Here is a 57671-nt window from a genome sequence, read left to right on the forward strand (position 1 = left end):
CAGCACCACAGAGTGGGGAGCTACGGCTTTAAACTATATCAATGCGGCTAATGGCGATGCGAAAAAATTCAGCGTGCTAGTAGAAAAAATGCGTTTTGGCTCTGGCATCTTGGGGAATTTAAGAGCGCATGCGCATTTAAGGCAAGCCCTAAAATTGCAAAAGAATTTGAAATATTGCCTTAAAATCATCGCTAGGGATTCTTTTTATAGTTACCGCACCGGTATTTATATCCCCTTAGGCATTTCTTTAAAAGATCAAAAAACGGCTCAAAAAATGCTCGCTGATTTGAGCGTGGTAGGGGCGTATCTTAAAAAACAACAAGAGAATGAAAAGGCTCAAAGCCCTTATTACAGGAGCAACAACTATTACAACTCTTACTATAGCCCTTATTATGGCATGTATGGAATGGGAATGTATGGCATGTATGGCATGGGCATGTATGATTTTTATGACTTTTATGATGGCATGTATGGATTCTACCCTAACATGTTTTTCATGATGCAAGTTCAAGATTACTTGATGTTGGAAAATTATATGTATGCGATCGATCAAGAAGAGATTTTAGACCATGACGATTCTGTTAATCAACTTGATACGCCTACTGATGATGACAGAGATGATAAGGACGATAAATCCTTACAGCAGGCTAATCTCATGAGCTTTTATCGTGATCCCAAATTCAGCAAAGGCATTCAAACCAACCGCTTGAATAGCGCTTTAGTCAATTTAGACAACAGCCGCATGCTCAAAGACAATTCGCTTTTCCACACTAAAGCCATGCCCACTAAAAGCGTGGATGCGATCACTTCTCAAGCCAAAGAGCTTAACCATTTAGTGGGGCAAATCAAAGAAATGAAGCAAGATGGGGCGAGTCCTAGTAAGATTGATTCAGTTGTCAATAAAGCTATGGAAGTGAGGGATAAATTAGACAATAATTTAAACCAGCTAGACAATGACTTAAAAGATCAAAAAGGGCTTTCAAGCGAGCAACAAGCTCAAGTGGATAAAGCCCTAGACAGCGTGCAACAATTAAGCCATAGCAGCGATGTGGTGGGGAATTATTTAGACGGGAGTTTGAAAATTGATGGCGATGATAGAGATGATTTGAATGATGCGATGAATAACCCCATGCAACAACCTGCGCAACAAACGCCCACCAACAACATGGGCAACACCCATGCAAATGACAGCAAGGATCAAGGGGGTAACGCGCTCATAAACCCTAACAGCGCCACTAACACCGATGACACTCACACCGACGACACTCACACTGACACTAACGCCACAAACGATACCAGCACCACTGACACCCCCACTGATGATAAAGATGCTGGCGGCATGAACAATACCGGCGATATGAATAATACCGATACCGGCAACACAGACACCGGCAACACTGATACCGGTAACACTGATGATGCGAGCAACATGAGCAACGGCAACGATGATATGGGTAATACTAATGACGACATGAACAACGGCAACGACATGGGCGATGACATGAATAATGCGAACGACATGAACGATGACATGGGTAATAGCAACGATGACATGGGCGATATGGGGGATATGAACGATGATATGGGTGGCGATATGGGAGACATGGGGGATATGGGCGATATGGGGAATTGAGATTAACCCCCCCAATATCAAAGAGTGATAGCTAAAATTTTAAGGAATGTTTTTATCCCACTAGCGCGAAAAACTCTGTCCTTTAGGGCGCAAGATGTGAGTGCATAGCTGTTAGACTATATTCAAGCTTAAAAGATGACAAAATACCTTTTAGGCTAGGAAATACCCATGCAGACTTTAAAGAGCTTTTTATATTAGCATTCGTTAGGGCGATTAGAAAGCCCCTTGCTTTTAAGGAGGTTTCACTTATAGTAAAAATGATTCTTTTAAGGTGGTAGGGGGTATTTTGCGATGAAAATTAACCCCCAACTAACTCCCCTAAAAACGCTTTTTAAAGAGCCTTTCATTAGCGTTTTTTAGGGCGTTTTAAAAAGCCCTTTAGGCACTCTCACATTTTAGGTGCTCAAAATGTGAAATTAAAATTTCTTCTTGCTCACATCTTCTAAAATATCTTGAGAGATCCCATCAATTTTAGTGCTGACTTGTAAAGAATGATTAGCGATAGTCAAATTATCCTGCACATCTTGTTGCAAGGCGTTAATGGAGTTGTGAATGTTTTCTACGCCCTTGTTTTGCATTTTAATAGACTCAGCGTTATCGGCAATGCTTTGAACTAAAATATTGATATTGGCTTCAATTTCGCTGAGCGATTTTTGCGTCCTTTCAGCGAGCTTTCTCACCTCATCAGCCACCACCGCAAAGCCTCTGCCATGCTCGCCAGCCCTTGCGGCTTCAATAGCGGCGTTTAGGGCTAAAAGATTGGTTTGATCGGCAATATCTCTAATCATATCCACCACGCTTTTAATGTCTTCGCCTTGAGAGATCATCTCTTGGCTTTTAGAATCAATGGTTGTGATAATATTAGTGATTTCTTCTAAGGATTGAGTGGTGTTTTTCAGGCTTCTTTCTTGTTTGTGAGCGGTTTTGGTTAAGTTATCCACGCAAGTTTTTAAATCTTTGGATTCATGATTGAGCGCGTTTGCAAACCCTAAAGAAGCTTTAAGCATGCTAGAAATTTCTTGCCCTAAAGTGTTGAGCGCTTTTTCCATGTTGGCTTTAGGGTTTTGGATGTGGTGGGTGAAATCCAGGTTTTTATAATGCTCTAGGGCGTTATTTAGGGCTTCAATATTGGCGCCAATTTGGTTGCGAAAATACTGGATAATGCTATTAATCGTATTTTTTAGGGCTTGCAAATCTTTATTTTTAGGCACGCATGCGATTTCTTGCGTGAAATCCCCATTTTCCACATGGTTTGTTACTTCAATGCTGTTTTGAATAGCTTGATTATCGGCTTGAATGCTTTCTTGGGTTTTAAGAATGTTTTCATTAATAGAAGCTTGCATTTGCCCGATTTCATCATAAGCGCTTGGGGGCGTTAGGCTTATGGCATGGTTATTTTTGGGGTTATTAAGCAAGTTGAAAAAATCATTTAGGGTGTTATTGACCCTACTGATGCGTTGGGTTATAAGACTAGAAATAATGACAAAGACTAAAAGGGCTAACACCAGCACGCCTAAAATCAAGGTGGTGATAATAATGTATTTGGTGTTTGTGGCTTCTTTAAAGACTAAAGATTTATTGACATATTTCCCAATTGCCCAACGCCACTGATTGCCGTTATCCCCTTTTTCTTCAAAAAAATCAAAGGGCTGTATGGCTAAAAAGGTTTCTGTATTCCCGCTCAATGAATGGTAGCTCAAAGTGCCCGCTTCGTTTTGATTGTAATACTCCACAGCTTTAGCGACTCTTTTATCCGGATTGATAGCGCTTAAAATCTTATCTTGGATCTCACGATTAGGGTTGATTAAAAGCCTGCCATCTTTCCCCATTAAAAAGGTGTTACTCTTTTTCTTGCCTACCACATCTGTATAAAAAGCGTCAATGTTTAAAAAGAGGTTCAGCGCGCCTATAGTCTTTTGATTCTTGTCCATTAAGGGGAGGGTAATATCCATGCCATAGATTTTATCGCCATTAACCTCTTTATAATAGGGATCTGAATGGGTTGTATCTTTGAGCGAACGGATTTGATTGGTCATATTTTCATTGAGTGCGGTATTAGGGTAGGCGATTTTTGAATCCATTTTTATAGCAGTGATGGTCCGTTCATTACTATCCGTATAAATCGCGCTAATCAATAACACATGAGAGTTTGCTAACAAAAACTCAGAGAGCATGCGCTTTTTTAGGGTGTCGTTGATAGCGCTATTTTCATCGCTTAAAAGTTTTTCAAGGGTGTTAGCGCCAATAAAAATGCGTTTCATGATGCCTTGAATCTTAAAACTGACTAACTGAGCCTTTTTTTGCAGCAATTCTGTGGCTTGGCTTTGCAACACGCTTTCAACCTTGTAGCTGATAATAACGCCCATAACAGCGCTAATCGCAATGACAACCGCACACACCATCATGACAATTTTAGAACCAATTCTTGTAGATTTCATTCCCTTTGCCCTTTTAAAACTATTAATAGAGAATTATTATACATTATTTTGAAATTTTAATAGAACAATAATAAAACAAGAGAGGACAAAAAAGCAGAAAATAAAAGAGAGCCAAAACCCTCCAAAGCTCCCCCAAAGGAGAGGCAAAAAGAAATAAAAATTACCTTTTGGAGAATTGCGGGCTTCTTCTGGCCTTTCTTTTACCATATTTTTTGCGTTCAACCACCCTTGAATCCCTAGTGAGCAAGCCTTTAGGTTTTAAAACGGCTCTAAAAGCAATATCATAAGCGTTCAAAGCTTTAGAAATGCCATGCCTTAAGGCTTCCGCTTGCGCTGAGTAGCCCCCACCAAAAACCACCGCTTTAATATCCACAGATTGCTCTTGTTTGGTTAAAAGTAAGGGCTGCATGACTTTCATTTTAATGGCTTCATGCCCGCCTAACCATTGATTCAAGCTCTGTTCATTGATACTCAATTCGCCTTTACCGGGAGTGAGCCACACTTTAGCGATAGCGGTTTTTCTTTTACCGGTAGCATAGATTTTTCTCATTTAGCGTCCTTTTTGCTAGTTTGTGCGGTGTGAGGGTGCTTATCATCACGATAAACTTTGAGTTTTTTAATCATCGCTTTCCCTAATTTCGTTTTAGGGAGCATGCCCCTAACGGCTAAGTGGTAGAGCTTTTCAGGGGTTTTTTCTAGCATTTCTTGGAGAGTCTTGCTCTTAGTGCTGCCAAAATAGCCTGAATGGGTAAAATACTCTTTATCCTCTAATTTCATGCCTGAAAATTTAACCTTATTAGCGTTGATAACCACCACAAAATCCCCACAATCCACATTAGGGGTGTAAAAAGGGCGGTGTTTGCCTCTTAAAAGCACAGCGATTTCAGTGATCAAGCGGCCAAAAACTTTGTCTTTAGCGTCTAAAACGACCCAATCACGAACGATGTCATTGACTTTAGCAGTCTTTGTCATGAGAATCCTTTGATAAAATTAAAGCACCCATTATAAGGAAATAAGCTTAAATGTTGCTGAATTTAAGGAAAGTTTAAAGTTTAAAAAAGGGATTTTGGCTATTTTGTTTTATCGTTTTAGATTTTACTTTACTATATAATATAGATATAGCAAAACTCATTTTCTTAAAGGGATAGGGGGGGCATTTTGAAATAACTCTCCCCTACAACCCCCAACTTAAAAACCCCCTAACCCCAAAAAATCGCTCAAAAAATACCGCTTGATTAAAGATAAGCTCTTTACTATTTGATCGTAAAAATACCAAAAAGCCTTTATTTTTGCTCCTGATTAAGCCTTTCTTCTATCTTTTTGATTTGTTGGCTCATTTGAGCGCTCGCGTTGATTTGATTGATGAGCATGTAAAGGTTTATCATCATCAAAAGCACCACCACAATCCCTAAAAAAAACACGATTTGAACGGCTTTTTTAGCGATCTCTAGGGCTTCTTGTTCTTTTTGCATGCGTTTTTAATTTTCCAATTCTTCTGGGGATAAATCTTTATAAAAGCGTTCTAATGCAAAGCTCTCGCCCAAATACGCAGCGATTTCTTGGGAATCCACAAGGGCGTTTTGCAAGCAACTCGTCGCGCCTGGAGAGGGGGTCATGTTGAAAGTGATGCCTTTATGCGTGCAAATCTTTTTTTCGCCTAATTCCAGCTTTCGCTTGGTTCTGTCTAAAACTTGCGGACGCACTTCGCCAAAACCATGAGCGTATTCTAAATCTTCTAGACTAAGAGAGGGAATGATTTTTTGAGCGTCTTTTAAAAATTTCCTTTTACCGATAATGGGCAATTCAAAAACCATGTTTTTAAACACATAATTACGGATTTCTTTATCGCTCATCAAATCAAACGCGATCTTAAACACGTCTTTATTCAAATCCATTTTCAACAATTCCAAGCTAATGCCCTTAAGCCAACATTTGTTGCGCTCTAATTTAGGCATCGTTAAAGCCGTAGGCCCGATTCGTGTTTTTCCTTTAATGACAGCATCAGGGTCGCCATGCACGGCTGCAAAAGGGAGTTTGGGGTTTTGAACGGTATAGACCTTACCCCTTAATAAATCCGGCACAAAATAAAAGCTGCCCGCCACAGGCAAGCACCCTAAATCCAGGCCATAGCCCATGCTCTGAGCCAAAGGCAAAGCGTAAGAGCCAGCATTGACTAGCACGAATTTAGCATACACTTCTTCAGCGTCTTCTGAAATGAGCGCGTAAGTGTCGTTGCGTTTTTCAATCTTTTTCACTTTGAAATTCAAAAACACCTGGTTGTTAGGCTTTAATTTTAGGGCTTCTTCAACGAAGTTTTCGCTCAACTTCGCAAAATTCATGGTGCTCCAATCTTTTTGATAACCATGCCCAACAATATTTTCATGCCTGTCTATGCCATTAGCCCCTAAAATCACATTAGGCTCTAATTCTTTAATCTTTTGTTTGTCAAATTCTTCCAACCCCACAAAGATTTCTTTAAAGGATTCGTAGCGTTTTTTCATGAACTCGCATTCTTCATCGCCTACACCTATGGCCATTTTCTGGGTTTCAAAAATCACTTCATTTTGCAAGCCTTTGTTCAAAGCGTATTGTCTGGTCTTATAAGCGCTCAAACGCACTTTTTTAGCTTTTTCAGGAGTGTAATTCGTTTCAATAGAGCCATCATGAATGGTTTGCGAATTAGCCTTAGCGCTCGAGCTGATTTGAGCTAATTTAGAGCATTTTTCCACGATAGCCACGCGCTTTAAAGAGCTGTATTCGCTTAGGGTATAAAAGGTCGCGCACCCTGAAACCCCACCTCCAATAATCACAGCATCAAATTCCATACTCATTGTCTTTCTCCAAATGTTTTAAATTGATAAATCGTAATCATAGTATAAGAAAATCAATTCGCATTCAAAGGGCTTGAAGTTTTATTGACAAAATCTTTCAAATCGCTCATTCCAAGCACCCTATCAATCAATAATTTCTTTTTAGAAAACGCCCCATTATGTTCTTCGGCTAACCATAATGAAGTGATCACCACGCCCCCTATTTTATGGCTCAAGGTTTTAAAATGCTTTTGGGTTTGCACCGACCAAATGCTGTGAGCGACTATCGCTTGATGGTTGCGTTCGCCTAAATAGAGCATGATATGCCCTTTTAAATAGATGAGCGTTCCAAAAGGCGTGGCGTTTTTAAGGATGTAGTCTTCTTTTTCTTTAGCTTTCATGGAGCTTAAATCCACATAATTGTTCGCATAGCGGCTTTGCGCGTAGGAATTTCTGGGGAGCAAAATACCAAAATTAGCGAAACCATCCCTAGTGAAAGCCGAGCAATCCCTATTGCCCAATAGCCCACCCCAGCCGTATTTTTGCCCTAGCATGGTGTCTATAAAATACGCCATGTTCTCGCTAGTAAAAGCCTTAGGGAAAACAAAAAAATCCTTTTCATCTAAGATCACGCTTTGTAAAGTTGCATAGCCTTTAGCGTCTCTCAAAAAACCATAGGCTTTCAATTCCTTTTTTTGGGGTTTTTGAGATGCGTTTTGACTTTGGGGGATAAGAGCGAACAATTCGCCCACTCTAGCATTGGTGTAAAAATCCCCATAGTCTGTATAAAGGGGGATTTTATCTTTTATAGGCATGACATAGTTTTTAAGCTTGGTTAAAAGCTCTATGTCTTTATCGCGCATGTAAGCTAAATCGCTGACTTTAATCCAGCCATAAACAAAACTGCTTTGAATGTGGGCGTAAGTTTTATCTAGATTAAAATGCGTGATTAAAACCGGCGTGCCTTGAAAAATCAGCGAATTTTGATACCTATCAAAAGGATAGCCTTTTTGAGAAAGATAATAAGGCTTGTTAGTAGGCACAGCCCTCACATCGCTATCTCGCACCACAACAGCCTTAATCTTAGCGCTTGGGTAATGCGCAATATCCATGCTTTTAATAAGCTCGTCATTGAAAGCTTTTGCGTTGGGTTTTAGATCTTCGCCATAACCGGTGGATTTATTCATTTCCTTAAGGATCCAAAACACTTCTTTTTTATTGCTTTTGACTTTCGCATCTAGCCATGGGGAATACCACGCTTTGAGATAGTTCTCTTTCAGATTTTCTCTTAACGCTTGGGGGTCAATGCTTTGGTTATTATGACTGCCATTTTGAGAGCTTGCAAGATAGCTTGAAGCCTCTTGGGGCAAGGATAAATCTTTGAGCGTGAAATCCTTTTTCATGCAACCCACAAACAAAAACAAGAAAACTACAAGAAAATAACGCATGCTTTAGAGAACCTTAACATCAAATGCGCAAATAGTTTCTTAAAATGCGCCCGTATTGCGGGCTTCTCAATTTTTTAATCGCAGAGCTTTCAATCTGGCGCACCCTTTCTCTAGTAACATTCAATTCCTTACCGATTTCTTCTAAAGTCCGATCGCTTTCATCGTCCAAAAGCCCAAAACGCATGCGGATCACCGCTTTTTCTCGATCATTCAACTGATCCAAAACGCTTTCAATCTGGGCTTTTAAATCTTCTCGCATGATGTGATCAATGGAGCTAACGATATTTTTATCTTCCACGAAATCCCCAAATTTGCCATCATCATCATTGCCGACTGGGGTTTCCAAACTGATAGGCTCTTTAGTAACCTTAATCACATTCTTCACTTTATCTAACGAAAGCCCCACTTCTTCAGCCACCACTTCTAAATCAGGCTCTTTGCCGGTTTCTTGAATGTGTTTGCGCATGACTTTATTGATGCGATTAATCGTGTCAATCATGTGAATGGGGATGCGGATGGTGCGGGCTTGATCGGCTATGGCTCTGCTGATGGCTTGCTTGATCCACCAGGTCGCATAGGTAGAAAACTTGAAGCCCTTTTCATGCTCAAACTTATCCACCGCTTTCATCAAGCCGATATTACCCTCCTGAATCAAATCCAAGAATGGTAAGCCTCTGCTCGTGAATCGTTTAGCGATGCTCACTACCAACCTTAAATTGGATTTAGCCATTTTGTTTTTAGCGCGATCGGAAATCAATTTCCCTCTTTTGATTTGCTCTAAAATTTCTTTTAGCTTGTTAGGGTCTAAATCAAAGCCCTCTTCGCTCGCTTCTTTAGTCAAAAAGAGTTTTTTGAGATCCATATACACGCTTACCATAGTCGCTTCTGGCACTTGAGCGATAATATCTTCTTTAGTCATGCTAGTGATATTGGCAAGGATTTTTTTATGGTTAGCGATGAGAGTGTCATTGAATAAGGGCAGTTTGTATTCCAAGCGTTTCAACTCTTTTTCAAACCCATCGCCGCTTTTTAAAGTGGTTTCCATCGTTTTGACTAATTCATTAATCAGTTTGCTGGTAGGCTCTAAGTCATAGAGTCTGTCTTTGAGCGTTTGGCGTTTGTAAGCTAGGGTCAATAAACGCACTAGCTCATCTTCTTTTTCATCTACAGGGGCTTCAAGGGCTTTGAGCCATTCTTTTTTAGCCTTATCTAGGGCTTTAAAGCTTTCTTGAACCTTTTCTACACGCTTCCTGTCTTTTTCAGAAACGACTTTTTTCCTTTCTTCGTTTTCTTCATCTTCTTCGTTGTCGTCATCTTTTTTAGAATCGCTCACGCTATTTTCATCGTCATCATCAAAGCTCCTAAAAAGCTCTTTAACCCTTCTTTCACGATTGATTAAAGCGTCTTTATACGCATAGATAAAATCAATCAAATACGGCACCGAGCAAATCGCGTCTAAAATAATGTCTTCGCCCAAGCGGATTTGCTTGCTCAATTCAATCTCTTCATCTTTGCTTAAAAGTTTTATATCCCCCATCTCGCGCAAATACATGCGCACCGGGCTATCGCTCCTGCTCCACTCTAAAAAATCCTTTTCTTTCAAAAAGTCATAGCCATCTTCTAATTCTTCATCTAAAACTTTTTGCTTTTCTTCAGTTTTTTTAATCTTGTCAATTGCATTGAGTTTTTTAGCGTATTCTGAAGAGCTGACTAATTTCTTTTGGTATTTTTGGCACAATTCTTTGATTTTTTTGACTTGGGCTAGAGTGGGGACTTTTGCGCTGATTTGAATGATAGACTCATAAGAAACGCAATCGCTTAAGGAATTAGCGAACAATTCTTCTAACGCTTCATTAAAACTAAGCTTTTTAACAGGAACAGGTTCTTTCGCTTTAATTTCTTTGATTTTGCTTTCTTTGGTTTTAGCTTCTTTAATTTTGCTTTCTTTGGTTTTAGCTTCTTTAATTTTGCTTTCTTTGATTTTATTTTCTTTGGCTTTATTGTTTTCTTTAGTTTTATTTTCCTGTGTGGCTTCTGCTTTGGCTTCCTGTTTAGCTCTTTTTGGGGCTTTTTCTTCGTTAGCTTTCTTTTTCATTGGACACTCCATAAAATAAGAACCCATGCTTTTTGCAAGCTAGGTCTATAAGATAAGATACACCTAATCCTTTGTTATTTTACTAAAAGATAGCTTAAATTCTAATTATATTATTGGAATTTGGTTTTATTTCACCGAATATTGATCGCAAAACCATCAAAAAGCGTAACGCTAATCAAGCGATAACCTTTAAAAAATGAGTTTAAATTAAAATTTAAACCCCCCCATTTTTTAAAAAAGGGTTTTAATTGTCTGCGTTTAATAAAAACAAACCTAAAGCTTATCCACCATGCTTTTTAAGAATTTCGCTGAAGTTTGAGCGCTTTTTTCTAAAAATTCATCAAAGCTCATGTTAGCTTCCTCATCAGCGTTATCGCTAATACTCCTTAACACGCAGCATGGCACGCCAAATTTTTGGCACACAAACGCCACGCTCGCCCCTTCCATTTCCACCGCGCTCGCCTTAAACTCGCTAACTAAAAATTCTTTCCTTTCTTTACTATGCACAAACTGATCGCCTGATGCGATGACGCCTTCTTTGAGCGCGATATGTTGCTCATTAGCGATCTTTTTAGCTAGGGCGTTTAAACTTTCGCTCGTTTCAATAAAAATCGCGCTTTCGGGGATAAACCCTAAAGGGTGATCAAACGCGCTCAAATCCACATCATGCTGGACTAATTGATTGGCCACTAACAAATCATTGATTTTTAAATCTTTAACTAAGCTTCCAGCCACCCCGCTAAAAAGCACCTTTTGAACGCCAAACGCTAAAATCATGCTCGTTGTGGTTAAAGTGGAATGCACCTTGCCAATCTTGCTATAAGCGATAATGATTTCCTTATCATGATAAACGCCTTTATGGAAAACATTCCCCCCTAAAGGGATTTCTTCAAAACCTACGCCAAACAATTCTAGTATAGGGGTTATTTCTTCTCTCATCGCCCCTAAAATACCAATTTTTTGCACCATTTTCTCCTAATCACACGTATTCTTCTAAAAATTCAATGGCTTCATCAAGCCCTTTATTATCCCCCACGCTTATAGTAGGCTTGTTGCTTAAGCGCTTGTTAAGCCCCTTTAACACACTCCCACAGCCTAATTCAAAAAAGACATCCACTCGGTCGTTGTTAGATTTCACGCAGTCTTGATAACGCACCGGCTGAGTGAGTTGCAAGCTCAACAATTCAACGGCTTTTGCTTTGTTATGATACGCTTCGTTAGTCGCATTGGAGATGATTTCAAAATGGAATTTATCTTTCAAGCTTTTTTCTAGCAATTCCTGGAATTTAAAAATCATAGGCTCTAAAAAAGGGCAATGGCTCGCCACGCTCATTTCTAAAAAAACCACTCTTTTAGCCCCCATTTCCTTTAAAGTCGGCTCTAGGGCTTTCAAATCGTCTTTAATCCCGGCTAAAACCACTTGCATGCCACCATTGAAATTCGCGCACCACACGTTTTTAGTTCTTTGACACAAGCTTAAAAGGCTTTCTTCAGAAACGCCCAAAACGACCATCATGGAAGCGTCTTTATTCAGGCACGCTTCTTGCATCATTTTGCCTCTTTGGTGCGTGAGCTTAAGGGCTTTTTCAAAATCTAACGCCCCACTCAAAGACACCGCGCTCACTTCGCCGAGCGAATGCCCTAAAGCAAAAACGGGTTTTAACCCTCCATTCACTTGCTTGTTGAGCAATTGGTAAGCGATATAGCTCACTAAATAAATGGCAGGCTGGGTGTAAGCGCTTTCTTTTAAAAGCTCGTTTTCTTCAAAAAGCGTTTTTTTCATATCCACTTTAAGCGCGTTAGAAGCCCTTTCAAACAATTCTTTAGCTAGGGTGTGGCTCTCATAGAATGATTTTCCCATTCCTATACATTGTGAGCCTTGCCCTGGAAATAATAGCGCGTATTGCATGGTGTTATCCTTTAAATTTTATTAATCCGTAATTTAAAATTGTAATATAAAAGCCCTTAGTTTTGTTTAGAAACCATTAAAGTTTAAGGTTTATTTTAACTTATTTTTACTATAATTCTACTTTGTGAATGAGGACAGGTGGGTGAGTTGGCTGAAACCACATCCCTGCTAAGGATGCGTAGCCGTCAAGGTTACCGAGGGTTCGAATCCCTCCCTGTCCGCCAGCCTTTTTGCCTTTAAAAACTTTTTGTTTAGAATGTATTAACGAGACACCATAGTTTCTAAGCATTCCTTTTACGACACTCCTTTTACAGATTTTACAAATACAAATTTTAGGTTGGGTGAAGAGAGACACCCAGCCTAAACCCTATAAGGGTTGTAAAGTGCAAAAAATATATAATTAAAGAAAGACATTAAAACGGAGTAAAAATGAAAAACCATCTGCCCTTTGATACTTTTTTAAAAAGCCTTAAGACAAGCAATCGAACTTTAGATTTTTTCACCGATTGGCAAAAGTGTCTCAAAAATAAAAATGGAATAAGTATCGCTTTAAACCACTTGAATTTTTTACTTGGGAAAGATACAAAAGAACTTAAAAATTGCGTTAAAAGTCTTTTTAAAGAATACCCCAAAGCTTTTAATGTTTTAAATATTCTCATTGCTGTGAGAAATAAAGATGATATAGTGCGTGATGCTAATGGCAATTTTTACCCCCTATATTCTTATTTTGAAGATGATGAAAAAGTCTATGAGTTTATTCGTCAAACGGGGTTAGAGCAAATTTTTTGCAACAGAAACATTAAAGATTTAAATGATTTTGTTTTTGGTATAGAAGTGGGGCTTGATAGCAATGCGAGAAAAAATCGCAGCGGAAAGGTTATGGAAAACCATCTTAGCGGTCTTTTTATTCAAGCTCAATTAAATTTTAAAGAACAAGTAGATATTAGAGAATTTGAGGATTTACGCCAGGCTTTTGGAAATGATATTAAAAAATTTGATTTTGTTGTTTTTGGTAAAAATAAAACTTATTTTATAGAAGCTAATTTTTATACCATTAGTGGGAGTAAGTTTAATGAAGTCGCAAGATCCTATCAGGACCTAGCTTTAAAATTTGAAGCATTCCCCAATTACGAATTTATTTGGATAACCGATGGCACAGGTTGGCTGGACGCTAAAAACAAACTTCAAGAAGCTTACAAATCTGTGGAGATCTACAATTTGAGCAATGTGGGTGATTTTATATCAAAGGTGCAAAAATGGTAATCGCGCATTCTAATGAAATCGCACGCCCCATTTTTAAAAGCCAAGACCAGCTTTTCACTCTTTATCAAGGGGATTGTAATGAGGTTTTGCCCCAATTTGAAAATGCTTTTGATTTGATCTTTGCTGATCCGCCTTATTTCCTTTCTAATGACGGCTTAAGCATACAGAGCGGTAAAATCGTGAGCGTCAATAAAGGCGATTGGGATAAAGAAGATGGGATTAATGATATTGATGAGTTCAATTACCAGTGGATCAACAACGCCAAAAAGGCTTTAAAAAATACAGGGAGTCTTTTAATCAGCGGGACTTACCACAACATCTTTTCTTTGGGGCGCATTTTACAAAAATTGGATTTTAAGATTTTAAACCTCATCACTTGGCAAAAAACCAACCCTCCTCCCAATTTCAGCTGCCGTTATTTGACGCATTCCGCTGAGCAAATCATTTGGGCGAGGAAAAGCTACAAGCATAAGCATGTTTTTAACTATGAGGTTTTAAAAAAAATCAATAACGATAAACAAATGCGTGATGTGTGGAATTTCCCAGCGATCGCTCCTTGGGAAAAAGCAAACGGCAAGCACCCCACTCAAAAACCTCTCGCTTTATTAGTGCGATTGCTTTTAATGGCGAGCGATGAAAATTCCCTCATTGGCGATCCTTTTAGCGGGAGCTCCACCACAGGCATTGCGGCCAATCTTTTGAAAAGGGAATTTATCGGCATAGAAAAAGAAAGCGGATTTATCAAAATATCCATAAACAGAAAATTAGAATTAGACGCTCGCTATAAAGAGATACGATCTAAAATCAAAGATTTGAATTTCCAGTAAGCCCCTTTTTTTAAGCCGCTTTAAGCGTTATACTTTTGGGATTTCACCTCAAAGTGGGATTCTATTTTCACCCATTCCTTACAAAGGATATTTTCATGCCCAAAAAGCCAGTGTTTGGGGCCAATAATGATTTTTTCTGGATTCTTTATCAAATAAGCCGCCCACCAGCTATAAGTGCTATTAGCGATAATGCCATGCTGACAAGATTGCATGAGCAGCATATCCCAATACGCCTCTTCTTCTTTATTTCTAGTGGTCATGTCCATAAAAGGGTAGCCAAGATCAAGGTTTTGCGTGAATTCCAAATCTTCGCAAAACACAAAAAGCTCCATGTTTGGCACGCGCTTTGCCATATACTCAACAGCCTTTTTTTGATAATCAATACCAAGCTGACAGCCAATCCCCACATAATCCCCTCTTCTTATATGCGCAAACACGCTGTTTTTAGCGGCTAAAATCAAAGAGAGCTTGCGGTGGTATTCTTCCTCTTTTTTTTTATTATTTCCATTTTCGGGGGGGGGTAGGGTGAAGGTTTGCTTGATTAAAGGGGATATAGCATCAAAATATCGTGGATCTTGGAAATAGCCAAAAAAATAAGTCAAGCGGCTTGGCTTTAGTAATTTAGGCTCGTATTCAAACACGATTTCTTGGCTCACCCTATCAAACCCCATGCATTTGAGCGCGTCTCTTACTAGCTTGGGGAGGTGTTGCATTTTAGCTATAGCGATTTCTTTAGCGCTCGCATAGGGCAAATCAATAGGGAAAAGTTCTAATTGCATTTTCCTATTGCTCCAATCAAAAGAAGTAATATCTAACAGCACAGGCGTATTAAGGTGTTTTTGCAAACTTTTAGCGAAAGCGTATTGAAACATTTGATTCCCAAGCCCCCCGCAAATTTGCACCACTTTAAAAGCCATTCAATCCCTTTGTTTTTCAAATAAAACGCCTATTTTAGCCAACTTTAAAGCCCTTTTTCAATAAAAGCCTAAAAAGCGGAATAACACCTTCAAATCATTTGAATTTTTTATTTGAAAAAGACGCGTATGAGGGTTCTAGCAAGCGTTCTTGGTATTCTAAAAGAATCCTGTCTTCGCTATTGAGCGAGTAGGCTTCATCGTATTTGCGCTTGATAATGCCCTTTAAAATGGTGTGCTGGACCTGGTATTTGTCTTCTTTAAGCATTTCATCCACTAAAGCGTAAAGCTGAATGTCTTGAATGAGTAAATCTGAAATTTTAACGCTCTCTTTATCAAACAATTCTTCATTAGCGCAATATTCGTTCACTAAAATAAGCACTCGGTTATACACATCAGAGGCGATTTTAGCGTTTAGGGTTCTATAAATGTAAGCTTTGATTTTTTTGAGTTGTTCTTCTAAATCTTCGCTGGCCTTGCTCGCTAAAGCCAGAATGCTTAAGATCTGAATCAGAGTCATCATTTTATGGCTTAAAGAGCGGGTGCGCCATTTAATGAGAAAGCGCATGAAATAAGACATTTTGATAGAAAGGCTACAGGGGAGGGTGTTTTTCTTGGGTTTTGGCATGCTTAGTTTCTTTTAAAAAAGGATTTTGTGGTTTAATTATATAATTTTAAAATTAAATCTAGGAGTAAAGAGATGGAAACATTCAAAAAAGGCGTGGTCTTAGACGCTAAAAGCGTGGGGTTAAAAGCGCTAGAAGTTTTAAAAGAAGTGGCGGATTTTGATTTTTATGAGATCACTTCGCCTAATCAAGTGGTTGAGCGCTGCAAAGAGGCTGAGATTGTAGTGCTGAATAAAGTCGTTATCACTCAAGAAATTTTAAGCCAATTGCCTAAACTCAAACTCATTTGCATCACCGCTACAGGCACGGATAATGTGGATATAAAAAGCGCGAAAGCTTTAGGCGTAGAAGTTAAAAATGTGAGCGCTTATTCTACAGAATCCGTAGCCCAGCACACTTTAGCGTGCGCGTTGTCTTTGCTAGGGAGGATCAATGATTACGATCATTATTGCAAAAGCGGGGAATATAGTCAAAGCGATATTTTTACGCACATTAGCGGTATTAAAATGGGGCTTATTAAAGGGAGTCAATGGGGGGTTATTGGTTTAGGGACTATCGGTAAAAGAGTCGCCAAACTCGCTCAAGCTTTCGGGGCAAAGGTGGTGTATTATTCCCCTAAAGACAAAAAAGAAGAGTATGAGCGCTTGAGTTTAAAAGATTTGCTCACAACAAGCGATATTATCAGCATTCATGCCCCCTTAAATGAAAGCACGCGCGATTTAATCGCTCTAAAGGAATTGCAAAGCCTAAAAGACGGGGCGATTTTAATCAATGTGGGGCGTGGGGGCATTGTGAATGAAAAGGATTTGGCTGGAATTTTAGAAACCAAAGATTTGTATTATGCGAGCGATGTGTTTGTGAAAGAGCCTTTTGAAAAAGATCATGCGTTTTTGAACCCAAAGATCCAAAATAAATTGCTTTTAACCCCCCATATCGCATGGGCGTATAGCGACAGCTTGAAAACCTTAGTAGAAAAAACCAAAGAAAATATCCAGGATTTTTTAGCTTCTCAAAAATAAACGCAAAAAAAAGGGGGTTTTTTGTTGGGCTTTTCTCCCCGCTTTTCTCCCCTTTTGTTGTGAGAGCGCCCCTTTCTAAAGAAAGGGGCTTCCTAATTTAAGGCGTTCCCATTGAACGCTAACACGAAAGGCTCTTTAAGGTCTGCATGGGTATTTTTTGCCCTATAAAAGAGGATTTTAACCTCTTTTAGCTTTGAATATAGCCTAACGGCTATGCACTCTTGCACCCTAAAGGACAGAGTTTTTTGCGCTAGTGGGATAAAATCTAAACAATGGAGTAAGGTTTAATGGTTTTTAACCAAATTAAGAAAAAACCTTTAGGTGGATTGGCCCAAAGGCTTTTATTAAATGGGGATGATCACATCTTAGAAATATCAATTTTAAAGGTGTGGATTTCATCTTCTAAAAAGACTTTAACCACCACCACGCCCGGGGTTTTAAGGTTTTTGGTATCCACCACCACAAACCCTCCCCTAGCCTTACCTTCAACGTTAAGGGTGTTGTTTTTAAGATAATTGATCGCTAGGATCTTTAAAGCCTGGCGGCTTTCTTGCATGACTTCTTGCTCTTCTACATCATCCATCATCATCATGCCAAAGCCCGGCCCATACATGCCCATTCCCCCATACATCATGCCGTTATAAGCTAAAAAACTCCCTTGCCCGTAATAAAACATAGGCGGGGTGATCATATTGATATTATCAATAGGGGCGGTCGGCACGCTGATATTAAAGCTTTGTAAAATGCCTTCAAAATCAAAACTGGATTTCATCACCTGTCTCAAGCTTAAGACCGGTAAATTCGTTTGGTTGATAGACACCGAAATGGCTTTACGGCTAAACACCACAGGATTTCCCTCTATAACTTGCGCCGCTACATACAGCACTAAGGGGGATTCATTCAAACCTTTCAATTTGCTTTGAGCGATTTCTAGCTGGACTTTAGACTTGGCTTGCGTGGAGGTCATCACTTGAATCCCATTATTATAGGATGCAACATGTTCAGGCGTGATCTTATAGCTTGTGCAACCACTTATCAGTAAGGCTATCGCTACTAAAATGACTTTTTTCATCAAAATCCCTTTCATTCAAAGTTTAATCTTCGTTTAGAGTTTATTTATTATAGTGTGTTTTAACTTAAAATGTAACTTTTATTAAGGTTAAAAGCGTAAAAAAAGCTCTAATGCGTGTTTTCTAGCCACAAAAGAATAGAAGATTTGATCTCATTGAGTTTTAAAACTTCTTGGTGCTTGATCCCTCTTTCAAACAAGTCATCAAGGCGTTGGCTATCCGGGGTATTGTAGCTGTTTTTTAGCACTTCTAGGGCGGCTTTATCGTTATCGTTTTTCTTTTGCTCGTTTAGGGCTAAAAGGGTGGTTCTAGGGAATTTTTCATAAGAGGCGGTGGCAGAAACAAGGGTTTTTTCGTTGGTTTTCAAGCTGGCGTTTAAAGCGGTGGCGGTGTGTGGGTCAATCAGGTATTGGTGCTCTGCATAAACTTCTTGGATTGTTTTCAAACAAGCTTCATCTGAGCAACTCGCGCAAGAAAAATGCTCCTGTAAAAGGGCTAATTCTTTAGGCTTTAACGCATAAAATTTCTCTTCTTCTAAAGCTTGCATCAATTCTAGCGTGCGTTCAAACCCATAAAGGCTAAAAAGCACCCTTTCCACGTTAGAGCTTTTTAAAATATCCATAGCCGGCGAGAAAGTTTGCTTTAAAGAGCGGTGGGTTAAATCGTAACGCCCTGTTTCTATAAACTCCCTTAAAACATCGTTGCTGTTGGTTACAACCTTGATTTTAGCAATATTCAAGCCCATTTTTTTGGCATAAAACGCCCCTAAAGCGTTCCCAAAATTACCGCTAGGTATGGCTAGGGTGATTTTTTCTTTAGAATTGATCGCCCCTTTTTTATACAATTCTAAAAAGCCCCAAATATGATAGACGATTTGAAAAGCGATGCGCCCAAAATTCACGGAATTAGCCACGCTTAATTTCAATTGGTGCGTTTTTAGGGCTTCGCTAAAATCGTCGTCTTTTAAAAGGTTTTTGAGCGCGTTTTGCGCATCATCAAAATCCCCACTCACCCCAAAGACCTTTAAATTGCTAGCGCTTTGGGTTACCATTTGGAGTTTTTGCACTAAACTTGTGCCGTCTTTGGGGTATAAACACACCACAAAAACATTAGGCATGTCCGCCAAACTTTCTAAAGTCGCAGGACCGGTATCGCCACTGGTAGAAACGAGCATTAAATACTTTTCATTTTTTCCTACCGCTAGATTAGAAAACAAGCTCGCTAAAGGCTGCAGTGCCATGTCTTTAAACGCCAAACTAGGCCCATGGTAGAGCTCTTGGACAAAAAGCCTTTCATTGAGCGCAAAAATAGGGGCTGGATTTTTAGGGTTATCAAAATTTTCATAGCGTTTTAAAGCGCTTGTTAATAAGCCCTTAGGAATCTCTAAACCCAACCGCTCAAACACGCATTCTACCAGCTCGTTATAGCTCAGATTCAAACAATCCTGCCATTCTAATGTTTCAAAATGCTCTAAAGTGTAAAGCCCGCCTTTTGGGGCGTTGGGGTTTAATATTGCTTCAATAAAATCAATCTTTTTTTCTTTCAAAGAACGCGTGGGGACAAAAGGCATGATGATTCCTTTTTATATTTGGATAATTTCAAGTCGTAGCATACCCTAAAAGAGCGAATGCAACCTTAAATGGTTTTTGATGAGAATGATTGATTGTCTTTTTAATCCAATTTAATTTTTGATTTATGCTTATAATACTATAATGCGGTTTAAAATTTTGCCGCAAATGGGCAAAAAATTTCATCATAGTAAGGTTGTGTTTTGCCTAAAGGTTTGAGTATCGGTAATAAAATCATATTGTGCGTGGCGTTGATTGTGATCGTGTGCGTGAGCATTTTAGGGGTGTCCTTAAACAGCAGGGTGAAAGAGATTTTAAAAGAAAGCGCTCTGCATTCTATGCAAGATAGTTTGCATTTCAAGGTTAAGGAAGTGCAAGGGGTTTTGGAAAACACTTATACGAGCATGGGCATTGTCAAAGAAATGCTCCCTAAAGACACCAAAAGAGAAATCAAAATCTACTTGTTAAAAAACTTCATTTTAGCCAATTCGCATGTTGCTGGGGTGAACATGTTTTTTAAAGACAGAGAAGATTTAAGATTAACGCTTTTAAGGGATAACGATACGATTAAGTTGGTGGAAAATCCGTCATTGGGGAATAACCCTTTAGTGCAAAAAACGATGAAAAATAAAGAAATTTCTAAAAGCTTGCCTTATTATAGGAAAATGCCTAACGGGGCGGAAGTTTATGGGGTTGATGTTCTTTTACCACTATTCAAGGAAAACACTCAAGAGGCTGTAGGGGCTTTGATGATTTTCCTTTCTATTGACAGCTTCAGCAATGAAATCACTAAAAACAGGAGCGATTTGTTTTTAATTGGCGTTAAGGGTAAAGTGCTTTTGAGCGCGAATAAGAGTTTGCAAGACAAATCTATCGCAGAAATTTATAAGAGCGTGCCTAAAGCCACCAACGAAGTGCTAACTATTTTAGAAAACGGCTCTAAAGCGACTTTAGAATACCTGGATCCCTTTAGCCATAAGGAAAATTTTTTAGCCGTTGAAACCTTTAAAATGCTAGGCAAAACAGAAAGTAAAGACAATCTTAATTGGATGATCGCTTTAATCATTGAAAAAGACAAGGTCTATGAACAAGTAGGCTCGGTGCGTTTTATGGTGATCGTGGCGAGCGCTATCATGGTGTTAGCCTTGATTATAGCGATCACTCTCTTGATGCGAGCGATTGTGAGCAATCGTTTGGAAGTCGTTTCTAGCACCTTATCTCATTTCTTCAAATTATTGAACAATCAAGCCAATTCCAGCGGTATTAAATTGGTTGAAGCGAAATCTAATGACGAATTAGGCCGCATGCAAACAGCGATCAATAAAAATATCTTGCAAACCCAAAAAACCATGCAAGAAGACAGGCAAGCCGTCCAAGACACCATTAAAGTGGTTTCAGACGTGAAAGCAGGGAATTTTGCGGTGCGCATCACGGCTGAGCCCGCAAGCCCTGATTTGAAAGAATTGAGAGACGCGCTAAATGGGATCATGGATTATTTGCAAGAAAGCGTGGGGACTCACATGCCAAGCATTTTCAAAATCTTTGAAAGCTATTCTGGCTTGGATTTTAGAGGCCGGATCCAAAACGCTTCAGGTAGGGTGGAATTGGTTACTAACGCTTTAGGGCAAGAAATCCAAAAAATGCTAGAAACTTCGTCTAATTTTGCCAAAGATTTGGCGAACGATAGCACGAGTTTAAAAGAATGCGTGCAAAATTTAGAAAAGGCTTCCAATTCCCAACACAAAAGCTTGATGGAAACTTCCAAAACGATAGAAAATATCACCACTTCCATTCAAGGCGTGAGCTCTCAAAGTGAAGCCATGATTGAGCAAGGGCAAGACATTAAAAGCATTGTAGAAATCATTAGAGATATTGCTGATCAAACGAATCTATTAGCCTTAAATGCCGCTATTGAAGCCGCAAGGGCTGGCGAGCATGGCAGAGGCTTTGCGGTGGTGGCTGATGAGGTGAGGAAACTCGCTGAAAGGACGCAAAAATCCCTCAGCGAAATTGAAGCCAATATCAATATTTTAGTTCAAAGCATTTCAGACACGAGCGAAAGCATTAAAAACCAGGTTAAAGAAGTAGAAGAGATCAACGCTTCTATTGAAGCCTTAAGATCGGTTACTGAGGGCAATCTAAAAATCGCTAGCGATTCGTTAGAAATCAGTCAAGAAATTGACAAAGTTTCTAACGATATTTTAGAAGATGTGAATAAAAAGCAGTTTTAATGCTCATTCATATTTGTTGCTCGGTGGATAACCTGTATTTTTTAAAAAAGGCTAAAGAGGCTTTTGTGGGTGAAAAAATTGTAGGGTTTTTTTATAACCCCAATATCCACCCTTATAGCGAATATTTGTTGCGTTTAGAAGACGTGAAACGCACTTGCGAGATGCTAGAAATTGAACTCATTGAAGGCGATTATGAATTAGAAAAATTTTTAGACAAAGCTAAGGGTAAGGAATTGTTAGGGGAAAAAAGCGAGCGCTGTTTTGAATGCTTTGACTTGCGATTAGAAGCGAGCGCTTTGAAAGCCTTTGAATTAGGGGAAGAAAGATTCACCACCACCTTACTCACAAGCCCTAAAAAAGACCCAAATCAACTCATCGCTAAGGGGCAACACATCGCGCAAAGGCACAATTTGGAATTTGTTGTGTTTAGAAACGATAACTTTGAACATTTTAAGAGCGAGTTGGATTTGAATTTGCAAGCTTTGGCGAGAGAAAACGAGCTTTACAGGCAAAATTATTGCGGTTGCCAATTCGCTTTAAAAATCCAAAAAGAATCCCAAAACAGAAGCCCCTTTGAGCTTTACTCGCCCTTAAAACGCCAGATTTTACCCGCAAGTATTGAAGAAAGGACACAAGTTTTTAGAACATTAGAAGCGGCTAAAAAGGACGCTAATAAGCCTTTTTTAGCCCAAAAAACGATCGCAACTTACCGCTTATTCAATGGGGGCGTGTGGCTTTCTAAAAATTCAAACCCCTTGAATTGCTACATTCTAGCGCGCTCTAAAAGCAAGGCTAAGGTTAGGATCAACGATTTAAGATGGGTTTTTTCTCAGCGTTTAAGCGCTCTAGTGGGCTATAGCCAAAGAGATGAAACCCTGTTTTTAACTTTAGAAGGCCTTAATACCCTTATGGCAAAAAACTACGATAATTTAAAAGAGTTAAACCTTAACCCCTTGAATTATGAAGAAGAGTTGTCTTTAAGGGCGTTAGTGAGCGGGAGCGAGAGCATTAACCCTATTATCGTGCTAGAAGAACGCATAGAAAAAACCCTTTTTGTAGAAATTAAAAGCATTTTTCAAGAAGAAAAGGTGTTTTATTTGCTCTAAGCTAAACTTTAATGGAGCGATAAATTCTCGTAATGAAAAATCATTAAAGTTGGTTTTAGTTATCCATACTTGATGGGAACAAAATCTCAATAGATTGTATTTTAAAATATAGCGTTGCGTGTAAGTAGGAGTTGTATTCAGTCAAAACATGCAAGTAATTTAAAGTTAATTTAAGATAATTAGGCACAATAGCCGTAAAAAGTTTAAGGCTGTATTTGAAAACTCTATTTAGTGTTTATCTCTTTTTATCGTTGAATTTACTCTTTTTAGAAGCTAAAGAGATCACTTGGTCTCAATTCTTGGAAAATTTTAAAAACAAGAATGAAGACGACAAACCTAAACCCCTAACTATTGATAAAAACAATGAAAAACAGCGAATCCTAGACAAAAACCAGCAAATCTTAAAAAGGGCTTTAGAAAAAAGCCTTAAATTCTTTTTCATTTTTGGATACAACTATTCGCAAGCCACTTTTTCAACTTCTAATCAAACCTTGACTCTTGTAGCTAATAGCATAGGGTTTAATACCGCTACGGGCTTGGAGCATTTTTTAAGAAACCACCCTAAAGTCGGTTTTAGAATCTTTAGCGTCTATAACTATTTCCATTCTGTTTCGCTCTCTCAGCCTCAAATCCTAATGGTGCAAAATTACGGAGGCGCGTTAGATTTTTCTTGGATTTTTGTGGATAAAAAAACCTATCGCTTTAGGAGTTATTTGGGAATCGCTTTAGAGCAAGGGGTGCTATTAGTGGATACGATTAAAACCGGTGCGATCACAACCATCATTCCCAGAACCAAGAAAACCTTTTTCCAAGCCCCTTTCCGCTTTGGTTTTATCGTGGATTTTATCGGCTATTTGTCCTTGCAATTAGGGATTGAAATACCCTTAGTGAGGAATGTTTTTTACACCTACAACAACCATCAAGAAAGATTCAAGCCACGATTTAACGCTAATCTTTCTTTAATCGTTTCGTTTTAATCCCCCCTTTCCCCCTTTTAAATAAGCCCATCACTTTCCTAGGGTATTTTAAAAGCATGGAAAAAACATTCGCTTGAATGCCGTTTTCTTTACATGCTCTTATGTTTTCTTTATTCCTTAATAAAAGGCTTTTAAACCCATTCGTGCTAACCCCCCGGTGCGCATCACCACTAACGCTTCTTTCAAGTAAGAAAAGCTTATTTTTTGCACCACAAACAAGCGGATAATCATCTCAAAATCCGCTGAAATCTTATAATCGGTTTTGTATAGCCCATAGCGTTCATGAATGGCTTTTTTGACAAAGAGCGTGGGGTGCACTGGCACCACGCCATAAAGCAAGGTTTTAGGGCTAAACTCCCCACTTTCATAATAACGGACCACTTTTTCTAAACGATTGGGTTTGACAAAAACCAGATCCGCATACACGCTATCGCAATGCTTTTTTTCAAACTCATGCACCACTTTTTCTATCACAAACTCATCAATATAAAAATCATCGCTGTTCAATAAAGCGATAATATCCCCACTAGAACGCCTTATACCCTTATTCATGGCGTCATAAATGCCCTTATCTTTTTCACTCACCACGCAAGCGATTTGATCCCTGTATTTTTGAATGATTCCTAAAGTGTTATCCGCGCTAGCCCCGTCTATAATGATGTATTCAATGTTTTTATAAGTTTGATGAAGCACGGAAAGAATGGTGTCTTCAATGGTTTTTTCGCTATTAAAACATGCCGTGATCACAGAAACTTTTAACAATCCAACCCTTTTTTAATCAACTCCCCCTGATTAAGTTTTAAACAAATTCACTTGTTTGTCTAAACTCATGGTCGTTTCGCTCACATGCGTAGCGATGTTTAAAATATCTGAAGAATCGGCTAAAGTCTCAGAAACCACTTTTTCCACTTCCACAAAATCGCTTACCATAGCTTCAATTTGGTGTCCGGATTTGGCGTAATCGTCCATGCTTTGATTGCTATCTTGCACGACTGAGCTTAAATTAGAACTCATTTTTTCATAAGTTTCTTGCACGCTTTTACTCATATCGCTCAAGTGCTCCATTTTTTGCGAATTGAGATTCATTTGCGAGCTTACGGCATTGATTTCTTGGACAATCACCATGATAGTGGAATTGATTTCGGCTAAAGACTTTTGAGTGCGCCCGGCTAAATTCCTAACTTCATCAGCCACCACCGCAAAGCCTCTGCCATGCTCGCCGGCCCTTGCGGCTTCAATAGCGGCGTTTAGGGCTAATAGATTGGTTTGATCGGCAATATCATTGATAATATCCAAAATGGATTTGACATCATCAGCGTTACGGCTTAGTTGCTCCACTTTGCTAGAGAGTTCCTCTTCAGTGTGCGCGCTCTCTGTGATTTGAGAAAATAAATCCCCAATCGCTTCCTTGCTCTCTTTGACAAGCGCTTGCGTTTCAATCAAACGCTTCCTTAACCTTTGAGACTGCTCTATGGAAGCATTCATCATGCTCGCTATATCAGTGGCTTTATTTTTTACGGAATCTAGAGTGGTTGATGAATTTTTCATGCCCTTTTGGGTTTCTTGCACGATTTGGACTAATTTATCCATTGAAGTTTTATTGAGGGTGGAAATCCCTTTAATCTCTTCCATAATCAAGCGGGCGTTCTCCACAAACAAATTGACCCCACGGCCCACTTGCGAGATTTCATCGTTGCGATCATCCACATCAATTTTGGTCCTCAAATCCTTATCCCCATGGCTGAAAGCGTTGATTTTAAGGACCAGTTCATCAATGCGTTTCACGATCCTTAATTTAGCGTATATGAGCACCAAAACCACTAACGCTATCGTCGCTGTCAGTATCCAAAGGAATAATTTCGTGGTGTTTTCATTAAAAACCTTATCTACGCCTTCTGTGATCGCTTTATTTTCTGTGTTAATGTCAGTGTAATAAGAAGTCGTTGCAATCACCATTTGAGACACTTCATCATAATGCGAGTAGGCGAATTTTTTCTCCGGCACGCCTCCATCATATTTAGGCATTTTATAATAAGTGTAGCCTCCCCCTTTTTTAGCCGCCTCCAAATACCCCTAACATAATACACCCCATCAACGCTCTGAGCGTCAAGTCCTGATTGGCCTACGGTTTTAGGATTGACCGGATCAAACAATACTATCCCATTTTTATCCACCACCACCATATAAATCATGCCCTTATCGTCGTTAATGCGTTTAAAATAATCTAGCGCCATTTTTCTTGCAGTGGCATTGTCAAAATTTTTGTAATACTCATAAATGCCCTGTTCAAGAAGTTTTGTCATGTAAGCGAGCGTTTTTTCACGCTTCTTGTATTGCTCGGTTTCTAAATGCTCCATGAGTTGCGCTAACACATCTTTTTGCATAACCTTTACAAAACCAATAAAAAGCCCCCCTAAACCCAAAAGAGCGGCTAACACGACCAGCATAATACGAGTCCCCAACGAAGCAAACATCATTTATCTCCTATCAATCATTTTTAAGTCAAACCCTAATTTGAGAGTTCAGCCTCCAAATGCACCCCCCCCCCCCCCGAAAAATGAGTGGCGCAAAACAAGATTAAAAATCCGGTTGTTTGAAAACCGCTGAAAAAAGTGAAAAGCCAACAATCTAGAATTATAGAACACCCTTTCTTAAGTTAGGCTTAAAAATAAAATAATAAAAATAAAAAATCTTATTTAACTTCACTCTCTTTAATGGATCTTATGTTCAAAGTCCTCCCGTCTTTTGAAGTGGGGATTTTAATGCTCCCCTCTTTTAATTTTTCTCTCAATTTTTCCAGCAACGGGTTTTTGAAATCGTAGTTGATGATTTCCCAGTTATGTTCCAGTTCAGGGGTTACCTTCCCGCCTTTTTCTTCTGTGATGTATTTGATGATTAAATCTCGTATTTGCCCGTTATCTTGCAATTCATCGTAAGAATTATAATACCTATTAGCGTCTGTAACCAAATTTAATGTCTTGGATAATGTCCCAAATCGGTAATTGTTGATCGCTAATTTATAGACCGCTTTGGGGTCAATGGGTTTGTTGTTGATTGTCGGATTAATAATCCTTGATCCGGCGGGTTTTGTAACATCAACTTGGTATTTCACGCCAGAAAACATATCAAAGTTATAACCGCGAATATTTTCATTAAAACTGATCGTCAAATCTCCTGGTTGCAACTGATTGTAAAATTGATACGACCATTCCATGTATTTCAACAGATTTTCACCCGTTATTTTCACTCCAATGAGCGTATTAGCGAACTTGTAAATATAGGCGACATCTTTTCTTTTGAAAGGCCCTTTTTTCAAATTGGTGCCAAAATTGAATAAGGCTGCCGCTGAAACATCGGCTTTTGCATAATATTTTTGCACTTTATTAATCAATTCTATCACCGGTGTTTCTTGCAATGCGGCGGTGGGCATCGTGGTGATTTTTTCTTCTCCTGTGATAAAATCAGGCCTGTCAATAAAGGTTTTTGTCACTTCGCCGACCACTTCATTAGCGTATTCTTTTGATTTTTTATCCACATATTCGTATTTTTTCGCTAATTCTTCATCTTCGGGCACGCCTTTTGTGGATAGGTTTTCAGTCGTTACGATTTTTTTCTTCGTTTTGGTGTCAAATATTACCACGCCTTTTGCCAGATAAGCCCCATACGCTCCAGGCTCAATGGTGTGCACCTTTCCTATTTTGGTGTTATAAACCGCATGCTCATGCCCTGCAAAAATGATGTCAAATTGCGGGAATTTTTTCGCCAGATCAGGGACTCCATCGCCACCTTTCTCATCTTCTCGCCCCAAATGAAAAGCGCCAATCAAAATATCATACTTCCCTTTTAGCTCTTTTAAGGTCTTTTTTAACGCTTCTTCAGCGTCCAAAAACTCTAAGCCCGCAAAATGTTCAGGCGTAGAAGCCTCCCAAGTGGGGATGTGTGGCACCACATACCCCACAATTGCCACCCTCACGCCATCAATTTTTTTAATAATATAAGGCTTCACAAACGGCTTATTGTCCGCAATTTTGATAATATTCGCATTCACGACACCGCCATTAAATCCCTTAATATTCTTTTCTAAAAAATCTTTACTGAAATTAAACTCGTGATTCCCAAGCACACGAATATCAAATTTCAAATCGTTTTCGGCTCTAACTAGCGGGTGAACAGGCTCATCGTTAAACAACTCCGCGCTATTACCCTGCAACAAATCCCCGCTGTCAATCAAAACCACGTTTTTATTCTCAGCCCTTTGCTTTTTGATTAAAGTCGCAATCCTTGTCAAGCCGTTATTGGGTTTTTGCTCGCCAATCGCATAATCATACGAAAAAAGCCGTCCGTGAATGTCTGAAGTTTCTAAAAACACGATTTTGACTTCTTTTGCAGATATTGAAAGCACCAGCGTTAAAAAGATGACTAAAATTAACTTTCTCATTGAAATCCTTCCATAAAAGAGATTCATAACGATAATTTTTACATAATATTAACGCTGATGCGATGATTCCTGCTAGAATTTAACGCCTATGGGTAAGATTGGTAAGATTGGTAAAACTTATAAGAGAATAGGGGAGCGTTTTAAAATAATCCCCCCAAAACAACCCCTTAAACCCCCACTTCAGACCATTCAGCGCGTTTGTCTAAAAAAGCACGCGCTAAATTCTTAGCACCCTCTAAAGTGTGGTTAGCCGCCCAACCGCATTGCTTTTCATTGCTGGCAGGCACTTCTTTAGCCTTTAGCACGTCTTGCATCGTCTTTTCTAAAACCTCTAAAATCTCTGTGTAATTGTCATGGTTTAACACCGTGAGATAAAATCCCGTTTGGCAACCCATAGGCGACCAATCCACGACATAATTGGCATGGTTGCGGATAATTTCAGCGACTAAATGCTCTAAAGAGTGTAGGCTAGGCATGTCCATGTGATCTTGGTTGGGTTGCTTGAAGCGCACATCGTATTTGACAATCACATCCCCATTAGCGCCCTTTTTGCGATCAGCGACACGCACATAAGGGGCTTTGACTTTGGTGTGATCCAAATTGAAACTCTCTACATTCATTTTCATGTTTTTAACTCCTTTAGTTTATAGATTACAATAAAAACTTTAGCTTATTTTAGCGAACGCTTGCTCTAAATCTTCTAACAGATCCTGTTCATGCTCAATCCCTACAGACAAGCGCACCAAGCCATCTCTAATCCCTGCAGCTTCTCGTTGTTCTTTAGGGATACACGCATGGGTCATAAACGCTGGAATCCCCACCAAACTTTCCACCCCGCCCAAACTTTCGCCTAAAATGAATAATTTAAGGCTTTCTACAAAAGCAACCGCTCCGCTGTCATTTTTGAGGGTGAAAGAGAGCATCCCGCTAAAGCCACGCATCTGGGCTTTGGCTAGCTCGTAATTAGGGTGAGTGGGAAGGCCCGGGTAATAAACCTTTTCTACTTTAGGGTGTTTTTCTAAAAACTCAGCCACGCAAAGAGCGTTTTCTTGATGGGCTTGCATGCGTAATGCTAGCGTTTTAATCCCTCTTTGCAACAGCCAGCTGTCTTGAGGGCCTAAAACCCCACCGATAGCGTTTTGGAAAAAAGCGATCTCTTGGGCTAGCGCTTCATTATTGGTGGTTACAAGCCCGGCGACCACATCGCTATGCCCGCCTAAGTATTTTGTGCCGCTATGCACCACAATGTCTGCCCCTAAAAGAAGCGGGTTTTGATAATAGGGGGTGGCAAAGGTGTTATCCACGATAGTGAGCAAACCATGATCTTTAGCGACACTAGCGCATTGCGCTAAATCGGTGATTTTAAGCAAGGGGTTACTAGGGGTTTCTAAATAAAGAGCTTTGGTGTTTTGCTTGATAGCCTTTTTGATTTGGGATAGATCGCTAGTGTCTATAATGGTGCAAGAAAGCCCGTTTTTGACAAGCACTTTATTAAACAAGCGGAAAGTCCCCCCATAAACATCATCGCCTAATAACACATGATCGCCTGATTGCAAGAGAGAAAAAACGGCGTGGATCCCGGCTAGTCCAGAGGCAAAAGCAAACCCCTTAACCCCCCTTCTAAATCGGCGATGAGTTCTTCTAAAGCAAAGCGCGTGGGGTTGCCTGAGCGAGAGTATTCATAGCCCTTGTGGCGGCCTATGGCGTCTTGGCGATAGGTGGAAGTTTGATAAATAGGCACGCTCACCGCCCCCGTTGTCGCGTCCTCGCTAATGCCCCCATGGATTAATTTGGTTTGCATGCGCATGGTTTTTCCTTTTGATGAATTTATAAATAAATACCTTTAGAAAGATAACGATCGGCAACATCCGGGAAAATGGTTAAAACCTGGCTGCCTTCGGGGAGGCGTTGCACTTCTTTCAGCGCTGCCGCAAAAGCTGCCCCGCTAGAGCTCCCCACTAATAAGCCGTTTTTCTTGGCTAACTTCCTAGTGTAGCTAAAACCCTCTTCATCTGAGATCGTTTCAAAGCCATCAATATCCAAGTTTGCAAAAAAAGGAGGGATAAACTCCACGCCAATGCCCTCAATCTCATGAGGCCCAGGCTCGCCCCCATTCAAAATAGAACCCTCCGGCTCCACCCCAATCAAGCGAATATTAGGAATGCGTTCTTTCAAATACCTAGCTGTGCCTGCAAAAGTGCCTCCACTCCCTATCCCAGCTACAAAGCTCGTAAAATTTGTGCCTAATTCTTGGACAATCTCAGGGGCTAGGGTGTGGTAGTAGGCTGCGGGATTATCAGGGTTTTCAAATTGCAAGGGCAAATAGCTATTAGGGATACTTTCGGCTAACTCTTTACTTTTTTTAATGGCGCCAGAAATCCCCTCGCTAGTAGGCGTGTTAATTACTAAAGCCCCCAAAGCCCTCATGATTTGCTGTTTTTCTGCGCTGAATTTTTCCGGGACAACAAAGATGGTTTTGAGATGGTGCTTGATCGCCACTAAGGCTAGAGCGATGCCGGTATTGCCTGCAGTAGGCTCAATAATGGTTGTTTTAGAAGTGATTTTGCCTGTTTTAAACCCTTCTTCTATAAGGTATTGGCCTAAGCGATCTTTAACGCTCCCTCCTGGGTTTAGATGCTCTAGCTTGGCGTAAATGACGGAATTTATGGGAATGGGGTAATCCTTGTTAGTGAATTTAAAAATGGGAGTGCGGCCTATGGCGTCTTGCATTGCGGTAAGGATCATTATTCCTCCTAATAATAAAAATAACAATAACTCAACTTTAGCGATTATGCCTAAACTCGTTAAATGGATTAAGATTTAGGGTAAAATGTTGGCTTATTAACGATCAAGGAGCTTTCAATGAAAACGATAGAATGGAATGAAAAGCAAAGAAAAGCGTTCCAAGACTTGTTAAAAGAGTTTGTAGAGTCAATTGATGTTAAAGTGCAAGAAAGGAGACAAACAAGCAAAACCCCAAAGATACCAGAATACGCTTCATGCCAAAACAGGCTGAACAAGTTTTTAGTGCCATGGGGTTATGCGTGCAAAATCAGTCTTGGCTATGGGTATTTATCCCATGAGCCATCCATCGCCTTTTGCCGTCAGGATATTTTAGGGGAAGGGTTTGTCAATGGTGAGAAACCAACCCCAAAAAAAGGTTTTTACCTTTGGTTTGCTTACTGTTGGTGCAACGATGCAGAAAAGTTTTATCTTCGCATAGGTCGATCCACAGAGCAAGATGAGGAAAAAGAGCTTCAAAAATGCCAAGCGTATGACGAGATCATTGATCCTAATGGAGACACATACTACCAAGAGAGCTATGACGATTTAGAAGCCGATCTTGAAAGCATTACCAACGATTTTTTACGCTTTGCTAACGAATTTAATCAAATCCCCACTGCGTGTTTTGAGTTAGAGCCATCTAGCACAAGCCATTAAAACACCCCCCATACCAAAAAGAACTCTCTCATAAGGGATTTTCCTAAAATCCCACCAACGCTTTTAAGCTAAACCTTAAAAAAGCTATCGTTTGGTTACAATCAAGTTTTGATATTTGGATTAAAAAACGCTTTGAGTGTTTGTTAGATTTTGTAATCAGTATCCCATTGATGAAAATGAGAAAAGCAAGCAGGTTTTGATTAAAACCGCTCGCTTGAAAGAAGTTTTAAAAGCGTTTTTACTCCACTTCCGCATCAATCACATCATCGTCTTTTTTCTTGGGTTGCTCGGCGTTGTTTTTATTCGCCATCGCTTCGCCTAATTTTTGAGCCGCTTGCGCTAACGCTTTTGTCTTGTCTTCAAGTTCAGCTTTAGTAGCGTTATCGTTTTTGACGCACTCTTTAAGGGCGTTAATGGCGTTTTGGATCTCGTTAGCGTCGTTTTCATTCAAATTCGTTTTATGCTCATCAAGGCTCTTTTGGGTTTGGTGCGCCAAACTATCGGCATGGTTTCTCGCTTCAATCACTTCTTTTTTCCTAGCGTCTTCTTCTTTGTGCAATTCAGCGTCTTTAACCATTTTTTCAATTTCGCTATCAGACAACCCGCTAGAGCCAGAAATTTTAATCTCTTGGCTTTTACCGGTATTTTTATCTTGCGCTGACACGGTTAAAATCCCGTTAGCGTCAATATCAAAGGTTACTTCAATTTGCGGCATGCCTCTTGGAGCGGGCGCGATGCCTTGCAAATCAAATTTACCCAACGATTTATTATCCCTTGCCAATTCCCTTTCACCCTGTAAAACCATAATGGACACAGCGGGCTGGTTGTCTTCAGCGGTTGAGAACACTTGAGATTTTTTCGCCGGGATAGTCGTGCCTCTATCAATCACTTTAGTCATCACGCCCCCTAAAGTTTCAATCCCAAGGCTTAAAGGCGTAACATCTAATAAAAGCACATCTTTCACATCGCCTTTTAACACGCCCCCTTGAATGCTCGCGCCCACCGCTACGACTTCATCAGGATTGACGCTTTTATTCAAATCTTTGTTGATAAAAGCTTTCACCCTTTCTTGGACTTTAGGGATACGAGTGGAGCCGCCCACCATCACCACTTCTGAAATCTCATTTTTGGTTAGCCCTGCGTCTTTGATCACGTTTTCAATTTTAGAAATCGTTTCTTCCACTAGATCTTCTGTCAGGCTTTCAAATTTAGCCCTAGTGAGTTTTTTCACCAAGTGTTTAGGCCCGGTAGCGTCTGCGGTGATAAAAGGCAAATTGATTTCAGTTTCCATCGCAGAGCTCAACTCTTTTTTAGCGTTTTCAGCGGCTTCTTTCAAGCGTTGCAACGCCATCACATCGTTTTTAATCTCAATGCCCGTTTCGCTTTTAAACTCACTCGCTAAGAAGTCAATCACACGATTGTCAAAATCATCGCCCCCTAAGAACGCATCGCCCCCTGTGGCTAAAACTTCTACAACATTATCGCCTGTTTCTAAAACGGTAACATCAAAAGTCCCCCCACCCAAATCATAAACCATGATTTTTTCGCTCTCTTTTTTATCCAAGCCATAAGCTAACGCCGCGCTTGTAGGCTCATTGATGATCCTTAAAACATTAAGCCCTGCAATCGTGCCGGCTTCTTTAGTCGCTTTCCTTTGGCTGTCGTTAAAATAAGCCGGAACCGTGATAACCGCTTCAGTAACGCTCTCGCCTAAATAACTTTCAGCGTCTTCTTTGAGCTTCATTAAAATTTTGGCTGAAATCTCTTGAGGGGTATAAACTTTACCCGAAATCTCAATCGCACAAGCCCCATTCCTATCCACAATCTTATAAGGCAAGCGTTTTTCGGCTTCTTTAGCCTTATCTTCATTAAACATCAAGCCCATGATTCTTTTAATAGAATAAATGGTTTTTTCTGGATTGGTTACCGCTTGTCTTTTCGCACTCTCGCCCACTAAAATCTCGCCCTTATCCGTAAAGGCTACAACAGAAGGAGTGGTGTTTTTACCCTCTTTATTAGCAATAATCTTTGCTTCATTGCCTTCATAAACCGCCATTGCGGAGTTGGTTGTCCCTAAATCAATTCCAATAACTTTTCCCATGTGTTATCCTTTCTTTTAAAATAAATGTTTTTAATCGTTTTTAGCAATACTCACCATTGCCGGCCTCAAAACCCTACCCTTATACTTGTAGCCTTGTTGCAAAACTTGCACGATTTTCCCGTTTTCTTTTTCTTCGCTTTTGACTTGCATGATCGCATTGTGGAAATTGGGATCAAATTCTTCTAAGCATTCAATCCCCTCAATGCCATGCCTTGCCAAAACTTCATGCAACTTTTCCATCGTAAGCTCCAAGCCCTTGGTTAAAGCGCTCTCTTTATCCACTTCAGCTGCACTTCTATGAGCCCCAAGAAGCGCATCAATCACTGGCAATAGATCCAATGCGATTTTTTCATACGCATACTCTAACGCCATGCTCTTATCTCTTTCTAAGCGCTTTTTCACATTTTCAAAATCCGCATGCACTCTTAAGTATTTTTCGTGCATTTCTTGGTATTTAAGCTCAAAATCTTCCTTAATCTCGCATTCTTTTTTGCTCGCTTCTTGCATTTCTTCACCTTGTTGTTCTTTGCAAGCGCAAGCCTTTTCGCAAGATTCTAGCTCTTCTTGGCTTAAATGATCGTGTTCTTGGTTGTGTTCATCTTTCATTATTTCTCCTTAGAAATGGTTTGAAAAAACCCTTCATAATCGCATTCTAGTTTCCCCACGCAAAGCAGTTGCATTCGTTTGTTTTGAAATTCTATAGGGCGTGTTACTAGCATGCAATCAGGCTCTATAAAATGCAACCCTTTTTTGAAACGCTCCAAAACCTTACCCTCTAAAATGTCAAAAAATAAAGGGCTGTTTAAAAGCGTTTTTAACCCCATCAGATTAAAGCGTGTCATTTGTGCGCTGGAATACTCCAAACGCTCTAATTGCTTGGCTAAACTCAACGCATTGACAGAAGCAGCGATTAAGCGCACTTCTTTAACGCTTCTGCCCACAAGCTCTAATAAAAATTTCTCCATTTTAACGCTGTAACCCACCGTGCAAGAAAACGCCAAAAAATCCAAAATCAAAAAGCGTTTTTCGCATTCAATGACTCTTTCTAAACGCTCCAAACTGGGTTTTTTTAACAGCGTAAAAAGCCCAAAATTTTCACTCGCGCTTTTTAAGCGTTTTTCATTCACCTTTAAAACTTCAAAGCGCAACGACTTGTGCCAATAGTTTTCAAACGCCTTAAAAGTGGGCAATCTAGCGCCGCTAGAATGGGCTTGATAAAGCATGCCTTCTTTAGAAAGGATTTGAAAATAATTCCTGATCGTCGCGCAAGATATTTTCAAGTTTGCCAACTCTTTCAAGCGCTTAGAGCTAATGGGTTCTAAAATCTGCAGATAGGTTTTAACAAACGCATCTAACAAACTCTCTTTTTTATTCAAATTAGAACCTACTTTAATTCTTCTTAACATCATTATTTGAAAAATCTCGTCAATCACCATTCTTGATGAAAGAACCCTCGCATTATAGCGCAAAAAGTTAATAATCTATCACTTGTTTTGAAAAAGTGATAAAAATTAACCGATTTTTCTTTAAAGTTTAGTCTATATCACTAAATTTATTTACTAGCATTAAATTAGGATTTTTTATAGAATTGATTTAATTTAGATCTGTTGGGCAACTAATACCTTTTATTAAAAAAACTTGTTATCATGCTAAACATGAACACACACACAAGAGGCATTGACAGCAATCTGATTCATTCGCTCCAAAGCATTTCATTATCCATGTTTAGAAAGGGTTTTTTTGGGCTTTATCAAGGCTCCATTTCAGCACGCATTGGCGCAAATCAGTTTGTGATCAATAAAAGAAACGCTGTTTTTGATCAATTGAATGAAAACACCTTACTGGTTTTGCATGACAAGATAGATTACCGCTGGAAAGAAGCGAGCCTGGATTCGCCCATTCATGCGAGCGTGTATCGGGAGTTTTTGGACGCTAAATTCATCGCTTACGTGCGCCCTCCTTATAGTTTGGCGTATTCCTTGCGCCACAACCGATTGCTCCCTAGGGATTATTTAGGGTATCGTTCTTTGGGCGAAGAAATTTCCATTTTTAACCCCAAAGACTATGACAGCTGGCAAGAAAGAGCGGATACAGAAATCTTACGCCAACTGCAAGAGAGCAAAAAATATTTTGTTTTCATTAAGGGATGTGGGATTTTTGCCTACCACAGAGAGCTTTCTAAACTCATGGAAGTTTTTGATTTGATTGAAAACTCATGCAAAGTTTTACGATTGGGCGATTTAATGGATTATTGCTATAATGATGATCCACGATTGAGCGTGTAAAAAGCTAAAAAGGATAAAACATGACCATCAACACCCATTACACCCCTAATTTCACGCAACTCCAAACCTTGAACAATATCAATAATGACGCAACCATAAAGGACAGGAATCAAGCAGAGCAGGATTTACAACAAAGCAATATTCAAGATGGTTTCAGCCAAGATAATACGCAAAACGCCCCTGATTTTGACCGATTACAAGCTTTAAACGCTATCAATAACGACGGCACAATCAAAGACAGATCCCAAGTTGAGAAAAATCTTGCTGATGGTGAAAATGTCCCTGAAATTTATTCCAGCTTGGACACATACGCTTAAAAGGGGTGTTTTACCATTCTTTCAAAGCCATTTTGATCGCTTCTATCACGCAATCCATCCCACCCGCTAAACTGAAAAGCCAGTATTTGTGCGCGTAAATGTATTCTAATTGCTTAGCCCTTAATCCGTCTTCATTACTCGTTTTTTTACACACGATTTCAGCGATATGCAATTCCTGGTGGAAGATGTAAGATTGTATCGCATCCATAAAATACGAACTGAATCGCTTGTCATCAAAAAGCTCTTTAACATTATCAATTTCAGCGCTCAAATTTTCTAATTCTTCAAAATCCAACTCTTCTAATTTTTTTTCTTCATGAAGCTTTTCCACTTTTTCTAAAAATTCTGCCACCTTTAAAAACGCTTCTTCAACTTGCGTTTTTTTCTCATTGGCGTATTTGATGATCTCTTCGCATTTTTGCTTGGCGATCTTTAAATTTTTATCTTGCTCTGATTGGGTGGGATAAATAAGATTGATAGGAGGCTTTGGCTTGGACTTATCTATTTTTTCGCACACTTCTTTAAAAGGCATTTCTTTAGTCCCTTTAATCCTAGCCCCCCCTTCAGTAGCGTTAATGACTTCTAGTTTATAGGGCGTGTTGAAAATATCTTTTTCAAAAAATTCTAAGAAAAGTTTCCACACTAAAGTGGTCTCTACTTCCCCATTACCTCCGTATTTTTCTATAAAAATCTTGTCTTTATCTTTTTTAGGCTTGATCTCTCTATCGCCATAAATCGCCCCACTAGCGTGGCTGTTACCGCTTTGTGAAAAGCTCAAATCTTGCCCGATAAACACGCACCTTTTGAAACGAGAATGCACCACTAATTCATACGCCATGTTCGCTGCGCTCATGCCTATGCCCACATAACCATACTGGTGCAAATCAAAAAGGTTGGTATAACCAAAGGGGCGGAAGCTGAATTGCTTAACCCCCTTTTTAATCGCTTGAATCAATCGTTTATGCACAATGGAAGTCAGAGCAAAAATAACGCCTTCTTGAAAATCTAAGGGGGTTTCTTCGTAAAATTTCGCCGTTAAATCCACCCTTTCTAAAGACAGCACAATATCAGGCTTGATACCGGCTTTAGCCAAAATAGGGAAAGAAGCGTCTATGCAAAAAAGCGTTGCGTAAGGAGCGATTTCTTTTAAAAGGGGGAGCTGCTTGTTCAAACTGGGCCCGGTTGAAACAATAATAGCGGTGTCTCTGTTTTTCAAAGCGTTCACAAAATCCACTAAACTAGGGCTTTTGATGACTTCAGGCAAATTAGCGGCATGCTGTTTGATGCCTATGAGTGCGTCTTTAGCGTCATTGCCCACGCTAATAGCGCCATGCTCTAAAGCGCGCGTGAAATGCTGGTTGATTTCTATCATTTGACTAGAATATCGTTCATAATAAGCGTTAAAAAGTTTTAAATCATACATTCTTGCGTATAAACGAGACTTTTTATCCATATCAAACAATGAAGCGATCATGTTGTAATTGCAAAAACTTGCATGCAATAAAATCAAACGATTTTCTAAAATCTCAGTGGAAAAATCCAAAAGATTCAACACAATGAAAATAATTTCTATTTCAGGCTCAATGACCACCAAGCGTTTTAAATTTTCATTGCCTAAAAGCAAGCGATAAAACACCCCATTACCCAAGCCAAAATAATACAAATAAGGATAAAGCATGTAAATTTCGCTATTTTTGTATAGCTCTAAGCTTGAATCTAGCGGGCTTTTTTCAAATAAGGGCGTGTTTGTTTCTTTATCTAAGAGGTTGAAATTCGCGCTATCATTCCCTAAAAACACTTCGTATTTTTTGTTTTCTTTAATGGCTTTGAGCTTTGCGAATAAGAGAGGGTCTTTTTTGAAAAGAGCTTGTAGGTTTTTTTGATAAATATCCATCATTCCAACTTATAAAAATAACTGATAAAAAGGGCTAACGCCCCTTTGAATTAAAAGGGCTGTTATTGTAAAAGCCTTAAGACATTTTGTTGCACCGCATTCGCTTGCGCCATAGCAAAACTCCCGCTTTGTGCCAAAATATTGTATTTAGAAAAGTTCGCGCTCTCTTCAGCAAAATCCACATCTCTGATTTGAGATTCAGCCGCTTTAACATTCACTTGGGTTACAGAAATATTATTAATGGTGGTAACCAATTCCATTTGCACCGAACCCATATCCGAGCGGATCTTGTCTAATTGTGTGCGTGCAGAATCCGCCATATCCATCACAATCATCGCCCCTTTAAGGCTTGTTACCCCAGCCCCTATACCTTGAGAATTGGTCTCTGCTTGTGCACCATTAGCGTTCGCTCCAGCTGCTGAAGCCACATTCGCATCAAAAATACCCCTAACCGCTCTCAAATTCACGGTGTATTCTGCCACCCCTTGAGCGGAATGAAAGCCCACATGGCTAAAGTTCACACCGCTCACAATGATATCTCTGGCGTCGGTTCTAGTTAAGGTTAAGCGCCCAATCACCGCATGCTGTGTCCCAGAAATCCCTGCAAAATTCCCTCCCCCAAAAACCTGACCGCTCGCGCTCGCCGCATGCACTGAAATCGCACGCCCATCAATGGAGTGCAAATTAATGCGCCCTTGAATATCCAAGCTCGCTTCCACGCCGGTCCTGTCTTTGACGGAGTTAATGGCGTTAGTCAACCTCCCATCAGCGTCGTTTTTATGCACATCATTCACGGTCCCAATTTCTACGCCATTAATGGTAAGCTCCCTAACAGTTCCTGATTGCACGGGAGTGCCGCCGGTAGCCATGACGTTATAAGACGCCCTAACGCCTAAAGTGTTAGAAAAACGATTGATGATTTCGCTTAACGCCCCAATCCCTGTGCCAGCGCTTGTAGAAATACGCACGGTTTCAATCTTATAATCATTCACGCCATTGACTTGTTTGAAATTCAATCCCACTTCAGTCAAGTTTTGCGCCGCCGCACTAGCGAGCATGCCTGCACCGCTAAAAGAAGAGGTTTCCATGCGTACATGCCCAATCTTATCTGAGCTTGTTGAGCCAATAGACGCTTTAACCGTGGTGTTAGAATACGCGCCAATTTGAAATTCTTTGTTAGAAAAACTTCCTGAAAGCATTTGTTGGCCGTTAAAGCTTGTGGTGTTAGCGATATTGTCCAGTTCTTCTAACAACCTTTGAATATCGCTCTGGAGCGCTCTTCGGCTTTCTAAAGTTTGCCCATCTTGAGCGGCTTGAACGGCTTTGGTTTTAATGGTGTCTAAGATTTTGATTTGCTCATCCATCGCTTTATCAGCGGTTTGAACCATACCAATAGCGTCATTAGCGTTGCGGATCGCTTGACCCAAATTCGCGCTTTGACTCCTTAAGCTATCAGCGATCGCCATCCCACTAGAATCGTCAGCGGCTTTATTGATCCTAAGCCCTGAGCTTAACTTTTCAAGCGAGCTTGAAAGGTCTCTGTTGTTTTGAACCCCTACCGCATGAGAAGTTAAAGCGGCGATATTGGTATTTATCCTAAAACTCATGTTTGCATCCTTTGCATAGATATTTGCTTTTAATCAAGCAAAGGGTGTTCCAACTCTTTGATTTTTAGCGCTGTTATGGTTTTTATGGTTTAATGAATCGTTTAGTCAAAATTCTATGCTACAATCATTCATTAATAGGTATAAACATTCCATTAAAGGCGTTCAATGAAGCACCTTATTATCGTAGAATCCCCAGCAAAAGCCAAAACCATTAAAAATTTTTTGGATAAAAATTACGAAGTCATCGCCTCTAAAGGGCATGTTAGGGATTTATCCAAATTCGCTTTAGGCATTAAGATTGATGAAACAGGCTTCACTCCTAATTATGTCGTGGATAAAGACCATAAAGAGCTTGTCAAACAGATCATAGAGCTTTCTAAAAAAGCATCTATTACTTATATCGCTACCGATGAAGACAGAGAGGGGGAAGCGATAGGCTATCATGTGGCATGTTTGATTGGGGGGAAATTGGAGAGCTATCCTAGGATTGTTTTTCATGAGATCACGCAAAATGCGATTTTAAACGCTCTAAAAACCCCACGAAAAATTGACATGTCTAAGGTCAATGCCCAACAAGCCAGACGCTTTTTAGATCGAATCGTGGGTTTTAAGCTCAGCTCGTTGATTTCATCAAAAATCACTAAAGGTTTGAGCGCTGGGCGGGTACAGAGTGCTGCATTAAAGCTTGTGGTTGATAGGGAGAGAGAGATCAAAGCCTTTAAACCTTTAACCTACTTCACGCTAGACGCTTATTTTGAGTCGCATTTAGAAGCGCAACTCATCAGCTATAAGGGTAACAAACTCAAAGCCCAAGAAATTGTTGATGAAAAAAAAGCCCAAGAGATTAAAAACGAATTAGAAAAAGAAAGTTATTTTATTTCTAGTATCGTTAAAAAATCTAAAAAATCCCCCACACCGCCCCCTTTTATGACTTCCACTTTACAGCAAAGCGCTTCCAGCCTTTTAGGCTTTTCGCCCACAAAAACCATGAGTATCGCTCAAAAGTTATATGAAGGCGTAGCCACCCCACAAGGCGTTATGGGCGTGATCACTTACATGAGGACCGATAGCTTGAATATCGCTAAAGAAGCTTTAGAAGAAGCGAGGAACAAGATTTTAAAAGACTATGGCAAAGACTACTTACCCCCTAAAGCCAAAGTCTATTCCAGCAAGAATAAAAACGCCCAAGAAGCCCATGAAGCGATCAGACCCACTTCTATTATTTTAGAGCCAAACGCTTTAAAAGACTACCTTAAGCCTGAAGAATTAAAGCTCTATACTTTAATTTACAAACGCTTCTTAGCTTCTCAAATGCAAGACGCTCTTTTTGAAAGCCAAAGCGTGGTTGTGGCTTGCGAAAAAGGCGAGTTTAAAGCGAGTGGCAGAAAACTCCTTTTTGATGGCTATTATAAAATTTTAGGCAATGACGATAAGGACAAATTGCTCCCCAATTTGAAAGAAAATGACCCCATTAAATTAGAAAAACTAGAGAGCAACGCCCATGTTACAGAACCTCCAGCACGCTATTCAGAAGCGAGCTTGATTAAAGTTTTAGAAAGTTTAGGCATAGGCAGGCCCAGCACCTACGCCCCAACGATTTCTCTTTTACAAAACAGAGACTACATCAAGGTAGAAAAAAAGCAAATCAGCGCTTTAGAGAGCGCTTTTAAGGTGATAGAAATTTTAGAAAAGCATTTTGAAGAAATCGTGGATTCCAAATTCAGCGCTTCTTTAGAAGAGGAACTGGACAATATCGCTCAAAATAAAGCCGACTACCAACAAGTCTTAAAGGACTTTTACTACCCTTTTATGGATAAAATTGAAGCTGGGAAAAAGAATATCACCTCTCAAAAAGTGCATGAAAAAACCGGCCAATCATGCCCTAAATGCGGGGGGAATTAGTAAAAAAGAATAGCCGTTATGGGGAGTTTATCGCTTGCAACAATTACCCTAAATGCAAATACGTCAAACAAACTGAAAACGCCAATGATGGAGCCAAGCAAGAATTGTGCGAAAAATGCGGAGGGGAAATGGTGCAAAAATTCAGCAGAAACGGGGCGTTTTTAGCTTGCAACAACTACCCTGAATGCAAAAACACCAAATCGTTAAAAAACACCCCTAACGCCAAAGAAACAATAGAAGGCGTGAAATGCCCAGAATGCGGAGGGGATATTGCCTTAAAAAGGAGTAAGAAAGGCTCGTTTTATGGCTGTAACAATTACCCTAAATGCAATTTTTTATCCAACCATAAGCCCATCAACAAGCGTTGCGAGAAATGCCATTATTTAATGAGTGAAAGAATCTATCGCAAAAAAAAGGTGCATGAATGCATTAAATGCAAAGAGCGCGTGTTTTTAGAGGAAGATAATGGCTAAAGAAAATCCGCCTATCGTTTTTGGGCCTATTTTATCTAGGCGTTTTGGGAAGTCTTTGGGCGTGGATCTATCGCCCTCTAAAAAACAATGCAATTACAATTGCATTTATTGCGAGTTGGGTAAAGCCAAGCCCATTGAACGCATGGAAGAAGTGATCAAAGTGGAAACCTTGATTAACGCCATTCAAAACGCCCTAAACAACCTTGCTACCCCCATTGATGTTTTAACCATTACCGCTAATGGCGAACCCACGCTATACCCTCATTTATTAGAGCTTATCCAAAGCATTAAGCCTTTTTTAAAGGGCGTTAAAACTTTGATTTTAAGCAACGGATCGCTCTTTTATGAGCCAAAAGTCCAACAAGCCTTAAAGGAATTTGACATCGTTAAATTTTCTTTAGACGCTATTGATTTGAAAGCCTTTGAAAGAGTGGATAAGCCTTATTCCAAAGACATTAACAAGATTTTAGAGGGGATTTTGCGCTTTTCTCAAATCTATCAGGGGCAACTGGTGGCTGAAGTGCTGTTAATTAAGGGCGTGAATGATAGCGCGAACAACTTAAAACTCATCGCTGCCTTTTTAAAACAAATCAATATAGCCAGAGTGGATTTAAGCACCATAGACAGACCCTCAAGCTTTAAAGCCCCAAAATTGAGCGAAGATGAATTGTTAAAATGCTCTTTGTTTTTTGAAGGGCTTTGCGTGAGTTTGCCTAAACGATCCATTACTCAAGCTAAAAAATTGATTTCTTGCGATGCGGACGAATTGCTCGCTTTAATTTCCAGGCGCCCTTTAAGCGCAGAAGAAGCCCCCCTAATACTGGATCCTAACGCTTTTAAGCATTTAGAAACTTTATTAAACCATAAGCAAATTACGATTAAAAAAGTCGGCTCTTTGGAGTTTTATTGCACGTTTTAACCTCCATTTGTTAGTTTTACCTTACTTTAGGGAGCTTAAGCTTTTAAAAAGGTTCTCTTTTATTACCAAATAACGCTACCATAAAAAATCAAAAGCCGACAGATCATTAAAAACTTGGTGTAATATTTTAATCGCTACATCCTTTTACTATAACCATAACCCGCTTTTTCTGCTTTCTTTTCAGTATTAGCAACTGCTTTTATTTCTTTATTAACATCAGCAAATATTTTTTGAAGGAACAAAAGGCTTTGAGAGGTTGAAAGGTGGGCTTGTGGGTTTCTCATTTCAAGCATTTTAGCTTGAGCTTTAGAGCGTATTTTTAGATTTTCTTTTTGCCATTCTTCTGTAGCTTTAAAATCTCTAGGATCTAGTTCTAAATAAGCGATAGAACTTGGCCTGTAAAAATCCACTTGTTTAGCGATAGCTTTTTGTGAATAGGGCAGAGATTCTAATTCTTTTTGCAAATAAGCTATAAGCTCTTGCGCTTTTGATCCTCTTTGAGAGCGGGGTTGTTTAGAGTTTGGGAGGTGTTTTGGCTGGATAGGGGTTTGATTGGTTTTTGTGGGCTTAGGGGTTTTGCATTCAGCTTCTACTTCTATACCAATACCAGCCTTAATTCCTCCTTTTTTAATAAAGAATTGGCCATGATTTTCTTTGCAATTTTGTTCTATGTATTTAATGAAATCTTTCTGTGTATTAATTGTCTTTTGTTTTTCTTGTTCTGTCTTTTGTTGTTCTTGTTCTACTTTTATTTGATTATTGGTTTCTATATTGCTTGTCTTTTGTTTTTCTTGTTCTACTTTTATTTGATTATTGGTTTCTATATTGCTTGTCTTTTGTTTTTCTTGTTCTACTTTTATTTGATTATTGGTTTCTATATTGCTTGTCTTTTGTTTTTCTTGTTCTAACTCTATCTGTTTATCAGTATCACCAGCGCTACAAGCGGCTAATAATAAACTTGTCGCTATTGTGAGTCCTGAATACTTCCACCAATTGATTTGATTTTCTTTTTCAGCTTGTTTGGATTTATCCTGGACTTTATCGTCTAATTCTTTTGCCCTCTTGCATGCAACATGGGTCAATACTACTAATGCCGCATTGCTTTTCTTGGGGTGTTTTTTTACAAGTTCTCTAACTTTCTTTACAATTTTTGTAAAAAACCCACCAATTGATCTGAGCGTATTTGTAATGGCGCTCGCTTGTTTGAAATGAGTCTCTTTATTTGCCTTTGTGTTAGCTGTCTCTGTGTTTTTGCCAACCTTATTTGTTTTTCCTGTTTTTATTGATTCCATTACCAACCTTTTTTCAAAAAACAATCCCACTTTTCAAAATTATACCATGGAAACTAATACGAAAAACCCACTCAAGTTAGATCAACCCCTTTATTATCAATGCGCAGTTAAGCCATGGTCTTTCAATTCTTTTTCTAACTTGGCTACGGCGTTCCAAGTGGGGATCACGCTATCAGGGTTTAAAGAAATGGAAGTGATGCCCTCTTTGACTAAAAACTCTGTCACTTCAGGGTAATCGCTTGGGGCTTGCCCGCAAATCCCGCAATATTTGTTGTGCCTTTTACAAGCTTCAATCGCTTTTTTAAACATTTTGAGCATCGCTTCATTCCTTTCATCAAAGACATGGCTGACTAATTCGCTGTCTCTATCCACGCCTAAAGTGAGTTGGGTTAAATCGTTTGATCCAATAGAAAAGCCATCAAACAAGCTTAAGAAATCATCAGCTAAAATGACATTCACTGGCAATTCGCACATGATATAAATTTCAAGCCCGTTTTTACCGGATTCTAAATTGTTTTTTCTTAAGATTTCTAGGACTTTTTTACCCTCTTCAATGGTGCGCAAAAAAGGGATCATCACTTTCATGTTCGTTAAGCCCATTTCTTCTCTCACTAACGCTAAGGCTTCACACTCCCATGAAAACGCTTCATTATAGCTTTCTGAATAATACCGACTAGCCCCCCTATAACCAAGCATGGGGTTTTCTTCATTAGGCTCATAGCTAGAGCCGCCAAGCATGCGCATGTATTCATTGGATTTGAAATCGCTAGTCCTTACAATCACAGGTTTAGGGTAAAACGCCGCACTGATCATGCCAATGCCTTCAGCGATTTTTTTCACAAAAAAATCTTTAGGGTTAGCATAGCCTGCCATGAGATTTTCAATTTCATTTTTTTCTTTCACGCTTTTTTTGTGGTGCAAATCCACTAAAGCTAAGGGGTGGGCTTTGATTTGATTTAAAATAATCATTTCCATTCTGGCTAACCCTACGCCGTGATTAGGGAGTTGAGAAAAGCTAAAGGCTTTTTCAGGGTTTCCAATATTGATGTAAATTTTTGTTTGAGTTTCTTGCATGTTAGAAAGCTCCACCCTTTCAATTTCATGCTCATAAATGCCTGCATACACATAGCCCTCTTCGCCCTCAGCACAAGAAACCGTGATTTCCATGCCGGTATAAAGGCTATCAGTCGCCCCACTCACCCCAACAATGGCTGGCACGCCAATTTCTCTAGCCACAATAGCGGCATGGCAAGTGCGCCCCCCACGATTAGTGATAACCGCGCTCGCTTTTTTCATGCAAGGCTCCCAGTCTGGGTCGGTATTATCCGTAACTAAAATTTCGCCCTCTTTAAAAGAATTCATGTGCTCCAAATCATTGATGATACGCACTTTCCCTGATCCGATTTTACTCCCAATCGCTCTGCCTTGTAGGATAACCTCTTTCTTTTCGCTAGGGTTTTTGAATTTGAATTTTTCAAAGACTTGATTTTCTTCTTTACTTTTTTGGCTTTGAACGGTTTCTGGGCGCGCTTGAACGATAAAAATTTCCCCACTATCGCCATCTTTAGCCCATTCTATATCCATAGGGCGGTATTGTTTGGCTTCTTTAGAGTAATGTTTTTCAATTTCAATGGCGTATTTGGCTAAAATCAGCACGTCTTCATCGCTCAATGAAAAGGATTGCCATTCTTTTTTGGTGGTTTTAATGTTTCTAGTGGGGTGTTCGCTCCCTCTTGGGGCATAGACCATTTTTTGCGTTTTATTGCCGAGTTGCCGTTTGATAATGGGGCGTTTGTTTTGTTCTAAAGTGGGCTTAAACACATAAAATTCATCAGGGTTTATCGTGCCGCCCACCACATTTTCGCCTAACCCCCACGCTGAAGTGATAAACACCGCGTCTTTAAAACCGGTTTCAGTGTCAATAGAAAACATCACGCCCGCGCTGCCTTTATCCGCTCGCACCATTTTTTGCACCCCCACACTCAAGGCGACTTTTAAATGATCAAACCCACGACTCGCTCTATAGCTAATCGCTCTATCGGTAAAAAGCGACGCTAAACAGGATTTGATATAGTGGATCAATTCTGTTTTACCCTTAATGTTTAAATAAGTGTCTTGCTGCCCGGCAAAAGAAGCGTCTGGCAAATCTTCTGCAGTAGCGGAACTCCTTACTGCCACATCGGCTTCTTTCATGTCGTATTGTCGGCTTAAAATTTCATAAGCTTGAAAAATCTCATCTCTCAAATCGCTAGGAAAAGGCGTGCCAAAAATAAGCTCTCTGATTTGTTTGGAGCGGATTTTTAACACATCAATTTCCGTGGCATCAACATTTTCTAAAAGCTCTATGATCTTTTGTTTAGCCCCCCCTTGCTCCAAAAGATACCAATACGCTTCGCTGGTGATCGCAAAGCCATCAGGCACTTTAATACCAATTGGCACTAATTCTTGAAACATCTCGCCAATGCTAGCGTTCTTGCCCCCAACCAGATTCACATTCTTATTGTTCAACTCTTTGAAAAACTTGATATATCGCACAAAACTCCCTTAAAATTATCATTAAGTCTCTTAAAACAAAAATATAATAATGATAGCATGATAGAGCTTTAGTTTAAGCTAGTTTGTATTACTAAGCTTTTTAATTAAGAGGGTGTATTCTTTTTGGTTTATGATTTTATTGTATAATGGGCGGTTAGTTAGGTATTTTTGAATATAGGAAGGGTGGTTTTGTATAGGCGGTTATTGTTGAATTTGCTTTGTATGGTGTTTTTACAAGCGTGTTTAAAGCCTATGAGCGACCCTAAAGCTGAGAAAGTGGATTCGCAAGTGCAATGCGGGTTTGGCTCAAAAGATTGCTAAATTTTAAGGTTTATAAGAAAGGAAACATAAGTTTTAAAGAATGAGTGCGGAACTGATTGCTGTTTATAAAGACGAGCAAATAATAGATTTAGAGAGTGCGAAAGTCTTAGGGCTGAGCGATGGGATTGAAGCGTTAAAAGGGAGCGAGCCGATATATTTTGATGATTCGCCTTTGGCTTTAGAAGTGATCAGGCATTCATGCGCGCATTTGCTCGCACAAAGCTTGAAAGCCCTTTATCCGGACGCGAAATTTTTTGTAGGCCCTGTGGTAGAAGAGGGGTTTTATTACGATTTTAAGACTTCTTCAAAAATCAGCGAAGAGGATTTGCCTAAAATTGAAGCGAAAATGAAAGAGTTTGCGAAGTCAAAGCTCGCTATCACTAAAGAGACTTTAACCAGAGAGCAAGCTTTGGAGCGTTTTAAGGGCGATGAATTAAAGCATGCGGTGATGAGTAAAATCAGTGGCGATATATTTGGCGTGTATAAACAAGGCGAGTTTGAAGATTTGTGTAAGGGGCCGCATCTCCCAAACACCCGTTTTTTAAACCATTTCAAGCTCACTAAATTGGCCGGGGCTTATTTGGGTGGCGATGAAAACAATGAAATGCTCATTAGAATCTATGGCATCGCTTTTGCCACCAAAGAGGGCTTAAAAGACTATCTTTTCCAAATAGAAGAAGCGAAAAAACGAGACCACAGAAAGCTGGGCGTGGAGCTAGGGCTTTTTAGCTTTGATGATGAGATAGGGGCAGGCTTACCTTTATGGTTGCCTAAAGGGGCAAGGCTCAGAAAACGCATTGAAGACTTATTGAGTCAAGCGTTGCTTTTAAGAGGCTATGAGCCGGTCAAAGGCCCTGAGATTTTAAAGAGCGATGTGTGGAAAATCAGCGGGCATTATGACAATTATAAAGAAAACATGTATTTCACCACGATTGATGAGCAAGAATACGGCATAAAGCCTATGAATTGCGTGGGGCATATTAAAGTCTATCAAAGCGCTTTACACAGCTACAGAGATTTGCCTTTAAGGTTTTATGAATACGGCGTGGTGCATCGGCACGAAAAAAGCGGCGTGTTGCATGGGCTTTTAAGGGTTAGGGAATTTACCCAAGATGATGCGCATATTTTTTGCTCTTTTGAACAGATCCAAAGCGAAGTGAGTGCGATTTTAGATTTCACGCATAAAATCATGAAAGCGTTTGGTTTTAGCTATGAAATGGAATTATCCACTAGACCAACTAAATCCATAGGCGATGATGAAGTTTGGGAAAAGGCCACTGACGCTTTAAAAGAAGCCCTAAAAGAGCACCGCATTGATTATAAGATTGATGAAGGGGGAGGGGCTTTCTATGGGCCTAAGATTGACATTAAAATCACTGACGCTTTAAGGCGTAAATGGCAGTGCGGCACGATTCAAGTGGATATGAATCTGCCTGAACGCTTCAAGCTCGCTTTCACGAATGAGCGTAATCACGCTGAACAGCCGGTGATGATCCACAGGGCGATTTTAGGCTCGTTTGAAAGGTTTATTGCGATTTTGAGCGAACATTTTGGGGGGAATTTCCCTTTCTTTGTCGCGCCCACTCAAATCGCTCTCATTCCTATTAATGAAGAGCATCATGTTTTTGCTTTGAAATTAAAAGAGGAATTAAAAAAGCGCGATATTTTTGTAGAAGTGTTGGATAAAAACGACAGCTTGAATAAAAAAGTGCGCTTAGCCGAAAAGCAAAAATCCCTATGATTTTAGTTTTAGGGAATGAGGAAATGGAGACCGAAATTCTATCCATTAGAGACAGAGAAAAACAAGCTCAATATAAAATGCCCTTAAAGGAGTTTTTAAACATGGTTGAATCTAAGATGCAAGAGGTTAGTTTTTGAGTAGGAACGAAGTGTTGTTAAACGGAGATATTAATTTTAAAGAAGTGCGTTGCGTGGGCGATAATGGCGAAGTGTATGGGATCATTTCTTCCAAAGAAGCGCTCAATATCGCTCAAAATTTAGGTTTGGATTTGGTTTTGATTTCAGCGAGCGCGAAACCTCCCGTGTGTAAGGTGATGGATTATAATAAATTCCGCTACCAAAATGAAAAGAAAATCAAGGAAGCCAAGAAAAAGCAAAAGCAAATTGAAATCAAAGAGATCAAGCTTTCCACTCAAATTGCGCAAAACGATATTAACTACAAAGTCAAGCATGCGAGAGAATTTATTGAAGCCAATAAGCATGTCAAATTCAAAGTGGTTTTAAAGGGTAGGGAGAGTCAAAACTCAAAAGCTGGGCTTGATGTGCTTTTGAGAATCCAAACAATGATGGAGGATTTAGCTAACCCTGAAAAGGAGCCAAAAACTGAGGGGCGTTTTGTTTCATGGATGTTTGTGCCTAAGGCTAAAGAAGCCCCCAAAAACGAAAAGAAAACCAAAGAAAATAACCCACCTTTTAATCGTATTAACCTTATGAAAGGAGAAAATCATGCCAAAAATGAAGACTAATCGCGGCGCGTCTAAGCGTTTCAAAGTCAAAAAAAACTTGATTAAGCGTGGCAGTGCTTTTAAAAGCCATATTTTGACTAAAAAAAGCCCTAAGCGTAAAGCCAATCTAAACGCGCCAAAACATGTGCATCACACTAACGCGCATTCTGTCATGTCGCTGCTTTGCAGGGCTTAGGAATGCTCATTAGAAAGTGGAGTTAATCCCCTTATTTAAGGGAAAGTCGTTTGAAAAACGCACCTAAAAATATTTTAAAAAGAAAGGTAAAGAAATGAGAGTTAAAACAGGCGTTGTGCGCAGAAGACGCCATAAAAAAGTCTTAAAACTCGCTAGAGGGTTTTATAGTGGCAGAAGAAAGCATTTTAGAAAGGCTAAAGAACAGCTTGAAAGGAGCATGTATTACGCCTTTAGGGATCGCAAACAAAAGAAAAGAGAGTTCAGGAGTTTGTGGGTGGTAAGGATTAATGCGGCTTGCAGAATGCATGAAACAAGTTATTCGCGCTTCATGCATGCCTTAAAAGTGGCTAACATTGAATTAGACCGCAAGGTTTTAGCAGACATGGCGATGAACGACATGCAAGCCTTTAAGAGCGTGTTAGAGAGCGTGAGAGAGCATCTTTAATCTCTATTGGCTGTTAGGTTTAGTTTTAGCCTAAAAAAGGTGAGAGGATTTAGGAATTTTTACTAAAAAGTTCCTAAAATTGATTTTTGTTTCAATTTATTCTCATTCAATCGCTATATTTAATCAAAAAGAAAGCAATTTTATAGTAGAATGTAGCATTTAGAACTCAAGTAGAGAAAATGTAGAAGGAAGGAATACATGAAGAAATCTGTTATAGTAGGTGCTATCTCTCTAGCGATGACAAGCTTATTGTCAGCAGAGACCCCTAAGCAAGAAAAAGCTATTAAGACTAGCCCTACCAAAAAAGGTGAAAGAAATGCTGCTTTTATAGGGATTGATTACCAGTTAGGTATGCTCAGCACTACCGCTCAAAATTGTTCCCATGGGAATTGTAATGGTAATCAAAGTGGGGCTTACGGCTCTAACACGCCTAACATGCCTACAGCGTCAAACCCCACAGGAGGGCTTACTCATGGCGCTCTAGGGACTCGTGGGTATAAAGGCTTAAGCAACCAACAATACGCTATCAATGGTTTTGGGTTTGTTGTAGGGTATAAGCATTTTTTTAAGAAATCCCCGCAATTTGGAATGCGTTATTACGGATTCTTTGATTTTGCAAGCTCTTATTATAAGTATTACACTTATAATGATTATGGCATGAGAGACGCTCGCAAGGGTTCTCAAAGTTTCATGTTTGGCTATGGGGCTGGCACAGATGTGTTGTTTAACCCGGCTATTTTCAATCGTGAGAACTTGCATTTTGGGTTTTTCTTGGGCGTTGCGATTGGTGGCACCTCTTGGGGTCCAACAAACTATTATTTTAAGGACTTAGCTGATGAATACAGAGGGAGTTTCCACCCATCAAATTTTCAGGTCTTAGTTAATGGCGGGATTCGCTTAGGCACTAAACACCAAGGTTTTGAAATTGGCTTGAAAATCCAAACCATTCGCAACAATTACTATACCGCTAGCGCGGATAATGTGCCTGAAGGGACTACTTATAGATTCACCTTCCACCGCCCCTATGCCTTTTATTGGCGTTACATTGTAAGCTTTTAAGGTGTTTTAGGGTTAATTTATGGGGGGTATAGAAAAGGGCTTTTGCTCTTTATGGCCTTTTATGACTTTCTTGTATCAAAGCCGTTGTTTAATCAATACGGCTACTTGGCAAAAATTAAAGCACAATCCTTACAAGCAATTGAACTTACCAACAACCGCACACAAACAAATCTTTGAAAAATCAAAAATAAATTGATTATTTTTAAAAATAAGGGATATAGGTTAGCTGTTTTAATGGAGCGCTGATCATAAAATCTAAAAATCAATTGGCTATTAAAGCGCTATAAGTTATCTTTAATCAATCAGATGATAGAATTCATTTTTTATTTTTGAATTGGGAGCATTTGATGAAAAAATTAGCGGTTTCTTTATTATTTACAGGGACTTTTTTGGGGCTTTTTTTGAATGCGAGTGACTTTAAGAGCATGAATGATAAGCAACTATTGGAGCAAGCAGGGAAAGTCGCTCCTAGCGAAGTTCCAGAGTTTCGCGCAGAAATCAATAAGCGATTAGCAGTGATGAAAGAAGAAGATCGTAAAAATTATAAAGCGGATTTTAAGAAAGCGATGGATAAGAATTTGGCTTCTTTAAGTCAAGAAGATCGCAACAAGCGTAAAAAAGAAATCCTTGAAGTGATTGCTAACAAAAAGAAAACAATGACCATGAAAGAATACCGTGAAGAGGGGTTGGATTTGCATGATTGCGCATGCGAAGGCCCTTTTCATGACCATGAAAAAAAGGGAAAAAAAGGGAAAAAACCAAGCCATCATAAGCATTAGCGCTTAGGGTGTGCTAACTTTTTTTGATTTTTGTAAAAATACGCCGTAAATCTCTAGCTTTTGGCTGTGGGGGTGTAAGGCGTTTTTTTTGTTATAATTCTGTTATAGGGTTTGAGCATTGACTCTTAAAATAGAGACTATCTATCTGGTGGGTGGGCTTTGTTGCTCTCAAATCCTTTAGCTGTAAAGAGCGTCTCAAATTTTTAGGGTTAAAGTTTTTGGAGTGTTTGTATTTTTTGGATATTTATAGTATCATACCTAGTAATGAAGACCCTTTGAAAGTCTGTATTTTAAGACGGCTAAAACAGCTTGAATTCTAGGTGGTTTTTTATCAATAGAATATTTCAAAAGAGAGCTTTTTATGAAGAACGGTATCTATTTTTGTTGCGGTTATATATTAATTAGGAGTTTGGTGTGAAGCGAATTTTATTTTTTTTAGTGGCTACGACTTTTTTGTTGAGAGCAGAAACGGCTTCTGCTACTATTAACACTACAGTTGATCCCAATGTTATGTTTTCTGAAAGCTCTACGGGGAATGTGAAAAAAGACCGCAAGAGGGTTTTAAAGAGCATGGTTGATTTAGAAAAAGAGCGTGTGAAGAATTTTAACCAGTATTCTGAAACCAAGATGAGTAAGGGCGATTTATCCGCTTTTGGAGCTTTCTTTAAGGGGAGTTTGGAAGATTGCGTGGAGCAAAAGATTTGTTACTATGAGCATAGGAATGGCAAGGTTTCTTTTGTGGTGAATGACAGAGAAAAGTTTTATAAGCATGTGCTTAAAGACTTAGGGACAGAGCTTTCACTCCCCTTATTTAATTGGCTTTACAAAGGCTCAGATTTTGGGGCTTTGCATGAGCAGTTTGGGGACATGTATGATGGGTATATCAAATATTTGATCAGCATGGTTAGAATAAGCCAAAAAGAAAAGGCTAGAAAAGTGGATGCAATCGTTCTTAAAAAAATGGAAGAACAAGCTGAGAAAGACACTAAGGCAGCATTCCAAAAGAGGAGCAGTGGGGAGCTTGAAAGCCATACTGATAGCCCTGAATTTATAAGCTCTTCTAAGACACAGAATTCTTCTAACCCAGATCTAGACCCTATGACTAACGCTAACACGCTCAAAGAAACAGCTTCAAAAGAGCCAGAGACTTCTTCAAAAAAGGAAAAAAAGCCCAAGAAAAAACGACGCCTTTCAAAGAAAGAAAAGCAACAACGGGCCTTGCAACAAGAGTTTGAAAAACAAATTAGCGATTCTAGTAAGTCTGAAAAATAATAAAATAGCCTAGCTTACCTTTTTGGCTAGGGGGCTTTAAATAAGTTTCTTAAGCACTCCTTTTTAGGCTTTTAGCTCTCTATCACTAAGCTCTGTGTCCTATTGGTTAGGACTATCTCTTTTAAAAATCACTGCTTTTTTAAAATCTTTAGAATTTAAGCTTTTTGGCTTTTTTGTGGTAACGATTGGTAAGCTTAAGGTTTTGTTACGCAAAAATCTTTGAAATATAGCGATTGACAGAGTTAAACATAACCTCAAGACATTCCAACGCATTTTATAAAGCCTATAAAAATTTTTAATGGAGTGTTGGTAATCAAATTGATGCCTTTGAGGGTTTTTCACAATCAAAATAAAAAAGCTAAGCTAGTGATAATTTCTCATAACATGCTCTTATGGAGTTAGGGGGATTTTTAAAAGGGGTTGTAGGGGAATGATTTCAAAAAATATCCCCATCCCCTTATGAGTTTAAATAAACTTTTTACTATAAAATGGAATCCAAAACGACGGAATAACGCTTTAAAACCCTATGTTTAAAATTTTTGAAGGATATTAAAGTTGGATAAGATTTATTTGCATTTGATAAAAACAAAGCCTTTTTTAGGAAATAAAACCCCTAAAGATTAGAGCTATCCCTTAGCATTCTAAAGTCTTAGCTAACCCCCCTAACGAAGTCTCTTTGTATTTTTCATTCATGTCTTTTCCGGTTGCATACATCGTAGCGATCACTTCATCTAAGCTCACTTTAGGCTTGTATTCATATTCTAAAGCCAGTTTAGAAGCACTAATCGCTTTGATCGCTCCTAAAACATTGCGTTCAATACAAGGGATTTGCACCAAGCCCCCCACCGGATCGCATGTCAATCCTAAATGGTGTTCCATAGCGATTTCACTAGCGATTAAAACCTGTTGCGTGGTCGCTTGGCACAAATGAGCTAACCCCCCCGCAGCCATAGAGCTTGCCACGCCAATTTCAGCCTGACACCCCGCTTCTGCGCCGCTCAAGGAAGCGTTTTTCTTGTAAAGATAGCCAATCGCCGCACTGGTGAGTAAAAAATCATTGATAGATTTTTGCGATAAATTTTCAAACAAATGGTTTTTAGCGTATAAAAGCACGCTTGGCACTACTGCGCACGCTCCATTAGTGGGGGCGGTTACCACCTTGCCTCCGCTAGCGTTTTCTTCAGCAATGGCGCGAGCGTAAAGCGAAATGTAATCAATCAACGCTAAGGGGTCTTTCCCGCTTGTGGGGTGTTTTTCTAAGCGCGTTTTAATGCTTGGGGCTAATCGTGTTACCTTTAAAGAACCAGGCAGATACCTTTCTTTAGAATTAACCCCATTATCATAACACTCAAGCATCGCATGGTAAATTTTAGCCATCGTTGCATCAGGGCAGTTTTTCAGGGCGTCTTCTCTCAAACGCACGATTCCAGCGATGCTTTTTTGGTGTTTTTGGCATAATTCTAGCAATTCCTTAGCGCTTGAAAAATCATAGGCAATGCTTTCATTTCCACCCTCTTTAGATAAGTTGTCTAATTCTTTTTCAGTATAGACAAACCCTCCACCGACAGAATAGTAAGTCTCTTCTTTTAAAACCTCATTTTTAGCGTTAAAAGCTTTTAGAATGAGAGCGTTTTGGTGTCTGGCTAAGGGTTTGTTGTCAAAAATCAAATCTTTAGCATAATCAAAAGGAATGCGATGTTGGTTAGCGAGTTTTAAAACTTTGTTTTCAAGCGCTTCATGCAATAAGGCTTTTTTGGTTGTTATATCTAATTCGTTAGCGTAAATGCCATGCAAGCCAATTAAAACCGCTTCATCGCTCAAATGCCCTTTACCGGTTAAAGCCAATGAGCCATGCAAGGTGATTTGAACGCGTTCAACCTGCTCTAAAATGCCTTTTAACAACCCGCAAAATCTCGCCCCCGCTTCCATAGGCCCTATGGTGTGTGAAGAGCTAGGCCCCACGCCGATTTTAAAAATGGATAAAATAGAAAAACTAGCCATTAAAATAGTCCTAAAAACACGCTCAAAGCCGTCAAGCTCCCAAAGACAAACACAAAAATATCCACTTTGAAGTTTCTAAAACGCTTCAAACTAGAAACGCTATAAAACGCTATCATGGGCATCACAAATAGAATGAGTGCGATAATGGGACCGCCTAAATTTTCAATAAAATCCAAGATATTAGGGTTAATATAAGCCACAAGCGTGATAGTCAGCCATAAAAAAATCGTTACGCTAACGCTCAAGGGTTTAGAAGCTTGTTTCAATTTTAAACTTTGAATGATAATGCCTTCTAAACCCTCCTTAGCCCCATAATAATGCCCAAAAAAAGATGAAAAAATCGCTAAAAAAGCCACCACAGGCCCCGCATAGTTGATTAAAGGGTTGTTTAAAGTGTTAGCAAAATAGCTTAAAATGGGGATATTTTGTTCCCTTGCTTTCACAAAATCATCAGCATTCAAGCACATGACGCACGAAAACACAAAAAACATCACAAACCCTAAAAGCATCAGCGATGTCCCTAATTCAATTTGATTGAGTTTATACTCTTTGAAAGCGCCGTATTCTTTTTCCACATTTTGAGTGAAGGTTGAAATGATGGGGCTATGGTTGAATGAAAACACAAGCACCGGTAAGGTTAGCCAAATAGCTAACACAAATTCTTTAAAACTCGGCACCACAAAAAGATTAGCGCTCTGCCAATAAGGGATAAGATACAAAGAAAAAAGCAATAAGATCAAGCATAAAGGATACACTAAAGCGTTACAAATGCGCGTAACAATCGTAGCGTTAAAAACCATCACCAACATCATTAAAGAAACTAACGCTACAGCCAGTAAGCCCCGATTAAAAGGCGTTAAATGCAACTGGTTGGTGAAAAAATGATCAAACACATTAGTGATACCCACCCCATAAGCCAAACAAATAGGATAAATCGCAAAGAAATAAAGCAAAGTGATAAGAAAACCCCATTGAGCACCAAAATAAGAGCGAACGACCATAGTAATGTCTTCTTTATCTTTAGATCCTATGAAATAAGCTAAAGCTCTATGCCCCAGATAAGTTAAAGGGAATATGATCGCACTCATCACCACAATAGCCCATATCCCATGCCCACCAGCTCTAATAGGCAAAAATAAAATCCCAGCCCCAACGGCTGTGCCAAATAAAGACGCCATCCAACGCAAATCAAACGCGTTGAGTTTTTTAGGATCTCTTATAAGTGCTTTTTCTTGTGCCATGCTATTAAACCGCCTTTTTATTGTGTCAAAGAGTTCTCATTGTAACATAAAGCTTTTTATGATTGGGTTTTTTTGAGATTAAGGGGTGGTTTTGGGTGCACATTTATTTTCTAAAATCCACGATTTAACCCGCACAAGCTATAATAACGCTTAAAAAAAAATTAATAAAGGATTGTAGAAATGTCAAACACAACTTGGTCGCCCGCTTCATGGCATTCTTTTAAGATAGAGCAACACCCCACTTATAAAGATAAGCAAGAATTAGAAAGGGTCAAAAAAGAATTGCGCTCTTACCCTCCCTTAGTGTTTGCTGGTGAAGCGAGGAACTTGCAAGAGCGTTTAGCCCAAGTCATTGACAATAAGGCGTTTTTGTTGCAAGGGGGCGATTGCGCGGAGTCGTTTTCTCAATTTAGCGCTAACAGGATTAAAGACATGTTTAAAGTGATGATGCAAATGGCGATTGTCTTAACTTTTGCTGGCTCTATACCGATTGTGAAAGTGGGGCGCATTGCCGGGCAATTTGCCAAGCCTCGCTCTAATGCGACTGAAATACTAGATAATGAAGAAGTGTTGAGTTATAGAGGGGATATTATCAATGGGATTTCCAAAAAAGAAAGAGAACCAAAGCCTGAAAGAATGCTTAAAGCCTACCATCAAAGCGTAGCGACTTTAAACCTTATTAGAGCCTTTGCTCAAGGCGGGTTAGCCAATTTAGAGCAAGTGCATCGTTTCAATTTGGATTTTGTCAAAAATA

The 57671-nt window shown here is 39.4% G+C and carries 45 protein-coding genes, 1 tRNA gene and 6 pseudogenes (2 of these 52 running past the window's edge); 23 read left to right on the forward strand and 29 right to left on the reverse strand.

What is annotated here, in order from left to right:
• Positions 1–1633, forward strand: partial view of a dentin sialophosphopreproprotein gene (locus D2C72_07635; protein QEF44079.1) — the 3' portion only. 140 nt of this gene lie to the left of the window's left edge; the window shows 1633 of its 1773 coding nt (coding positions 141–1773); its start codon lies beyond the left edge, outside the window; the stop codon is at positions 1631–1633.
• A 416-nt stretch (positions 1634–2049) separates the two neighbouring features.
• On the opposite strand, the gene D2C72_07640 is transcribed toward D2C72_07635, so the two are convergent.
• The 9 genes from D2C72_07640 to fabD all read right to left on the reverse strand — a co-directional run bounded on the left by D2C72_07640 (position 2050) and on the right by fabD (position 12333).
• Positions 2050–4071 (reverse strand): methyl-accepting chemotaxis protein, encoded by a 2022-nt coding sequence (locus D2C72_07640; GenBank protein QEF44080.1) that lies wholly within the window; start codon positions 4069–4071, stop codon positions 2050–2052.
• Positions 4072–4231: 160 nt separating this feature from the next.
• Positions 4232–4621: a 30S ribosomal protein S9 gene (locus D2C72_07645; protein ID QEF44081.1), complete on the reverse strand. Its 390-nt coding sequence runs from the start codon at positions 4619–4621 to the stop codon at positions 4232–4234.
• Positions 4618–5043 carry a 50S ribosomal protein L13 gene (gene rplM / locus D2C72_07650; GenBank protein QEF44082.1) on the reverse strand — a complete coding sequence of 142 codons (426 nt, stop codon included), beginning with the start codon at positions 5041–5043 and terminating at the stop codon, positions 4618–4620. The genes D2C72_07645 and rplM overlap by 4 nt, the downstream gene beginning before the upstream one ends.
• A gap of 311 nt (positions 5044–5354) precedes the next feature.
• On the reverse strand, positions 5355–5543 hold the full coding sequence (locus D2C72_07655; GenBank protein QEF44083.1) for a hypothetical protein: 189 nt from the start codon (positions 5541–5543) through the stop codon (positions 5355–5357).
• 6 nt (positions 5544–5549) lie between these two features.
• Positions 5550–6902, reverse strand: a complete 1353-nt coding sequence (locus D2C72_07660) for an FAD-dependent oxidoreductase (protein ID QEF44084.1) — start codon at positions 6900–6902, stop codon at positions 5550–5552.
• 53 nt (positions 6903–6955) lie between these two features.
• Complete coding sequence (locus tag D2C72_07665; protein QEF44085.1) at positions 6956–8329, reverse strand: hypothetical protein; 1374 nt, start codon at positions 8327–8329, stop codon at positions 6956–6958.
• Between the two features lie 19 nt (positions 8330–8348).
• Positions 8349–10424, reverse strand: coding sequence for an RNA polymerase sigma factor RpoD (rpoD, locus tag D2C72_07670; protein QEF44086.1), 2076 nt, complete (start codon positions 10422–10424; stop codon positions 8349–8351).
• Positions 10425–10697: 273 nt separating this feature from the next.
• Positions 10698–11393: a 5'-methylthioadenosine/adenosylhomocysteine nucleosidase gene (locus D2C72_07675; protein QEF44087.1), complete on the reverse strand. Its 696-nt coding sequence runs from the start codon at positions 11391–11393 to the stop codon at positions 10698–10700.
• Positions 11394–11403: 10 nt separating this feature from the next.
• Positions 11404–12333, reverse strand: coding sequence for a [acyl-carrier-protein] S-malonyltransferase (gene fabD / locus D2C72_07680; GenBank protein QEF44088.1), 930 nt, complete (start codon positions 12331–12333; stop codon positions 11404–11406).
• A 132-nt stretch (positions 12334–12465) separates the two neighbouring features.
• Here fabD and D2C72_07685 point away from each other — a divergent pair.
• The 3 genes from D2C72_07685 (at position 12466) to D2C72_07695 (ending at position 14423) form a co-directional block, all read left to right on the forward strand.
• A tRNA-Ser gene (locus D2C72_07685) sits at positions 12466–12557 on the forward strand.
• A 205-nt stretch (positions 12558–12762) separates the two neighbouring features.
• Entirely contained in the window at positions 12763–13596 is an 834-nt protein-coding gene (locus D2C72_07690; protein QEF44089.1) for a restriction endonuclease, read from the forward strand.
• Positions 13590–14423: a site-specific DNA-methyltransferase gene (locus D2C72_07695; GenBank protein ID QEF44090.1), complete on the forward strand. Its 834-nt coding sequence runs from the start codon at positions 13590–13592 to the stop codon at positions 14421–14423. The genes D2C72_07690 and D2C72_07695 overlap by 7 nt, the downstream gene beginning before the upstream one ends.
• A 20-nt stretch (positions 14424–14443) precedes the next feature.
• Here the strand turns inward: D2C72_07695 and D2C72_07700 are convergent, their stop codons facing one another.
• Positions 14444–15340 carry an alpha-1,2-fucosyltransferase gene (locus D2C72_07700; protein ID QEF44091.1) on the reverse strand — a complete coding sequence of 299 codons (897 nt, stop codon included), beginning with the start codon at positions 15338–15340 and terminating at the stop codon, positions 14444–14446.
• Positions 15341–15434: 94 nt separating this feature from the next.
• On the reverse strand, positions 15435–15965 hold the full coding sequence (locus D2C72_07705) for a hypothetical protein (GenBank protein QEF44092.1): 531 nt from the start codon (positions 15963–15965) through the stop codon (positions 15435–15437).
• Positions 15966–16037: 72 nt separating this feature from the next.
• Between D2C72_07705 and D2C72_07710 the strand changes: the two genes are divergently transcribed.
• A complete protein-coding gene (locus tag D2C72_07710; GenBank protein QEF44093.1) occupies positions 16038–16982 on the forward strand; it encodes a D-2-hydroxyacid dehydrogenase in 945 nt (314 codons plus the stop codon).
• Positions 16983–17340: 358 nt separating this feature from the next.
• Here the strand turns inward: D2C72_07710 and D2C72_07715 are convergent, their stop codons facing one another.
• On the reverse strand, positions 17341–18054 hold the full coding sequence (locus tag D2C72_07715) for a hypothetical protein (protein ID QEF44094.1): 714 nt from the start codon (positions 18052–18054) through the stop codon (positions 17341–17343).
• A 107-nt stretch (positions 18055–18161) separates the two neighbouring features.
• Positions 18162–19622 carry a threonine synthase gene (locus D2C72_07720; protein ID QEF44095.1) on the reverse strand — a complete coding sequence of 487 codons (1461 nt, stop codon included), beginning with the start codon at positions 19620–19622 and terminating at the stop codon, positions 18162–18164.
• Positions 19623–19823: 201 nt separating this feature from the next.
• Here D2C72_07720 and D2C72_07725 point away from each other — a divergent pair, with 201 nt between their 5' ends.
• From D2C72_07725 to D2C72_07735, 3 genes are all read left to right on the forward strand, one after another.
• Positions 19824–21851 (forward strand): methyl-accepting chemotaxis protein, encoded by a 2028-nt coding sequence (locus D2C72_07725; protein ID QEF44096.1) that lies wholly within the window; start codon positions 19824–19826, stop codon positions 21849–21851.
• Positions 21851–22957 (forward strand): hypothetical protein, encoded by a 1107-nt coding sequence (locus D2C72_07730; protein ID QEF44097.1) that lies wholly within the window; start codon positions 21851–21853, stop codon positions 22955–22957. Before D2C72_07725 ends, D2C72_07730 begins: the two co-directional genes overlap by 1 nt.
• Before the next feature lie 215 nt (positions 22958–23172).
• Positions 23173–23934: an outer membrane beta-barrel protein gene (locus tag D2C72_07735; protein ID QEF44098.1), complete on the forward strand. Its 762-nt coding sequence runs from the start codon at positions 23173–23175 to the stop codon at positions 23932–23934.
• On the opposite strand, the pseudogene D2C72_07740 reads toward D2C72_07735, so the two are convergent.
• The 6 genes and pseudogenes from D2C72_07740 to D2C72_07765 form a co-directional block, all read right to left on the reverse strand.
• Positions 23906–24696 (reverse strand): annotated as a pseudogene (locus D2C72_07740) (glycosyltransferase). The gene D2C72_07735 and the pseudogene D2C72_07740 overlap by 29 nt on opposite strands.
• A gap of 30 nt (positions 24697–24726) precedes the next feature.
• Positions 24727–26411: pseudogene (locus D2C72_07745) on the reverse strand (HAMP domain-containing protein).
• Between the two features lie 215 nt (positions 26412–26626).
• Positions 26627–28372, reverse strand: coding sequence for a bifunctional metallophosphatase/5'-nucleotidase (locus D2C72_07750; protein ID QEF44099.1), 1746 nt, complete (start codon positions 28370–28372; stop codon positions 26627–26629).
• 167 nt (positions 28373–28539) lie between these two features.
• The gene (locus D2C72_07755) at positions 28540–28992 is read right to left on the reverse strand and encodes an S-ribosylhomocysteine lyase (GenBank protein ID QEF44207.1); all 453 of its coding nucleotides are present in this window, start codon (positions 28990–28992) and stop codon (positions 28540–28542) included.
• Between the two features lie 45 nt (positions 28993–29037).
• A pseudogene (locus D2C72_07760) lies at positions 29038–30179 on the reverse strand (cystathionine gamma-synthase).
• Positions 30180–30199: 20 nt separating this feature from the next.
• Positions 30200–31120 (reverse strand): cysteine synthase family protein, encoded by a 921-nt coding sequence (locus D2C72_07765; protein ID QEF44208.1) that lies wholly within the window; start codon positions 31118–31120, stop codon positions 30200–30202.
• 114 nt (positions 31121–31234) lie between these two features.
• On the opposite strand from D2C72_07765, the gene D2C72_07770 reads away from it, so the two are divergent.
• A complete protein-coding gene (locus D2C72_07770) occupies positions 31235–31813 on the forward strand; it encodes a hypothetical protein (protein QEF44100.1) in 579 nt (192 codons plus the stop codon).
• A gap of 238 nt (positions 31814–32051) precedes the next feature.
• On the opposite strand, the gene dnaK is transcribed toward D2C72_07770, so the two are convergent.
• The 3 genes from dnaK to D2C72_07785 are packed head-to-tail and all read right to left on the reverse strand — an operon-like array spanning position 32052 to position 35350.
• Complete coding sequence (gene dnaK / locus D2C72_07775; protein ID QEF44101.1) at positions 32052–33914, reverse strand: molecular chaperone DnaK; 1863 nt, start codon at positions 33912–33914, stop codon at positions 32052–32054.
• A 30-nt stretch (positions 33915–33944) separates the two neighbouring features.
• The gene (gene grpE / locus D2C72_07780) at positions 33945–34520 is read right to left on the reverse strand and encodes a nucleotide exchange factor GrpE (GenBank protein ID QEF44102.1); all 576 of its coding nucleotides are present in this window, start codon (positions 34518–34520) and stop codon (positions 33945–33947) included.
• A complete protein-coding gene (locus D2C72_07785; protein QEF44103.1) occupies positions 34520–35350 on the reverse strand; it encodes an HrcA family transcriptional regulator in 831 nt (276 codons plus the stop codon). Before D2C72_07785 ends, grpE begins: the two co-directional genes overlap by 1 nt.
• A 210-nt stretch (positions 35351–35560) precedes the next feature.
• On the opposite strand from D2C72_07785, the gene D2C72_07790 reads away from it, so the two are divergent.
• Positions 35561–36199, forward strand: coding sequence for a hypothetical protein (locus D2C72_07790; protein ID QEF44104.1), 639 nt, complete (start codon positions 35561–35563; stop codon positions 36197–36199).
• A 20-nt stretch (positions 36200–36219) separates the two neighbouring features.
• The gene (locus tag D2C72_07795; GenBank protein ID QEF44105.1) at positions 36220–36516 is read left to right on the forward strand and encodes a hypothetical protein; all 297 of its coding nucleotides are present in this window, start codon (positions 36220–36222) and stop codon (positions 36514–36516) included.
• 10 nt (positions 36517–36526) lie between these two features.
• Here the strand turns inward: D2C72_07795 and D2C72_07800 are convergent, their stop codons facing one another.
• Positions 36527–38413, reverse strand: coding sequence for a DUF115 domain-containing protein (locus D2C72_07800; protein ID QEF44106.1), 1887 nt, complete (start codon positions 38411–38413; stop codon positions 36527–36529).
• A gap of 59 nt (positions 38414–38472) precedes the next feature.
• Positions 38473–40017 carry a flagellin B gene (locus tag D2C72_07805; protein ID QEF44107.1) on the reverse strand — a complete coding sequence of 515 codons (1545 nt, stop codon included), beginning with the start codon at positions 40015–40017 and terminating at the stop codon, positions 38473–38475.
• A 165-nt stretch (positions 40018–40182) separates the two neighbouring features.
• On the opposite strand from D2C72_07805, the pseudogene D2C72_07810 reads away from it, so the two are divergent.
• Together D2C72_07810 and D2C72_07815 are read left to right on the forward strand one after the other, a co-directional pair.
• Positions 40183–42392, forward strand: a pseudogene (locus tag D2C72_07810) (type I DNA topoisomerase).
• Positions 42385–43311: a radical SAM protein gene (locus D2C72_07815; GenBank protein ID QEF44108.1), complete on the forward strand. Its 927-nt coding sequence runs from the start codon at positions 42385–42387 to the stop codon at positions 43309–43311. The pseudogene D2C72_07810 and the gene D2C72_07815 overlap by 8 nt, the downstream one beginning before the upstream one ends.
• A 134-nt stretch (positions 43312–43445) precedes the next feature.
• Here D2C72_07815 and D2C72_07820 read toward each other — a convergent pair whose 3' ends face one another.
• Positions 43446–44603 (reverse strand): DUF874 family protein, encoded by a 1158-nt coding sequence (locus D2C72_07820; protein ID QEF44109.1) that lies wholly within the window; start codon positions 44601–44603, stop codon positions 43446–43448.
• A gap of 96 nt (positions 44604–44699) precedes the next feature.
• The gene (ppsA, locus tag D2C72_07825; protein QEF44110.1) at positions 44700–47138 is read right to left on the reverse strand and encodes a pyruvate, water dikinase; all 2439 of its coding nucleotides are present in this window, start codon (positions 47136–47138) and stop codon (positions 44700–44702) included.
• 189 nt (positions 47139–47327) lie between these two features.
• On the opposite strand from ppsA, the gene D2C72_07830 reads away from it, so the two are divergent.
• The 8 genes and pseudogenes from D2C72_07830 to D2C72_07865 all read left to right on the forward strand — a co-directional run bounded on the left by D2C72_07830 (position 47328) and on the right by D2C72_07865 (position 52403).
• On the forward strand, positions 47328–47459 hold the full coding sequence (locus tag D2C72_07830; protein ID QEF44111.1) for a hypothetical protein: 132 nt from the start codon (positions 47328–47330) through the stop codon (positions 47457–47459).
• A 40-nt stretch (positions 47460–47499) separates the two neighbouring features.
• Positions 47500–49337, forward strand: a pseudogene (locus tag D2C72_07835) (threonine--tRNA ligase).
• The gene (infC, locus tag D2C72_07840) at positions 49334–49945 is read left to right on the forward strand and encodes a translation initiation factor IF-3 (protein ID QEF44112.1); all 612 of its coding nucleotides are present in this window, start codon (positions 49334–49336) and stop codon (positions 49943–49945) included. Before D2C72_07835 ends, infC begins: the two are co-directional and overlap by 4 nt.
• Positions 49926–50120, forward strand: coding sequence for a 50S ribosomal protein L35 (gene rpmI, locus D2C72_07845; GenBank protein QEF44113.1), 195 nt, complete (start codon positions 49926–49928; stop codon positions 50118–50120). Before infC ends, rpmI begins: the two co-directional genes overlap by 20 nt.
• A 94-nt stretch (positions 50121–50214) precedes the next feature.
• Positions 50215–50565, forward strand: coding sequence for a 50S ribosomal protein L20 (rplT, locus tag D2C72_07850; protein ID QEF44114.1), 351 nt, complete (start codon positions 50215–50217; stop codon positions 50563–50565).
• A gap of 198 nt (positions 50566–50763) precedes the next feature.
• Positions 50764–51624, forward strand: coding sequence for an outer membrane protein (locus D2C72_07855; protein ID QEF44115.1), 861 nt, complete (start codon positions 50764–50766; stop codon positions 51622–51624).
• A gap of 51 nt (positions 51625–51675) precedes the next feature.
• The gene (locus D2C72_07860; protein QEF44209.1) at positions 51676–51801 is read left to right on the forward strand and encodes a hypothetical protein; all 126 of its coding nucleotides are present in this window, start codon (positions 51676–51678) and stop codon (positions 51799–51801) included.
• A gap of 170 nt (positions 51802–51971) precedes the next feature.
• A complete protein-coding gene (locus D2C72_07865; GenBank protein ID QEF44116.1) occupies positions 51972–52403 on the forward strand; it encodes a DUF1104 domain-containing protein in 432 nt (143 codons plus the stop codon).
• A gap of 258 nt (positions 52404–52661) precedes the next feature.
• Here D2C72_07865 and D2C72_07870 read toward each other — a convergent pair.
• Positions 52662–52894: pseudogene (locus tag D2C72_07870) on the reverse strand (hypothetical protein).
• Between D2C72_07870 and D2C72_07875 the strand changes: the two are divergent.
• Positions 52818–53675 (forward strand): hypothetical protein, encoded by an 858-nt coding sequence (locus D2C72_07875; protein ID QEF44117.1) that lies wholly within the window; start codon positions 52818–52820, stop codon positions 53673–53675. The pseudogene D2C72_07870 and the gene D2C72_07875 overlap by 77 nt on opposite strands.
• A gap of 633 nt (positions 53676–54308) precedes the next feature.
• On the opposite strand, the gene D2C72_07880 is transcribed toward D2C72_07875, so the two are convergent.
• Both D2C72_07880 and D2C72_07885 read right to left on the reverse strand, forming a co-directional pair.
• Positions 54309–55676, reverse strand: a complete 1368-nt coding sequence (locus tag D2C72_07880) for an L-serine ammonia-lyase (protein QEF44118.1) — start codon at positions 55674–55676, stop codon at positions 54309–54311.
• Entirely contained in the window at positions 55676–56917 is a 1242-nt protein-coding gene (locus tag D2C72_07885) for an HAAAP family serine/threonine permease (GenBank protein ID QEF44119.1), read from the reverse strand. The genes D2C72_07880 and D2C72_07885 overlap by 1 nt, the downstream gene beginning before the upstream one ends.
• Before the next feature lie 180 nt (positions 56918–57097).
• Between D2C72_07885 and D2C72_07890 the strand changes: the two genes are divergently transcribed.
• Positions 57098–57671: the 5' end (the start) of a 3-deoxy-7-phosphoheptulonate synthase class II gene (locus D2C72_07890; protein ID QEF44120.1), read on the forward strand. 776 nt of this gene lie beyond the right edge of the window; only the first 574 of its 1350 coding nucleotides appear in the window; the start codon lies at positions 57098–57100; its stop codon lies off the right edge, out of view.

This window comes from Helicobacter pylori (assembly GCA_008032955.1).
Classification (GTDB): Bacteria; Campylobacterota; Campylobacteria; order Campylobacterales; family Helicobacteraceae; genus Helicobacter; species Helicobacter pylori_DC.

What these genes read in the sequence shown, in the direction of transcription:
- D2C72_07655 (QEF44083.1), bottom strand. Translation starts at nt 5,543, where the DNA reads ATGCAAAAAGAACAAGAAGCCCTAGAGATCGCTAAAAAAGCCGTTCAA.
- D2C72_07690 (QEF44089.1), top strand. Translation starts at nt 12,763, where the DNA reads ATGAAAAACCATCTGCCCTTTGATACTTTTTTAAAAAGCCTTAAGACA.
- D2C72_07755 (QEF44207.1), bottom strand. Translation starts at nt 28,992, where the DNA reads ATGAATGTAGAGAGTTTCAATTTGGATCACACCAAAGTCAAAGCCCCT.
- rpmI (QEF44113.1), top strand. Translation starts at nt 49,926, where the DNA reads ATGCCAAAAATGAAGACTAATCGCGGCGCGTCTAAGCGTTTCAAAGTC.
- D2C72_07700 (QEF44091.1), bottom strand. Translation starts at nt 15,340, where the DNA reads ATGGCTTTTAAAGTGGTGCAAATTTGCGGGGGGCTTGGGAATCAAATG.
- D2C72_07885 (QEF44119.1), bottom strand. Translation starts at nt 56,917, where the DNA reads ATGGCACAAGAAAAAGCACTTATAAGAGATCCTAAAAAACTCAACGCG.
- D2C72_07820 (QEF44109.1), bottom strand. Translation starts at nt 44,603, where the DNA reads ATGGAATCAATAAAAACAGGAAAAACAAATAAGGTTGGCAAAAACACA.
- D2C72_07720 (QEF44095.1), bottom strand. Translation starts at nt 19,622, where the DNA reads ATGCCTTTTGTCCCCACGCGTTCTTTGAAAGAAAAAAAGATTGATTTT.
- D2C72_07730 (QEF44097.1), top strand. Translation starts at nt 21,851, where the DNA reads ATGCTCATTCATATTTGTTGCTCGGTGGATAACCTGTATTTTTTAAAA.
- fabD (QEF44088.1), bottom strand. Translation starts at nt 12,333, where the DNA reads ATGCAATACGCGCTATTATTTCCAGGGCAAGGCTCACAATGTATAGGA.
- rpoD (QEF44086.1), bottom strand. Translation starts at nt 10,424, where the DNA reads ATGAAAAAGAAAGCTAACGAAGAAAAAGCCCCAAAAAGAGCTAAACAG.
- D2C72_07660 (QEF44084.1), bottom strand. Translation starts at nt 6,902, where the DNA reads ATGAGTATGGAATTTGATGCTGTGATTATTGGAGGTGGGGTTTCAGGG.
- D2C72_07705 (QEF44092.1), bottom strand. Translation starts at nt 15,965, where the DNA reads ATGCCAAAACCCAAGAAAAACACCCTCCCCTGTAGCCTTTCTATCAAA.
- D2C72_07695 (QEF44090.1), top strand. Translation starts at nt 13,590, where the DNA reads ATGGTAATCGCGCATTCTAATGAAATCGCACGCCCCATTTTTAAAAGC.
- D2C72_07770 (QEF44100.1), top strand. Translation starts at nt 31,235, where the DNA reads ATGAAAACGATAGAATGGAATGAAAAGCAAAGAAAAGCGTTCCAAGAC.
- rplM (QEF44082.1), bottom strand. Translation starts at nt 5,043, where the DNA reads ATGACAAAGACTGCTAAAGTCAATGACATCGTTCGTGATTGGGTCGTT.
- D2C72_07785 (QEF44103.1), bottom strand. Translation starts at nt 35,350, where the DNA reads ATGGTGATTGACGAGATTTTTCAAATAATGATGTTAAGAAGAATTAAA.
- D2C72_07805 (QEF44107.1), bottom strand. Translation starts at nt 40,017, where the DNA reads ATGAGTTTTAGGATAAATACCAATATCGCCGCTTTAACTTCTCATGCG.
- D2C72_07715 (QEF44094.1), bottom strand. Translation starts at nt 18,054, where the DNA reads ATGAAAAAAGTCATTTTAGTAGCGATAGCCTTACTGATAAGTGGTTGC.
- D2C72_07750 (QEF44099.1), bottom strand. Translation starts at nt 28,372, where the DNA reads ATGAGAAAGTTAATTTTAGTCATCTTTTTAACGCTGGTGCTTTCAATA.
- rplT (QEF44114.1), top strand. Translation starts at nt 50,215, where the DNA reads ATGAGAGTTAAAACAGGCGTTGTGCGCAGAAGACGCCATAAAAAAGTC.
- D2C72_07865 (QEF44116.1), top strand. Translation starts at nt 51,972, where the DNA reads ATGAAAAAATTAGCGGTTTCTTTATTATTTACAGGGACTTTTTTGGGG.
- D2C72_07815 (QEF44108.1), top strand. Translation starts at nt 42,385, where the DNA reads ATGGCTAAAGAAAATCCGCCTATCGTTTTTGGGCCTATTTTATCTAGG.
- grpE (QEF44102.1), bottom strand. Translation starts at nt 34,520, where the DNA reads ATGAAAGATGAACACAACCAAGAACACGATCATTTAAGCCAAGAAGAG.
- D2C72_07665 (QEF44085.1), bottom strand. Translation starts at nt 8,329, where the DNA reads ATGCGTTATTTTCTTGTAGTTTTCTTGTTTTTGTTTGTGGGTTGCATG.
- D2C72_07880 (QEF44118.1), bottom strand. Translation starts at nt 55,676, where the DNA reads ATGGCTAGTTTTTCTATTTTATCCATTTTTAAAATCGGCGTGGGGCCT.
- D2C72_07860 (QEF44209.1), top strand. Translation starts at nt 51,676, where the DNA reads ATGGCCTTTTATGACTTTCTTGTATCAAAGCCGTTGTTTAATCAATAC.
- D2C72_07855 (QEF44115.1), top strand. Translation starts at nt 50,764, where the DNA reads ATGAAGAAATCTGTTATAGTAGGTGCTATCTCTCTAGCGATGACAAGC.
- D2C72_07795 (QEF44105.1), top strand. Translation starts at nt 36,220, where the DNA reads ATGACCATCAACACCCATTACACCCCTAATTTCACGCAACTCCAAACC.
- D2C72_07710 (QEF44093.1), top strand. Translation starts at nt 16,038, where the DNA reads ATGGAAACATTCAAAAAAGGCGTGGTCTTAGACGCTAAAAGCGTGGGG.
- D2C72_07675 (QEF44087.1), bottom strand. Translation starts at nt 11,393, where the DNA reads ATGGTGCAAAAAATTGGTATTTTAGGGGCGATGAGAGAAGAAATAACC.
- D2C72_07800 (QEF44106.1), bottom strand. Translation starts at nt 38,413, where the DNA reads ATGATGGATATTTATCAAAAAAACCTACAAGCTCTTTTCAAAAAAGAC.
- D2C72_07640 (QEF44080.1), bottom strand. Translation starts at nt 4,071, where the DNA reads ATGAAATCTACAAGAATTGGTTCTAAAATTGTCATGATGGTGTGTGCG.
- D2C72_07790 (QEF44104.1), top strand. Translation starts at nt 35,561, where the DNA reads ATGCTAAACATGAACACACACACAAGAGGCATTGACAGCAATCTGATT.
- D2C72_07645 (QEF44081.1), bottom strand. Translation starts at nt 4,621, where the DNA reads ATGAGAAAAATCTATGCTACCGGTAAAAGAAAAACCGCTATCGCTAAA.
- dnaK (QEF44101.1), bottom strand. Translation starts at nt 33,914, where the DNA reads ATGGGAAAAGTTATTGGAATTGATTTAGGGACAACCAACTCCGCAATG.